Below are 57,671 nucleotides of genomic sequence, written 5' to 3'. Positions count from 1 at the left end.
GGGCCGCATTCCGAAAAGCGGAATGAACGCGTCGACGGGGGACGTGATGAACCGGGGCACGCAGGCCCTCTACGTGAGCAACCTCACGGAGGAGGGCGTTCTCGTGCAGGGCAACAACCTGTGGATGGCCGGGTCCACTGCGTCGGGGGAGACGCCTACGTTCGACAATCTTGCCGGCACGATGGGCGTGGCCCGGGCAGGGTGGAGCTACGGGGCCCAGTTCGGCGACCTGAACAATGATGGGTGGCAGGACCTGTTTGTGGTCAACGGGTTCTATTCCGGCTCGAAGAGCGCGAGCTACTGGTATGACTTCTCGAAGGTGGCGGGGGGGAACGAAGACATTATCGCGAACGCTGCGAACTGGCCGGCCATGGAGGGGCGCAGCCTGTCCGGCCATCAACAAACGCGCATCTGGATCAACGATGGGGCCGGCCAATTCCAGAACGTGGCGCCGGCCGTGGGGGGCGCCTCCACCCACGATGGCCGCGCGGTGGCCCTCGTCGACCTCCAGAACCGCGGCGTGTTAGACGCTGTGGTTGCCAACCAGCGGGGGCCGGTGGAGGTCTACAGAAACAAGGTTGACCCCCAGCACAGCTGGATCGCGTTCGAGCTCACAGGCACCGAGAGCAACCGGAGTGCCATCGGGACGCGCGTGACACTCCATTGGAACGACCAGCAGCAGGTGCAGCAGGTGCACGGGGGGAGCGGCTTCGCCTCGCAGAACCAGCGCCGAATCCACTTTGGCCTCGGTTCCAACCCAACAGTCGAGAAGGCCGTGATCCGATGGCCCTCCGGCACGACCCAGACGATCGAGTCCCCTGAGATGAACACCATCCACGACGTGACGGAGCCATGATGGACAAGATTGACGTCCGCCTCGTCCCGCCGGTTCTGATTTCGCTGATCCTCGTGGCGGGCCACGTGTCGTTTGGAATCCTGCGGGGCATTGACGCCATCGCGCTGGCCATCGGAACGGCCATCGCTACAGAGCTGGCCCTGGGACGTCTCACGTGGGGGGGCTGGGCCCACCCAGCGAGCGCCTACACCTCCGGCATCAGTGTGGGCATTCTGGTGCGGTCGCCAGCGCTCTGGCCATTTGCGTTGTGCAGCGTGGTGTCGATCATGTCGAAGTACGTGCTCCAGGTGAAGGGACGTCACCTCTGGAATCCGTCCAACTTTGGGCTCTGCGTCCTCTTCTTCCCCGCAGCGTACGGCCTGTTCGACATTGCCCCTCTCAACACGCAGTGGGGCAACAACATGTGGGCGATGCTCGTCATCTGGATCGTCGGGCTCTACACGATCTGGAAAGTCAAGCGCTTCCACGTCACGGCCACGTACATCGTTGCCTTCATCGCACTCTCGGTTGTCCGGGGATACGTCACGGGAGACGGCTTCTGGGCAGCGGTGGCCCCGCTTACTGGGCCGATGTATCAACTCTTCGCCCTCTTTATGATTACGGACCCGAAGACGACCGTCTCCTCGCCGAAGGGTGAAATGGGAGTTGCGGCCCTGATTGCGGTCGCGGAGTTCTTTCTGCGGCTGGGGGAATTCGTCGCGGCGCCGTTTTACGCGCTCTTTCTCGTGGGCCCCGCGGCCATGCTCGTTGAGATCTACTGGACCAGCGACGAGGACGAAGCGGAGACGGAGGAAGCCTCCCCCGAGCCAACGCCCGACACGGAACCTGTTCCCGAGCCTGCACCCTAGCGTCCGTTCCAGACTTGGGGCTGCTGATTACTCCGAAGCGTCCCTAGGCCCTCCGGCGCCGGGCGAGCGCAAGTCCATTGATGCCTACCCCTTGCTGCACGACGAGGCGTATTCCGTCCCTGATCCCCCAGGCACCACGACGGTTGAATGCAGCCGCCACTACCTCCTCCGGGTCGTCGCTCCGGGAAGTCATGGTTTGACATTAGTTTTGGAGGGGACTATGGTACAGATCCTTCCGTGAGTTTTCTTGCCCAAACGTCTTCTTCCGTGTCTGCAACCATCTACGACATTGCCGAGCGGGCGGATGTCTCAACCGCGACGGTCTCGCGGGTCTTCAATGATGAGGAGGCCAGAGTCCGGGAGGAGACGCGCGAGCGGGTACTTGAGGCGGCGGATGCGTTGCACTACCAGCCCCACGCTTCGGCGCAGAATTTGGCCCGGCAACGCACCAACCAGATCGCCGCGGTGGCACCGGTCGTGGCGAATTATTTCTACATGCACGTCATACGAGGCATCCAGCAGGGGCTGAGGGATCGGAACCTGGATCTGACGATTCATGCCCCAGCAAACGCACAGGAACTCATCCACGACCGGTCCAGCCCGGAGGACCTGAATACGCGCCTGGCCCGGGCCCTGCAGCCCGGTCGAAACGACGGCATTCTCCTGCTGTCGGTCCCGTTGACCGACGAATGGGCCCGTCGGCTAAGGAACACCAACCAGTCTGTCGTGCTGGTCGACACAGAGCACCCAGCGTTCGAATCGTTTACGGTCGACAATGAACAAGGGGGCTACGAGGCCACCCGCCACCTGATCGATCACGGATACGAGCGAATTGGCCACATCACAGTCGAGTACCAGCCGCCGCCGGCCCGGCTCCGGCGTGAAGGATACGAGCGGGCACTCCGGGAGCAGGAGCGACCCGTCGAGGACCGTCTGATAGCGGCGAGCGACGAGCGCCCGTTTGCATTTTCGGAGACAGGAGGGTACCGGGCCATGAAGGCATTGCTCGAACGGGAGCCTGCCCCGGACGCAGTGTTCGCCGCGTCAGACAGGCAGGCGATGGGGGCGCTACGAGCAACCCAAGAGGCGGGGATGGAGGTCCCGGGGGATCTTGCGATTGTCGGGTTTGACGACGTAGAGCTGAGCCAGTGCGCGGGACTGACGACGGTTCGTCAACCGGCGCGCACGATGGGACAGCGAGCCGTAGAGAGTCTGCTACATCAGATTGAAAGGGGGGGAGATAGTCCGGTGTCGAATACGGTCTTCGTTCCTAAGCTCGTCGTTCGGCAAACATGCGGAGCTGGGGACGGGCCGCAGAAGGAAACGACCGTGTTTCCCTCGCAGAATGGCCTCTGAGCGTGAGGGGGCCTACGGAGGAACCTCTGGAACGATGAGCAATCGGGAGGGCAGCTTGAACGGCGACCACGGTTTCCGATGGCGGCGCCCCCGCCGTTCGAGAAAATTTCTCGGTTGACCTCGTCCTGCCGTAAACCTCTCGTCCCTTTCTCGGGAGAGTCTCTCATGACTCGTCTTTCAGTTGAAGTCCTGACGGGACTTGGGGGACTGCTGGTCGGGCTTTGCATTGTTCAAGGATGTGACCTTCGGGAGGACACGTCCCCTCAACCGGCAGAAAGCGATTCGACCTATGTAAACTCCGTCGGAATCCAGTTCCAACGAATTCCAGCGGGATCGTTTCAGATGGGGTCGACCGATGGGCAAAGAGATGAACGGCCCGTTCACGAAGTAGAAATCACGGAGCCGTTCTACATGAGCGTCTACGAGGTGACCCAGGTTCAATGGGAGGCTCTCATGGATCGGAATCCGAGCGCCTTCCAGGGGCCCTACCGGCCGGTGGACAGTGTGTCGTGGTATCGAGTCCGTACCTTCGTCGAACGACTCAATAGTAAAGAGGACACCGACCTGTATCGCCTCCCCACGGAGGCGGAGTGGGAATACGCCGTTCGGGGTGGATCGAACACCCGCTTCCACTTTGGACGGGCGAAGGACTCTCTCGTCAAATACGCCTGGTACAGCTACAACTCCGAGCGGCGAACACATCGGGGATGCCGGAAGCGAGGAAATCCGTTTGGCCTCTGCGACATGTACGGCAACGTCTGGGAATGGGTGCGTGACGGTTATGACCCCACCTTCTACAAACGGAGTGATCGCGTAGACCCCGTAAACAGGGGAAGACCATCCGGTCCCCGAGTCATTCGGGGGGGAGGCTGGTTTTCCGCCGGGTCGGACATGCGGTCTGCAAACCGATCGTGGGCCCGACCGGGGGGACAGAACTCGCAGTTGGGCTTCCGGATTGTCCGGGAGATTCCGGAGGAGGAGCAGTGACCGCGGGCGGCAGCACGTTCGTCCAGCTTCCCCCCAATGTTCGGGCGTAGTGGGTCTCCGGCTTGCGTCTCCCCTTCCCAATGGTACGGTTCCGGCTGGCTCGAGACTACGGGCTCATGAGACTGTCCAGGGACGGGAGTTTATCGCCAGGGATCCGCTTCTTCGGAAGCATATCCTTCGGTCGGGGGAGAAGGAAAGTCATCGTGACTGCGCAGTGGTCGGATGGGAGTGCATTTCCGGAAGCGTTCGCCACAGAGTCTCGGTGCGGTCGGGAGGCCTCCACGGTGCTTATCGGGACGCCGCCGTCCTGCGACCGAGTCGGACCCTTGACCGCTGTCGGGGTACTTCTGTTCTGCGGTTGGTGCGCGGCCGGGGAACCACTTGCGTTCTTTGACTGGGGCGTGCCGCCACACCAGGTCTCCGCGTTCGTCTGAATGATAGATTGAGGTCGGTAGAAGATATAGTCGAGCTTGCGACGCGGATTGTCGGCCGGATAGGTGCCGAGGGAGGAGTTTCCCGTTATGTACGTCTCTTCCGGGGAGAGGGCTGGACGCAACTCTGTCCCCTTCAGCAAGAGTTCTATCGTGTCGTCGTCGCTGGGCGTAGCCAATTCAACCGTGGGCATGAGGCCGTTGAAGTTGCCGAGGAGGAGAATTGGGAAGCCCTGTTGAGCGAGACGCTTGTAGAGCGCGTTCACCGTGCGCGCTTGCTCCTCGCGGGTGGCCGTGTCGAGTGCCTCGAAGTGAACATTCATCACCACCAGAGGCCAGCCCCCGATGCTGATTACAGTCACCTGGACGAGGCGGTTGGGATAGAACGCATCCCGCCAGAAGGATTGCGGAGGACGGGCAAGCACCCTGCGCGCATGTCGGCGAACCGGATACCGGCTGAGAACCCCCTGTCCAGACACCATGCGGCCGAATTGGACGACGGGTCGGCCGTGCGAAAAGGGAACATACTGCTTATTCCAGTTCACTGCCTGCGCGGCGCTTGCGAATCCCAGCCGGGTGGCGATTGTGTCGAGCTGGTGGACGTAACCGGAGCGTGCCGCGCTGAAATCGACGTTCTGCAGTCCAACGATGTCGGGGTTGGCACGCCGGATGATGTCGACAGCCTGATCCATGTTCGTGGAAAAGAGACTATCGGGCCGGTCGACGGTCCCATCGTCGGTTGTGCCGGCGAGATGTCCGAGATTGTAGGTCATGACCCTGAAGGTGTCTCGGTCCGGCGAAGCAGGAGGGGCCGCGTAGGTTTTCGTCTGCACGAGTTTCTCGTCGGCGAGCTGCCCCGAGCGCGCCCACAGGAAAACGACGGAGGCTGTGAAAAACAGGATACCGGTGATCGAACCGATGACCTGAAGGACACTCTTCATGAATCGACTGCTAACCTTACGAAGACGTAATATTTTCGAGGACGGAAGCGTGGAGGCTTTGGCTTTTGATGTACGTCCTCAGACTGATGGGAATGGCCTAGAATGCAGGAGTTCCTGATTTGCAATTCTCATCGCACCCTCTTAAGATCTGTTTGTGAAAGCCTTTTCATTGAATTCTGGAAGAACCGGTCTTGTCGCTGTATCCCCCAAGCGAGGCTTCCGAATGCTGAACCCTTCCACTGAGTACTCAACCTCTCAGGTTCCGGATCGTGAATTTTGGGTTGCGGATTCCTTTTGGAACGAAGCCCACGCGCTTCCCGCCGTCCATGAAAGACGCGGTGCCGAGGGTTCTCGCACAAATTTTAGTAACTCCAAATTTTCGATCCACGACGTACGCTCCCACCGTTTTTGAGGTCTCGACGCCTGAGGGGGCGACCGGGGTTCTACACAAGCTCCTGCTCTCACTAGAATTCCACGGCAAACATGCGATATACCACGGTACGAACCCTCCTCTGCAGCCTCTTTCTTTCGATGCTCTGCGTAGGCCTTGCCCTAGCCCAGGAGAAAACTGTGACGGGAACGGTGACTGACGGCGCTACGGGAAACCCCCTCCCCGGCGTGAATATCGCGGTCAAGGGGACGACCACCGGAACGGTCACGAACGCGCAGGGCAAGTACAAGATTACGGTTCCCGGTCCGGATGCCGTGCTCGTGTACTCCTTTGTCGGGTACATCGCCCAGGAAGAGACGGTGGGCGACCGGACCGTCATTAACGTGGCGCTTCAGGAGGACGTGGAGAAGCTCGAGGAGGTCGTCGTGACCGGGTATGGGACCCAGCAGAGACAGGAAATCACGGGATCGGTGTCCTCGGTCGACGTGGCGGAGGCCAATGTTGGCCAGCAGGCGAGCCCTCAGGAATTGATTCAGGGCCGGGTCGCTGGAGTGAATTTGCTCGAGAACAGTGGGGAGCCTGGGTCCGGAGTGAGCATGCGGATTCGGGGGACGAGCTCAATCACGGGAGGTACCGACCCGCTGTATGTGATCGACGGCGTGCCGGTGAGCAACACGAACGTGACCCCGTCGGGGGCGAGTGCAGGAGGCATCAGCTCCTCGAGCAGTTCCAACCCGCTTGCTCTTCTCAACCCGCAGGATATCAAATCCATCCAGATCTTGAAGGACGCGTCCGCGACGGCCATCTACGGCTCCGAGGGGGCCAACGGAGTCGTCCTAATTCAGACGAAGGAAGGACAGGAAGGAAGAATTCGGGTCGATTACTCGGGCAAAGTGTCGGCCTCAACGCTGGCCAATCCGCTTGACTTGGCCGGTGGAAATGCCTTTCGGAAGGGACAAAGCTGTGCCAACGACCTGGGACAGTTCAAGACCTTCTCGGAGTGCTTCCAGAAGCGGCAGGGCGACTTTTCGGGGCCGAGCACCGACTGGCAGGACGCCGCAACCCGGACTGGAATTCAGCACGAGCACAACCTCTCGCTTTCGGGGGGAACTGAATCCACCACCTATCGCGCGTCGGTCAGTTACCTCCGCCAGGAGGGGGTTGTTGATCGGAACGCCCTTCAGCGCGTGACGGGGCGCGTCAATGTCGATCACCAGAAGTTCGACAACCGCCTGCGCTTCGGCATGAACTTGACCGCCTCATACGCGAAGCGCAACCACCTTTTCTACGCCCAGGGAGGAGGGTTCCAGGGAGGCGTGATCAAGGGGATGATCGGAATGGATCCGACCCTTCGCATTCGGAGCCCCGACACTGGCGAGTATCAGGAGTTCTCGAGTTCGATCAAAAACCCGATCGCACTTCAGGAGCGAGTCACCGACATCACCGACCAGAAGCGGATCCTGGGGAATTTCAGCATCGAGGCGGACCTTCTGCAAAACCTGACGGCTACGGGACGGCTCGGGATTGACCTCTCGGAGGGCATTCGGCGTACCGGCGTTCCGGGGAGTGGCCCGCCGCTGTGGTTCGGGCAGAACTCCGGCGGGTTGGCCCGGCAGGCCGAGCGCTCGCTCTCCAGCATCGTGCCCCAAGCAACGCTGGAATACAATGCTGAAATCTTGGATGGCCATTCCCTTCAGGTGATTGGGGGCGCGGAGTACGAACGGGAGACCTGGCAAGCGGTGAGCGTGGAGACGCAGAACTTCATAACCGACGCGACGCTGTTTAACAACCTCGGTGGAGGATCGTCCGTCCAGGATCCCGGTTCGACGAAGCAACTCGTAGAGCAGATCGGCTTCTTTGGGAAGTTCAACTACGACATCAATAACAAATACCTCCTGACTGGAACGGTCCGCCGCGACGGCTCCTCCGTGTTCGGCGATCAACAGCAGTTTGCCTGGTTTCCGTCGGGCTCTATCGGGTGGAATCTTGCTCAGGAGAGCTTCCTGCAGGACGTGGGCGCACTCACGCAGTTGAAACTGCGGGTCGGATACGGGTTGAGTGGAAACCAGGCCGTCCCGCCGCTCCAGTCGAAGGCCGTTCTTGCGCCGGACCCCGGTTTCCAGGGAGTCTTTGGGCAAGGAGAAAACATCCAGACAGGGGTTGCGCAGCGACGGGCGCCGAACCCGGATTTGAAGTGGGAAGAGACCGAGGAGCTCACCGTCGGGCTTGACTTCACTGTGGGCCGGTTCGATGGCACCGTTGAGTTCTATCAAAAGACCACAGACGACCTTCTCCTCCTGGTCTCCGTGCCCCCGCCCGCCGTGTCCACACAGAAGCTCGAAAACGTAGGCGAGGTGCAGAATACCGGCATCGAGGCCTCACTGAATGCCCTCATCCTGGATCGGGAGGCCCTGTCGCTCCGGCTCAGTGGAAACATCAGCAGCAACAGAAACGAAGTTCAAAGCCTCGGAGGACGCACATTCATCGATCACACCCCGGTAAACGGGGCCGGGCAGACGGGCGTCACTGCACAGCGTTTGGAACCGGGCCACCCGATCGGGGCCTTCTACGGACCGGTCTTCGTCCGTATCAATGATCAGGGACAAGAGGTCTACAAGACGGACGACGGTACGACCACGACGCTCGGCGAGGCGAAGAGAAGTTTCATCGGCAATCCGATCCCGGACTTCCGATACGGCCTCAACGTGGATTTCCGCTATCAGAACTTCGACATCAGCACCTTCTTCCGGGGCGCGCAGGGCCGCGAGATCTTCAACAACACGGCACTGGAGTTCACGACCAAGAGTAATCTCGGCCGGGGAATCGGTGTCCTGCAAAAGACGTTCAAGGATGGGACGAGTGCTGACCACTCGCCGGTCTACTCGTCACGATGGGTTCAGGATGCCTCCTTCTTCCGGCTGGACAACCTGACGATTGGCTACAATGTCCCGAACGTGAGCGCGTACGGCCTGAGCCGTGCCCGGGTCTACGGCACCGTGCAGAATGTATTCGTGATTACGCCGTATGAGGGCTACGATCCGGAGGTCAACACCAATGTTACAGGCCGCGGGCTTGGCTTCCGTAGCCTTGCACGTCCGACCCGGGGCGTCGACTACACAAGCTATCCGCGCCCACGTACGTTCACCCTGGGGGTTGAGTTGAGCTTCTAGCCGCCGCGTGCTCCTGCCCTCCTGATGTCCTAACTCAAACATTAGACCCTGACTGACCCATGAGCTCCTATCTCAACCGATTTCCCAGTGCGGGAATACGCCGTGTCGTCGCGCTCTCCCTCGTTCTCGCGTTGCCCCTGGTCTTCGGGGCCTGTGACCAGCAACTTGAGGAGAAATCCTTCGACCAGATCACACCGGAGAACTTCTTCCAGAACGAGCAACAGTTTGTCTCGGCCGTGACGGCCGTGTACGCCCACCTTCGGGGGTTCGTCTTCAATCCCCTCGACAGTCAGGAGCACTCCACTGACGAGATCATGGTGCCCACCCGGGGCCCGGACTGGGGGGATGGCGGCATCTGGCGCAACTTGACGCAGCACAATTGGCCGACCACGAATCCGCAGATCAGCGGGTCATGGGATTTTAGTCAGGTCGGCATCGCACGGGCCAACGGGGTTCTCTCCTCCCTGGCGGGATCCGAGAGCATCTCGGATGCCAAAAAGGCGCAGTTTGCTGCGGAGGCCAAATTCCTCCGTGCCTTCTTCTACTACATGCTGATGGACCAATTCGGCGGGGTCCCCATCGTCGTCGAGGAGGGAAGCGATCTGGACTTTCCCACGCAGCCCGTCGATGCAAACAGTCCGCCCGCGGACACGACCCGGAAGGCGGTGTTCAACTTCGTCCTCAAGCAGCTCACGGGCTGCACAGCCGGCAACTTCAGTGTAGATAGCTGCATCCAAAATCCGGGATCGGGGACAATCATCGGAGACCTTGCCGTCAAGGGCGAGGTGCCGTACGGCCGGGCCACGAAGGGTGCGGCCTTGGCCCTCACGGCGCGGATACTCCTCAACGCCGAGATCTACACCGGTGAGGTGACCACTAGTGGCATTAACACAGGAACCGCCATGTATGCAGGAGCGGCGGCTGCCGCCGAGCGGGTCATCAACTCAGGCCGGTATCAGCTGGAGGACTACTTCAAGAACTTCTCGGCCTCCAATCAAACGTCCGACGAGCTGATCTTTGCGGCGACCTACAAAAATGAGAGCGGCGTGGCCTTCAATAAGCAGATGGCCTTTCTCCATTACAACCACGGCGTTCCGGCGACCCCCTGGAATGGATTCACCACCATCGCGGAGTTTTACAAATCGCACAATCTGAAGGCGGGTCCGGATGGCGAGGTCGGCACGGCAGATGACGTCCACACCGACCGGCGGGGAAAACAGTTCCTGGTTGGAAAGCAGTACCAGAAGCCGAGCAAGGGCTGTGCGGGCGACGAGTGCTTTAGTAATCCGGACAGCGGACCCGTTACCGTGCGGGGATCAGATATTCAGCTGGATCTCACGCTCAACATTCCGGGCATTAAGCTTGGAGCATCCAACCCGCCGGACGACTTTCCAGACTCTGACGTCTTCCTCCTCGAGGCGCCGGGCGCTCGTCCATTGAAGTTTGAGATTGATCCGAGTATCGACGGTGCCAAAATGGGCAATGACTACCCGCTCTTCCGCCTCGCGGAGATGTACCTGACCAAGGCGGAAGCGGAGGCGAAACAGGGCAACATGGGCGCGGCGCTCGACGCGTTCAACGAGGTACACACGAAACGGGGCAACGACGCCCTGACGATGGGCGAGGCGACGGATCAGACGAGCATGATTCAGCACATCGTTGCCGAGCGCGGCCGGGAACTCCACTTCGAGTTCACGCGCCGCTCGGACCTGATCCGGTACGAGTTCGCGCACGGGGGACAGCCGATCGGGTTCGAGGGGTCGGCGAATCCGGACGCCGACGTCTACGCCCCGACGTTTACGGGACCGTGGCTCTTCAAGAAGGATGGATCGAAGACGGGACAGTCCAGCGAGCCCTACCGGGTGCTCTTTCCGAAGCCGAAGAGCGCGTTGAGCGCGAATCCGAACCTCACCCAGAATCCGGGCTACTAGCCCTCAATGTCTTCATTTGCAGCGCCTCTGCACTCCGAAGCGCCCAGCCGGCATCGGACCGGCTGGGCGTTTTTTGCTGGCTGATGCGGAAGTTCTCCCCTCGCAGGGGCACTTCAGAGCGGTGTGAAACGCGTCCCCATTCCCGCGGCGTGCCCGTCCGCTGGTACATTCATCTGCTGTTTTACGCAACTGATGATGGATCGTCTCTCGTTCCTCGACGCGGCGCTGGCGCCGGGCTGTTCAGTGTTTGTCGTCATGGTCGTTCTGCTCTCCGGATGTGGCGGCTCGACGGAAGGACCCACGCGCAGCAAGAGCGAGCGGGCCCCGGCCCCTCCGGGAAGCACATTGTTCACGAAGCTCCCGTCGTCGCACACAAACGTCGACTTCACGAACCGCATCGAGTACACGAAGAACACCAACGTCTTCACCTATCGCAACTACCACAACGGCGGAGGCGTCGCTATCGCTGATCTCAACAACGACGGGCTTCAGGACCTCTACTTTACGGCCAACCAGAAAGACAACCGGCTTTACCTGAACGAGGGAGACTGGTGGTTCCGGGACGTTACCGATGCCGCCGGGGTGGCCGGGCAGCGCGCGTGGTCCACAGGGGTCACCATCGTGGACGTGAACGGCGATGGATGGCTCGACATCTACGTGTGCAACTCGGGGGACCTCCCTGACGACGACCGGAGGAACGAGCTTTTTATCAACCAGGGAACCGACGACAACGGCGTGCCCCAGTTCGAAGAGAAGGCCGAAGAGTACGGGGTGGCCGACGAGGGCTACTCCACGCACGCCTCCTTCTTCGATTACGACCACGACGGCGATCTCGACCTTTATCTGCTGAACAACGCGTTCACGCCCATCAGCACGTTCGACCTGCGCAACACCCAGCGCAGTACGCGGGACGAGCATGGGGGCGATAAGCTTTACGAGAATCGGAACGGCAAATTCGTCGACGTGAGCGAAGAGGCGGGCATCTACGGCAGCGAAATTGGGTTTGGGCTCGGCGTCACCGTCGTTGACGTCAACCGGGACGGATGGCAGGACATCTACGTGTCAAACGACTTTTTCGAACGCGACTATCTCTACATCAACAACCAGGACGGCACCTTCCGCGAGGTTCTCCCCAAGCAGATGCGTCACAGCAGCCTTTCGTCAATGGGGGCCGACTTTGGAGATCTCAACAACGACGGGTGGCCGGAGCTCTTTGTGACAGACATGCTTCCGGAGACCGATCGGCGGCTCAAGACGACCACGACGTTTAAGCCGTGGGACGGCTACCAGCGCATGGTGCGCAACGGGTACTACCACCAGGTTCTGCGCAACACGCTCCAGCTGAACAACGGCAACGGCACGTTCAGCGACATCAGTCAGATTGCAGGTGTGCACGCGACGGATTGGAGCTGGGGGGCACTCATTGCCGACTTCGACCTCGACGGCTACAAAGACATCTTCGTCGCAAATGGAATATACAAGGACGTCACGAACCAGGACTTCATCGACAAGCTTATGAGCCGGAAGACGGCCCGGCGCATGAAGAAGCGCGGCAAGGGCGAGTTTCTGAACCTGATCGACAAGATCCCCTCCAACAGGATCTCCAATTACGCCTTTCGCAACGCGTTCGGTGCCGACTCCACGACGGGCCCGGTCTTCCGGGAGGTGGCAGCCGAATGGGGGCTCGACACGCCGAGCTTCTCGAACGGGGCGGCGTACGGCGACCTTGACAACGATGGCGACCTCGACCTCGTCGTCAACAACCTCAACATGGAAAGCTTCCTCTACCGCAACGAGGCCGATTCCCTCCGCGACCACCACTCGCTCTCGATGAAGCTGGAGGGAATGGGCGAAAATCCGTTCGGGATTGGTGCCCAGGTGAGGGTGGAGGCCAACGGACACACGTTCTACAAGGAGCACATGCCCGTCCGCGGTTTTCAGTCGACTGTGGGCTATCGGCTCACCGTCGGCGTTGGGGAGGCCGACACGCTCGACCGGGTGACGGTGACGTGGCCCGACGGGCGCGTGCAACGCATCACAAGCGTGGCCGCCGACCAGCTGCTCACGGTCCGGCAGTCCGAGGCGCCGCCCCCGACTGGGTCCGATCGGCCGGCGCCCGAACTGCCGGAGCCCTCCGCCCAGCCGTTCGTGGACGTGACGGAAAAGGTCGATCTCGGCGCCGCGACGCACCAGGAAAACCCGTTCGTCGACTTTAATCGCGAGAAGCTGATCCCCAAGAAGCTCTCCACCGAAGGGCCGCGGCTCGCCGTGGGGGACGTAAACGGCGACGGGCGCGACGACCTCTACGCGGGGGGGGCCAAACGACAGCCGGGCCGGCTCCTCGTCCAACAGCCCCAGCCGTCGTCGGAACAGTTCGTGTCAACGAACGAGGAGCTCTTTGCGGAGGACGCCGTCTCCGAAGACCTCGATGCGCTCTTTTTCGACGCGGACGGTGATGGGGATCAGGACGTATACGTCGTGAGTGGGGGCAACGAGTACGCCCCGAAAACACCGCCGCTGGAGGATCGACTCTACCTGAACGACGGGACTGGTGCCTTCACGAAGGCCCGGAACCGTCTGCCGGGCATCGAACAGAGCGGATCGGTCGTCGTGGCGTCCGATTACGACGGCGACGGCGACGAGGACCTCTTCGTGGGGGGCCGCGTGGTGCCCTGGAACTACGGAAAGAATCCCAGGAGCGTCGTCCTGGAGAACGACGGGACGGGCCACTTTACCGACGTAACGACGGAGGTGGCCCCCGAGCTCCGCAAGGTGGGCATGGTGACGGATGCCCTCTGGGCCGACGTCACTGGCGATGGCCGCGAGGATCTCGTGGTCGTGGGGGAATGGATGCCGATTTCCGTCTTTGAGAACACCGGCGGTCGTCTCGAGCGAATGCAGCCCCGGGAGCAGTCGGGACTCGCTAAGAGCCACGGCTGGTGGAATCGTGTCGTCGCGGCTGATGTCGGGGACGACGGCGACATGGACCTCGTCGTGGGCAATCTGGGACGCAACACGCGCCTGGATGCCAGCGTCGAAAAGCCGACCTCCCTCTACGTGAACGACTTCGACAGGGACGGCTCCTCCGAACCGGTCCTGTCCATGTATCGCCAGGGCAAAAACGTCCCGTTCGTGCTGCGCGATCCCCTGGTGAACCAGATCCCCCCTCTGAAGCAGAAATTCCCCTCGCACGAGGCGTACGCGGACACGCCCATCTCGGAAGTCTTCAGCGACGCGCAGCTCGATGATGCCCTCACGAAGCGCACATACACATTCTCTACGGTTTACGTTGAGAACGAGGGGAACGGCTCGTTTTCGGTGCACGAACTTCCGTTCGAGGCCCAGTTGGCCCCCGTGTACGGCATCTCTGCCGACGATGTGAACGGCGACGGCCACCTTGACCTGCTGTTGGCCGGCAACTTCCACGGGGCTCCCCCCAATCTCGGCCGCATGGATGCCAGCTACGGCACTGTGCTGCACGGGAATGGAGCGGGACACTTCACAGCGGTGCCCACCCGCGAGAGCGGCTTCCTCGTGACTGGCCAGGCCCGGGACATCACCACCATAAACACCGCGAACCGCGGACGCCTTCTTCTCGTCGCCAAGAATGACGGTCCCATTCAGGTTTTCCGCCGGCGGTAGTGGAAGATTTTCAAGATGTTAGGGGACGCGAAACGGAACCGTCGGGCGGTCGAGGGGGGTAGGCGTCTTGCCCTCGACGAGCCGGTACGTCTTGTTCACGGAGAGCCCCGTAAATGTTTGTGTGTTGCTTTTGGCGGTAGGCCAGGTAACGCGCAGGGTATCGATGCGCGTAGCCTCGCCCAGACCAATTTCCTGCTGCAACGCTGCCGCGCCGAAGCTGCCGCCGGTGCGCACCGTGCGGTAGATCGTCCGCCTCGTTCCGTCCGGACGACGAGCCGTAATTTTGATGCGCGCACCGATGGCGGATCGGTTCGCGGTGCGTCCACGCAGGTCGAGGGTCACCCAGTTGTGGCCGTGGCCGGGGTTCTCGAAGAGCACGTTGGGGTACGAGTCGCCCGGCACGGCCCCGCCCATGACGCTGTAGATGTCCTGGTCGCCGTCGCGGTCGAAGTCGGCGAACGCCACGGCGTGCCCCTTCTGGATGTGTGCGAATCCGCCCTTGAAGGAGACCTCCTCGAAGCGGGCCCCGTCTTGATTGTGAAACATGCGGTTCGGCACGATGGAGCTAAAGTCCGGGGAGCCGGTGCCCGCGTAAAAGTCCTGGTACCCGTCGTTGTCGAGGTCCCCGTAGTTGGAGCCCATCGTGAAGAGAACCTTGTCGAGATTTAGTGTCCGGGAGACCTCCGTGAAGGTGCCGTCGCCATCGTTCCGGTACACGCGCGGGGTTTCAACCTGAAGGTTAGCCCCCAGATACTCGGCCGCTACGGCGTGGGCCACGCGCTGGAAGTAGCGCATGTCGTAGCCCGAGACGAAGAGATCGTCGTGGCCATCGTTGTTGTAGTCCCAGAACCAGACCGGAAAGCTGAAAATCGGGGCACGGACCCCCGCCTCCTTGGCCCGTTCCTCGAACTGCGGCAGGCCGTTGGCAGAGGGGCCCTGGTTCACGTAGAGCCGATTTGGACCGCCGAGAACGGACGCGTAGAGGTCGGGCAATCCGTCGCCGTTGACGTCGCCCCAGGCCGACCCCTTGACGTAGGTCTTCAGGTCGATGCCTGCCTCCGCGGCCCGTTCGACGAACGTGCCGTTTCCCTGATTGAGGTACAGGGTGCTCGGGTGCGGGGTCGATGTCGTTCCGGTCGTATCGCCGGAAAAGGGGTCGAGCTCGGCGTCCGACTCGTTGCCGACGAAGAGGTCAACGTGGCCGTCGTTGTTCACGTCGGCCCAGGCGGCCGTCTGGGTCGGGTGGTACGCGTCGAGGCCTGCTTTGTAGGTGACGTCGGTGAAGGTCCCGTCCCCGTTGTTGCGGAGCAGCGAGTTGGGACGCCGCCCCTGCTCCCCGAGCCACGCCCCGCGGAGAATGAAGATGTCCTCGTACCCGTCGTTGTTGTAATCGGCGTGGACCGTGTTGAGGCCGCCGACGAGTCCGGTTAGGCCAGCTTCCTCCGTCCGGTCGACGAACCCGCCCTCACCATCGTTCATGTAGAGGCGAGGCTCGTCGTCTAAGCCGTAGGAGGTGGCGAAGATGTCCAGGAATCCGTCGTTGTTGAAGTCCTCCACGCTCACACCTCCGGCGATGGCGTTGTGGTTGACGCCCAACGGGCTTGCCACCTCCCGAAACTGCTTGATCGGGCCGTCGTCGGTGGCCTCGATGCCCGGAATGCGGAGGCGGCCGTAGGGGATTTCGTCCGGGTACTGGCCGAGCGTCATGTGGGCGACGTTGTACAGCCACCGGGGTTCCAGGTCGCCCGGGTACTGTTGCGCCATGGTTTTGTAGATTTCCGCCGCATTTTGGGAGCCGGTTTTGTTCGTGTGGACCCCTGCCCCGCGGATGGGGAGGATGCACGACTGTGAGGAGTGGTGCTTGATGCAATTTTGCTGTTCCCCCAGCCGCAAATATGCGAGACCCAGCAGATTGTAGATTGGTTTCGTCCGCCTCGACATCTGGGGAAGCCTCAGGTTCTCGGTTTGAATCAGCGTGTTGAGTTGGCGAATCGATTCTTTTACCTGTCCGGCGTACAGGAGCTCGTAGGCGTACTGGTAACGGAGCTTGTTTTTCTTCTTGGCCGAGGCGGCCTCATCCAGGCGCTTCTTGAAGACCTCGGCCCGGCGGCCGTTAAGGTGAAAGTATTCCATCGGATGGGCGTATGCCTGCTCGTTGAGCGCGGCGAGCACCCTGCGCATCTTTTCGGTCTCCGTACCGGCAATCGTGTCGGCCTGGATGGGGGGCTCGACGTTCGAGGAGGCCCCCGAGTCGGTTCCGGACTGGCAGCCAACTGCAAACGCGGCCAGGAGTCCCAGGATAAGGGAACGAGCGAACGGAGGAGGGAGTCGAGACATCGGAACTGTCGTCTTGGCGCGGGGTCTGTCGTGCTAGAAGGGAAGGGCCCTCAACCAGGACGGGTCGGGCAAACCAGCTGCGCGGGGACGTACGCCGTGGATCTGCCTCCCAATTCTACGGTGCGTCCGTTTCCTGTAGACGCACCACCTGCGGGCGCGCGTCGTTCCGTGCTACCAGAACACAGTGCGTCCCGTCGGCTCGCTCGAGGAGCCGCAGGGCACGCACCTCGCCACGGAGATACAGGTTGCTCTCAGGCGGAGGAACGGGGGTCCAGCGGCCATTGCCGTCGCCCCTCAACACGGTGCCGTAGCTGGCGTCGTAGCGTCCCTGTTTAGGTTTGAGGGCGTAGAAGTTGCCGCCCAGCATGACATCGCGAGTCCCATTGTCGTCGAGGTCGTGCACGAGGGTCCCGTAGATCGGCGCAAACTGTGCCCGGGACGGGAGCGCCTCGACGGCAAACGTGCCGTCTCCCTGGTGTTCGACGTACACACTCGCGAAGGTGTGTGCCGTCTTCACCGTGGCCTCCCGGATTTTTGCGGCGGAGAAGAGGTCGTCGATCTGGCTGGCGCCAAACGACTCGTACGTCGGAAATTTCTTCTTCAGCGACGGAATCTGTTCGAGCAACGCGTCCCGGCCCGCGTAGGGATAGCTTGTTCCGTGTCGGTAGTGGGTCAGAATGGACTCCTGCCCCTTCTTGCCGCCAAAGTCGTTCCGGTAGAGGCGGGCGGGCGCGTCGGGGGTGGCCCGGAGGCGGGAGTTGAGGCTGAGATTGCCCGCGATGAGATCGTCGGTCCCGTCGCCGTTGAGGTCGGCGGCGTGCACGGCGTTCCACCACCCATGCGTGTCGGCGAGACCGGCGGCGTCCGTGCGGTCGACTAGCTCGCCCTCCTGCTGTTCGAATACCGTAATCGGCATCCACTCGCCCACGACGACCAGGTCGAGCGCGTCGCTGCCCCGCACGTCAGTCCACGCGGCGTCGCTCACCATGCCGACCTTTCGCAGTCCCGGGCCTACCTCGTCGGTCACGTCCGTAAAGTGGCCGGAGCCGTCGTTTTCGAGCAGAGCGCTCTCGGGCGTCTTGCCGTACTTGCGGGCCACCACGCGACTGCCCACGAAAAGATCCATGTCCCCGTCGTCGTCGAAGTCGGCGGGGGCGACGACCCCCCCGTTGGTCGCCACGCTTCCCGGAAGAGCCCCATCGGCACGGCGAAACGTTCCTGAGCCGTCGTTCAGGTAGAGCCGATCGCGGAGCGCGTCGGCATCCCCCCAGAATTCGTTGCCCGCGCTCACCACGTAGAGGTCGAGCGCCCCGTCCCCGTTCGCGTCGAAGAACGCGGCGTCTACGTCCTCGTGGAGCTTATCGGCCCTCCAGGCCTTTTTGTTGGCGTCTGATGGGTGAAAGCGGCCATTTTGCTCCTGCACGTAGAGCGCGCCGGGCTGTCGCTTCGCGCCCCCGAGGTAGACGTCATCGAGCCCGTCGCCGTTCACGTCGCCGACCGCCACCGCGGGCCCTTCCTGGGAAAGCTTGTGGGGCATCAGGGGCTCGCGCCGGAAATCGTAGGCGGTGTTCTCTTCGTGTTGAAAGTCGATGCCCAGCGTGTCGGCCGGGGCCGTCGTGACGAGTGGGGAATTCGAGGCGGTGTCGGGGGCGGGAGCAGGGGCGGTTGCGTCGGCTTGATGGAGGGTGATCGTCTGGTCAACGGCCACATTCGCTCGCGTCTCGGTGCGGCCGTCAGGCCAGACCACGGTGAGCGAGTCAACGTCCTGCGTGCCGAGCCCGAAGTGCAGGCGCTGGGCCACCGACGACTGGTACCCTCGCGTGGGCATCTGCTCCAGCACCTGCGTTCGGTTTTCCTGGTGCACCGTCACCGTCGCCCCGATACCCCGTGTGTTCTCGCCGTCTCCTCGCAGGCGGATTGTGAGGGCATGATGTTCAAGAAGAGAGTCGGCTCGGTTCTCGTAGATGGATGCTGGCTCCTCGATGTTGTTGGTGATGAGGTCAAGACTGCCGTCATTGTTGAGGTCGGCGTAGGCCGCCCCGTTCGAGAAGCCGGGCCGGTGCAGGCCCCACGCGGTCGTCGAGTCCGAAAAGGTAAGGTCGCCGTCGTTGTGGAAGGCAAAGTTCGAGACGGGGCGCTGGGGAAGACGCTCCTGGATTTTCAGGTCCTCCTCGCTGATCTCCTTCATCTTCCGTATGACCTTGTCCTGCGAGGCATACTCGATGTAGTCGAGGTCATTCGGCCGCCGGTAGATGCCGTTCGTCACGAAGAGGTCCTTCCGCCCGTCGTTATTGAGATCGGCGAAGAGGGGCGCCCAGCTCCAGTCCGTCGCGGCCACGCCGGCCAGGAGGCCGATTTCGCTGAACCGGCGGTTGCCCTGATTTAACTGGAGCGTGTTACGGTCGAGCTGGTGGTGGTAGCCGTAGCGGCGCTTAAGCTCGTAGACCTCTCGGGTGTCGGCCCCAGCACTGGTTTTTCGGACCTTCTCCTGGAAGGGGAGCATGTCGAGCACGGCCACGTCGGGGCGCCCATCGTTGTTGTAGTCGGCCGCATCGACGCCCATCGAGGAGTAGCTGACGTGGCCTGTGGCCTGCTCGATGGCTTCGGTGAAGGTGCCGTCGCAGTTGTTGTAGTAGAGGTAGTCGTGCTCGTGGAAGTCGTTCGCGACGTAGAGGTCCGGGCAGCCGTTGCGATCCAGGTCGCTCACCGCCACGCCGAGGCCGTAGCCGGTGCGGCCGCTGTAGAGGCCGGCCTCCTCGGTCACCTCGACGAAGGAAGAATCGTCGTTACGGTAGAGCCGATCGCCGGCCTTCTCGCTTCCTTTTTTGCGGAGCTCGGCGCGGCCGTAGGTCCGTTCCTCATGGGTGGAGGAGTTGAGCAGGTACACGTCGAGATCCCCGTCGTCGTCGTAGTCGAAGAAGGTGGCCTGCGTCCCGTACGCCCGCTGGTCGAGCCCGTACTGGGCGGCGTTCTCGGTGAACTGGGGAACGCCGTCGTCACCGGGGCCCTGGTTGATGTAGAGCTCGTTGTGGCCCTCCAGACCCTGGATGCCGTGGACGACGGAGACGTAGATGTCGAGCCGACCATCTCCATTGACGTCGGCCATCGTGACGCCGGTCGACCAGTCGGCCGAGCCGGCTACGCCAGCGGCCTTCGTCACGTCCTTGAACCGAAAGTCGCCCTGATTGAGGTAGAGCTTGTTCGGGCCCTCATTGGCCGTAAAATAGAGGTCCGGGAGACGGTCGCCGTTGAGGTCGCCCACTGCCACGCCACCTCCGTTATAGTAGTAGAGGTAGTTGAGGATGTTGAGGGATGGGGATTCAGTCAGCGTGTTCGAGAACGTCACACCGGTACGCTCCGGCGAGAGACGCGTGAACAGCGGAGGCGTGGACGCATCGTTGCTGCAGGCCGCGCAGCCAAGGAGAAGCGTGCCGAGAAGGACGAGGAGGGTGGACCGATTCATTGAAAACGAGCCATGCCATCGTAAAAAGCGTCAGCGTTCGCAGCCAAGACGGCGGGCCACGACCCATGCCGGCGCATCCTTCTTCGAGACGGTCATCGGATCATGTTGGACGGGGTGGGAAAGACCACGTCTTCCCCCTGATCGTGAGCCAGAAGAGTGCCCCACTGAGGCGAGCGTGAAGCGGCCGTTGCCGCTACCAAGACAGAGGCGGTCCCGCCTACGGAAGCTGTTAGATGCGTAGAGGTCGGATCGGGCATCCCGGTTAAGGTTGGGGCCAGGGCTGTAACCAGCCGCCTCTACTCCTCGGCGAAGGCGTCCTCGAACCCCGCCTCGGCCGGCGGAAAGTCAACGGCGCGCACCCGGCTGCAGGCCTCCTTGGCACCATGCTCCCGGTCCATGCCGCTGTCCTCCCACTCGATGGAGAGGGGACCGTCGTACCCCACACGGTTGAGCCGCCGAATGATCTCCTCAAAGTCGATCTTGCCGCGGCCGATGGAGCGGAAGTCCCAGTAGCGGTCCTCGTGCCCGAACGGCAGGTGCCCCCCAAAGACACCGGCCTTCTGTGGCTCGTCGGCCCACCAGACATCCTTCATGTGGACGTGGTCGACGCGGTCGGCGAACCGATCAAGGAACGCGAGGTAGTCGACCCCCTGGTAGCCGAAGTGGCTGGGGTCGTAGTTGAAGCCAAAGGCCGGATGGCCGTCGAGGGCGTCAAGGGTCCGCTCGGCCGTGCTGAGATCGAACGCAATTTCGGTGGGGTGCACCTCGAGGGCGAACTGCACCCCCTCGTCCGCGAAGGTGTCGAGGATGGGGGTCCACTGGTCGGCGAAGGTCTCGTACCCCTCGTCGATCATCGCCTGCGGCGTGGGGGGGAAGGCGTAGAGCAGGGGCCACACCGGCGATCCTGTGAAGCCCGTCACTACGTCGAGGCCGAAGGCACTCGCGGCCGCGGCCGTCCGTCTCATCTCCTCGATGGCCCGCCGCGTGACGCCCTCGGGGTCGCCATCGCCCCACACGCGCTCGGGCAGAATCTCCTGGTGGCGCTCGTCGACGCGGTCGCTCACGGCCTGCCCGACGAGGTGCTGGCTGATGGCCCACACCTCCAGGTCATACTCCGCAAGATGCTGCCGCTTCCGGCGAAGGTATCCGTCGTCCTCGACGGCCTGCTCGACGTCAAAGTGATCCCCAGCGCAGGCAAGCTCAAGGCCGTCGTAGCCCCAGTCGGCGGCCTTCTGGGCAAGGGTGTCGAGCGGCATGTCGGCCCACTGGCCGGTGAAGAGGGTAACGGGTCGGTAGGGCATTGCGGGAGTGTGGATTTTGGAATGTGGAATGGAAGGCGATCGGCTAAGCGTTCGTCCCGGACTCTGCCACTTGGCGGAGGTCGAACGCCCGACGCAGGTTGCGGCCCGTTTCTGGGGTGAAGATTCCGGGGGTCACAAATTGCTTTCCGAATTGCCCTGGAGTCCTTTGTGCGTCTTCGGAGTAATGTCGTGTTCGAGGAGTGCCGCCTCGGCCATGTGGGCCATAGCGTAGTACGCCCGGGAGGCAGCGTCGTCAAAGAATCCTCCGTCGTGAAGGTAGCGAGCGGCGTCCAGACGCTCGTGGGCCCTCTGGACGCGTTCGCGCTGAGCGTCGGTCATACCGTTATCCCCTCTCGGTGGACGTTGACCAGTAGAGGATGCTCCTTCTGCTCAAATTCGGTGCGAGAGATCGGACAGAGGGTGATCATTTCCTCGGTTTCTAGCTCCAAATCGTACACAGGTCTCGACATTCGCTGGAGCCCGGTCCATGCGTCGAGCTCTCCCTCCAGAACGACCATCACGTCCACGTCGGACGCCTCGGAGGCCTCGCCCCGAGCGTGTGAGCCATAGAGCACGACTTCACGCAAGCGATCCCCGTAGAGGTTCTCCAGTCGCGCACGAAGCCGCCGAGTGAGGTCCTGGATGTCGGCGGAGGCTGTTTCAGGCATGGGGTCGTGGAGGGGGCGAGGATGGAGAGTCGAAGAAGGGGACCGTTCTCGATCCTCGATGCTCTACGCACCGGGAGGGGTGTAGGACGCGTCGACCCAGGCGTCCCGCTCGGAGCTCTCCAGGGCCGTCTGGATGAAGTGCACGCCGATGGCCCCGTCCTGCACCGTGGGGAAGTCGAGTGCCCAGGGTTCGGGCTCGGTGCCCGCCTCGTGCGCCGCGATGGCGCGGGCTACGCTGCGGTAGATGTTGGCGAAGGCCGCAATAAAGCCCTCCGGATGGCCCTGAGGGGTCCGGATGAAGGGCTGCACCGAGTCATCGAGGTGGGGACGGCCGTGGGTGTAGGTCTGCTGCGGCGTGTCGCCGTGGATGTCCGACAGCACTTTGAGCCGGTGTGGGTCCTCCTGGTGCCAGTCAAGCCCGGCGTCGGTGCCGTAGACGCGCAGACGCAGGTTGTTTTCCTCCCCCGCCGAAATCTGTGAGCAGTGGAGGAGTCCTCGCACCCCGCCGTCGAAGCGGAGGAGCATGGTGGCGTCGTCGTCGATGCCGCGTCCCTCCACGACCGTGCCTACGTCGGCGCACATTCGCTCGATGCCGAGACCCGTCACGTACCGGGCCAGGTGCTCGGCGTGCGTGCCGATGTCGCCCAGCGCCCCGGCCCCCGCCTTCTCCCGATCGGTGCGCCAGGCGGCCTGCTTGTTGCCCTCCTCCTCGAGCCGGCGGTTCAGCCAGCCCTGTGGATACTCGACCACGATCTTTCGGAGGTCGCCGAGCCGCCCCTGCTCGACGAGCGCCCGGGCCTGTTTCACCAGCGGGTAGCCCGAGTAGTTGTGGGTGAGCGCGAACACCACGTCCTGCTCCTCCACCTGGCGGCACAGATCCTCCGCGTCCTCCAGCGTGGTGGTCATCGGCTTGTCGCAGACGACGTGGAACCCCTTTTCGATAAAGGTGGACGCCACGTCGTAGTGCAGAAAGTTAGGCGTGACGATGGAGACGGCGTCGATGCCATCGGCACGTTCGGCCTCCTGCTCCGCCATCTGCTCGTAGGTGTCGTACACCCGGTCCGGATCGAGGTGGAGCTCCTCGCCCTGCTGTCTCGACTTTTCGGGGGAGGAAGAGAAGGCACCGGCGACGAGTTCCAGTTCGCCGTCGAGAGCGGCGGCGGAGCGGTGTACGGCGCCGATGAATGCCCCGGGACCGCCCCCTACCATGCCGTAGCGAATCTTGCGATCGAGTGCCATCGTGGCCGCGCTGGAGATTGATGAGACAATTCAGTGTGGGGGAGTGCAGTCGGACATTGACCGCGCGGGAGAACCGAAAAGGGAAAAAGGCCGGGAGATAAACGTGCGGATGCGCCGGCGGAATCGGTCAGATCTTGAGGTTCTGGAGAGTGCGGTGGCTGGTCTTGATGCTTTGCATCGGATTTTCGGGGTTGTCGTGCTCCACGAAATAGTGCTGGAAGTTCGCCTCTCGGAAGATGGAGGCGAAGTCGATGGTTCCCTTCCCGACGCTCACCATGCCCCCATTCGCCCCCCGGTCCTTCACGTGGCACAGCGGATACCGGTCGGGGGCCTGCGCAATATACTCGAGTGGGTCGTGTCCGGCCTCGACAATCCAGTACAGGTCGATCTCCATCTGGACGTGCTTCGGGCTGGTCTCCTGGAGGAGCACGTCGTACGGCCGCGTACCCTCCATCGCCATAAACTCGAAGTCGTGGTTGTGATACGCAAACTGAAGCCCTGCCTTGGTGCACCGCTGACCGAACGCGGAAAATTCCTTGGCACGCTGGCGATAGTCGTCGAGCGAGGTGCGCTCCTTCTCCGCCAGGTACGGACACACGACGTACTGGTGGCCGATGGTCTTCGCCGTACGGATGATTGCGCCAGGGGCTTTCCGGATGCGGCTGAGGGGGACGTGGGTAGCGGGGGCCGCGAGGCCGAGCTCGTCGAGGAGAGCGTTGATTTCCTTGGGGGACCGGTCGTAGTAGCCGGCAAACTCCACCTCGTCGTATCCGATCTCGGCCACCTGCTCCATGGTCTTGCGGAAGTCCTTGTCCAGGACGCTCCGGATCGTGTAGAGCTGAAGACCGATCGCGGGAAGCGCTGCTGCCGCCGAGCCAGAGGCCTCAGCGGCGGTGCTGTTCGAAGGGTCGGCATCGGACGCACAGGCAGCTAGCGGCAGCCCGGCACAGAGCCCGCCGGTGGCCTGAAGAGCAGTGCTCAGGAACCGTCGTCGGTGCATGACGAGAAGGGGACAGTGAGAACGATCAGCGCTAAGGGTCACTCAGTCCAGACTGTACGGTTTGGCGGGCCGCTCCCTGCACGGTCGGATAGCCGTCGAAGTGCGCCCCGCAGGACGCCCGTTCCACTTCCAGCTGTGTTCCGTGTTGGAGACCGCACGGACGCCAAAGAAATTTCCCTCCGCAGTGAGGAGCGAAAGTGTCATGACCCTGAGGTGTCAAATGAGTCGACCGAGACGTACGCGTCGATAACGGCCTGTTCGCCAGCTTTGCCCTCCCCGGACATGCCGTGCTCCATCCCCACGATGCCGTCATACCCCGTTTCGTGGAGATGCTTGAAGACGTTTTGGAAGTTGATTTCGCCTGTGGTAGGCTCGTTTCGTCCTGGATTGTCCCCCACCTGCACGTACCCAATTTCATCCCGAGCAGCGTCGAAGTTTGGAATCAGGTTGCCCTCTGTAATCTGCTGATGATACACGTCGTACAGGATCTTGCAGGCGGGACTATCGACCGCACGGCAGATCTGGTAGGCCTGGGCCGTGTGGGTCAGAAATTGCCGCGGATGGTCTCGACGGTTGTTGAGAGGCTCCAGCACCATCACGAGGTTGCGGGGCTCCAGAATGTCGGCCGCCTTCCGCAGCGTCTCTACGAGGTTGGCGGTTTCAAAGCCGTCGTCGAGACGCGGGTCGCGGGCGCCTGGAACCACCGTCATCCACGTCGCGTCGACCCGTCGGGCTACCTCGACGGACGATCGGATCTCGTCGAGAAACCTTTGGCGCGGCTCCGGCTCCCCAGTCGTCAGTGACGGGTCCTTCCAGCTAATCGAGTGGGCCACGAATACGCCCATGCGCATGTCGTGCTCGCGGAGCGCCTCCCCGATCCGGGTTTGCTCCTGGACCGATCGGTTGCGCATGCCATTGTCCTCGAAGGCCGTGAAGCCCTGCTCGGCCATGAAAGCGATTTGGTCCACCGGGTCGGGGCCGGCGTGGGCGTCGAACTGGCCGGGACTCGGGGCGTAGTGGAGGTGAAAGTCGTGCTCGGCTTCGGAGCTGAGCAGGGACGAGGCCGCGGTGCCGGGGGCCGTGGCGGCGCTAAGCAGGCTTCCCCCCGCCAGGGCACTCGCGCGAAGGAAGTGCCGTCGATCCATGGTGGGGAGTGGGAAAAACGAGGGGGGAGAGCGGTCAGAGGTTGCGGCGCTTCATCTCCTTCACGGCGTAGTCGACGGCGCGGGCCGTGAGGGCCATGTAGGTAATGGAGGGGTTCTGGCAGGCCGAGGATGTCATGCAGGCCCCGTCGGTCACGAACAGGTTGGGCACGTCGTGGGCCTGGTTGTGGGCATTGAGCACGGACGTGTCCGGGTCCCGGCCCATCCGGGCACCGCCCATCTCGTGGATGCCTTCGCCGGGCCAGTAGCGCTGTTCGTAGGGCTCAACCCCGGTGGCCCCCGCGGCCTCTAGCATCTGAGCGGCCTGTTCCTTCATGTCCTGCCGCATGGCCTCCTCGTTTTCGCCAATCGACACGTGGGTGCGGAGGAGGGGGATGTCCCATTCGTCCGTTTGCTCGTCGTCGAGTTCGACGTAGTTGTCCTCGTCGGGGAGCGTTTCGCCGAACGCCCCGAGGTACATGCGCCACTGGCCGGGGTCACGGAGTCTATGCTTGAGGCTGGCCCCAAACCCTTCTTCCCCGAGGCCTCGGGTCCAGCCTTCGCGGTAGGCCCCGCCCTGGTAGCCATAGCCGCGGAGAAACTCGACGTCGCTGTCCGGCCCGGACAGGTTGCGGAAGCGCGGGATGTAAATTCCGTTCGGTCGATTTCCGTGGTAGTACCGGTCCTCCAGACCTGGAATGGTCCCCGAGGCACCCACCTTGAAGTGGTGGTCCATGATGTAGTGGCCAAGCGTGCCGCTGGAGTTGGCCAGTCCGTTCGGAAAACGGGAGGAGGTCGAATTCAGCAGAATCTTCGTGGAGCCGAGCGCAGAGGCGCAAAGGAAGACGACGCGACCCTCATATTCGCGGGTCTCTTTCGTCTTCCGGTCGACGACCCGCACGCCCGAGGCCCGGCCCCGCTCGGGATCGAACTTCACGCTGTGGACGATGCTGTCGCATTTGAGCGTCATGTTGCCCGTCGCCTTGGCCGCCGGGAGGGTAGAGCTCAGGCTCGAGAAGTACGCCCCCACGGTGCAGCCCCGCGCACAGGGTCCGCAGTAGTGGCACGCCTGGCGGTTTTGGTCGGGGAGGCTCTCGGTGAGAACCGCCGAGCGGCCGATCGTCATCATCCGGTCGTCGTAGGCGCTTTCGAGTTCGGCCTTCACCTTCTTCTCCCCGGCGTTCATCTCCATAGGGGGCAGGAACGAGCCGTCCGGCAGCTGCGGCAGCCCTTCTTTGCGCCCGCTGATGCCGGCGTATTTCTCCACGTAGTCGTACCAGGGTGCAATGTCGGCGTACCGGATGGGCCAGTCGACGGCGACGCCCTCGCGGGCATTGGCCGTGAAGTCGAGGTCGCTCCACCGGTAGCACTGGCGGCCCCAGGTGATGGAGCGTCCCCCCAGATGGTATCCCCGCACCCATAAGAAGGGCTCGTCGTCGTCGAACAGGTAGGGATGCTTGCTGTCCTTGACAAAGAAATGCTTGTTGTAGGCGTTGAATGGGCCCGCCATGGACTGCCGGGGGTAATGCTTGTCGAACTCCTGGCGGTCTCCCTCTCCGTGGTAGTCCATCTCCCAGGAGGGCTTGTGCTCCGTGATATAGTCTTCGCCGTGGGTGACGTTGCGGCCGCGCTCAAGCACGAGCGTGTCGAGGCCCTTCTCGGTCAGTTCCTTGGCGGCCCATCCCCCTGTAATCCCGGAGCCGACGACGATGGCGTCGTAGGTCTTTGGTTGCGCGGCAATGTGTACGTCTTTTTCCATTGGAAGTAGTGCGGGAATGAGGAGAGTGCAGCGATGGGAGGCGATGGGGACGATGCCGCGGGGGCTTCTCTCGTCGTTCCGGATGAGAAGCTACAGGTCGTCCCGCGTCGTTTCTTTCACGGCGTCCTCGTTCCCGTACGGTTCGACCTCTTTGCACCCGGCCGCCCCCGGCATGGTTGATGAGCCCCGTGGCCATAACCCCCTGTACCTTATTCTCGTTCTTGCCAAAGGCGCAGTTGATCCGGCGCTGCGGAACGCCCCACGCGTCCGTTTTCTCGTCGTGGGGGTGTTCACGGAAACGCATTTTGCCCCGACCGCCGGCCTCCTCTTCCAGGGGCCCGAATCGTAGAGCCGGTGCTCGAGGTCGACCCCGGAGACGTCCTCGCTCAGGTCACGTCCCCAATCGGCCTGGCTAGTCGACGCCGTAGCCATCGCAGGCGTCGGCCGCAAAGTTGAGATCGCTCCACCGATGGCACTGATGCCCTTAGGTGAGCGATCGCCCGTCGAGATGATAGCCCCGAATCCAGCAAAGGGCTCCTCCTGGACATATGGGTTCTTCTTGTCGTTCACGAAGAAGTGCTCGGTTGCCTCACCGAAGGCGCAGCACGTGCGCTGGATCTCGCAGTTTTCGGCGTATCGCTCCTTGTCACCCTGACCCTGGACGTCGAACTCCTGAGGAGGCATGCACTCCGTCACGTGGTTCTTCCCGTATTCCACGTGCCGACCTTGCTTGAGAGCAGGGGGGTCAAGGCCGTTCCCGGATCGTTCCCTGGCGGCCCAGCCGCCGGCGACGCTGGGGCCCACGATAACCGCGTCGCATGTTTCTCGCTGGGGGACAGTGTGGGGGGTGCTGGACATCGTAGACGTAGAAAAGTCGAGGAAAGCATGAGGATCCCCGCCCTGTATTCAACCGAGATGACCAGGGACCGCTACGTCCCAGCTCCCGACCAGGCCCGACCAATTTTCTCGTACGGGACGTCGCCATCGTAGTACCCCGGAACGATGCTGGTCTTCAGTTCCTGGGTGGCTCCAACCTCGGAGGTATAGTAACCGATGATTGTGAGCTCCTTCATCATGCGGAAGAAGGGGGGATTTTCTCGATCGAACTCGGGGGCATCTGCCCCAAACTTTTCGTCGTCGAGTTCACCGACGAGAGCCCGCTGTTGCTCGCCGGTACACTCTGTGAACGACGCCCCGTACTTCTCTTTGCAGCGGGTGTTGAGATCGTCGAGTCCCCTAAGAAACCGGTCGCGATCCTTGGGCAGGTAGCTTTCCCCTACCAGTGCGTCGATAAACCGGTTGACGTTTGCGGCGCTCGCCCCCGGGGTGTCCGTGGTGGGAATAATAATCTCGGCGATGGTGTCGACCATCTCATTTTGCTCTGCGGTGAGCGTCTGCGGGGCCCAATCCGGGCCAGAAATCCGTTCGCAGCCGCTCAACACGCCAGCAACAGTGGGGGCGGAAACGATGCCGCCAAGGAGGGCGCCCACACGACCCAGTGCCTGGCGTCGATTCATGTGGTCGGGGGTGCTCATAAACGAAGAAGCTCAGTTTGAGGAACGACGGGAATTAGGACAACCTGAGCGGGAGTTAGGGGACCCATCGGTGCATGCGGCGACTTTGCTCCTTAGGAGCTTAGGCTCAACGGGCGCAGCTTGATGTCGCGGTACCATACCGGATGCCCGTGATCCTGTAGGGCAATGTGGCCGGTCTCGGCCTCCACAAAGGCGTTGTAGTTGGCAAACTTCGTACCGGCCACGCGCTCTTTCCACGCCTCGCTTCCAATCTCGGCTTCCAGCAGCTTTGTCCCGTTCATCCAGTGCTCGACGTGATTCCCCCGGACGACGATGCGCGCTTCGTTGTATTCGCCAACGGGCCGCGTGACGTCCTTGGCTGGGGCGTATAGGCCATACAGCGCCCCGGCCTGGTGGACGGAGCCTGATGGATTGTCCAGCACAGCGTTGTCGAGAACCTGGAACTCGGGCCCAGTTCGATAGGGGTCTTTTTTGTCTTCGGTCGCGCGATAGATGATGCCACTGTTGCCCCCCGGAGAAATCTTCCACTCGATGCGGAGCTCAAAATGGTCAAACGTGTCGGTTGTGATCAGGGTCGTCGAGTTCGAGCCCTCTCCTTCGAAATGGATGGCTGACGCCTCAACGATCCACCCGTCAGGCACAGAGTCGCGCTGGTAGCCCCGCCAGCCGTCGAGCGAGGTGCCGTCGAAAAGCAGCCGCCATCCTGCCTCCCGTTCGGCCTCGGTGAGGGAGTTGACGGTGTCGGGGACTGGGGACGCAGCCGTCGGGACCGGCGGAGGGGCACCGTCTGGAGAGCGCAGGACGTACGGCGTGCCGATCAGCAGGATGCCGCCCAGCATCGCCGAGAGGACGCGTCCAGCGTGGAACGTCGAGGTACCAAGCATGGGTGACACGAGGGGCGAGGACATCCCGGGGAGTGCGAGCAGTGGGCCCTCGAGGGAAGCGCTTTCCCTCAGGGGCCACAATAAAGAAAACCTGGAATCATTTGTAAAGGAAACTTGAGGTCTCCCGTATCCCAGTCTGCGTCCCGGGGGGCTCGAGCGACGACTTACTCCTTGAAGCGAGCCTCGACCGCATCCGTGAAATGGACTGCCGGATCGCTATAGATATTCACCTGATAGGCCTGAAACACTTCAGACGCAATGATTTGGGAGGCCTCGCTCCAGCTCTCCGCGGCGCGCAGCTGTTCCAGGACGCGCCGGTAGGCGGCCTCGTCGCCCTGGAAGAGTTTCTGGACGTACACACCCCGGTGAGAAGGGTTGCCGGTCCCGAGCACGTCGCGCTCGAGGGACGATAGTGCATCCTCGGGCGCGCCGGACTGTGATCGGGGCGGGGACGTGGGCTGCCGCTGAGGCGGCGTGTCCTCCTCCGTTTCCGTGTCGGGGCGCGGAACTGTTCGGCCCTGCTCGAACCGGGTCCACAGGGGCTGTGAGCCATCGGTCCGGGATCCATCGGAGTCTGGTTCTTGGCGAGACTGGCCCTGCTGGAATCGTTTCCAGAGAGGCGTTGCCTCGTCGGTACGATCGTTCTCGGAAAGAGCATCGGGCTCGGGCGACGACGGAGCCGGACGGTCCTGGGGAGAGGGGGACTCCGACGAGGATTCTGGTGGGGACTCCAGGAACTGCTCCGCCGAGTGCGGGGCCGGAGAGTCGTGATCCTCGGCCGGGGAGGCCTGCGTCGCCGTCTCGATCAGGCGGTGGAGCGTCTCGGGGGCTACCGCCTCGGCCCCCGATTCTCGCTCGTAGGTCTCCAGGCGCTCGACGATCCGCGACGCCTTCTTCTCGTCGAAAAAGGTGCGTAGGAGCGAAAGTGGAACCTGCTCGCGGCCGGTGGCCCACCGGGCCATTTCGAAAAGGGGGTCGAGCAGGCGAAGCCAGCGGTCGGGCCCGAAGTCGGCTGTCATGCGTCCGTCAACCTGGCGGAGGACGCGCTCGAACGTCTCCGGCTCAAGGGCCTCCCGGTCGTGCTTCTCGGCAAACGCCTGCACGGCCTCGCGCAAGTAGCCGTAGGGGCCGAAGAATTGCATCCGCCACCGGATCCGGGAGACCGCGATCGGATCGGCGTGGTCGTCGAAGACAAAGGACTTGAGGAGAGAAACTGGACGAACGAGGTGGGCCGTCGTGCGGCGAGTGGCGGTGCGAAGCGTGTCGGCCCACTCGTCTTGGGGCACCTGCGTGTGGTCCTCCACGGTCGCAAAGAAGGTGCGAACGGCCTGCTCCATCTCGGGATGGTCGTAGTCCACCCAATCCGTGCGGGCACGCCGAAGACGACGGGCTTCTCGCTGGCCGTGGTGGCGCAGGAGATGGTCGAGGTAGTGGCGCATAGGCGCCGGCATCGCATCCCCTTCCCAGTCGGCCTTGGTGTAGGACTGAGTGGCGGGAAACGAGCGGAGCAGGCGCTCGCAAAGCGGCTCGGCGAGCGAACTCATAAGCATAGACGTGAGGCGGCGAATACAGGAGGACGGACATCAGCCTGTGGGCGTGTATACGCGGGATAGGCGATAGGTTTTCTGCAGGAGAGAGAATGGGAGACGCGGAGAGGGACGGGTGCGATGGGGTCAGGAGCCGTCCGTCTCCTCCACCTGTTCGAGTAGGCGGGTGAGTTCCTCGCGGCGCGGCTCGAAGGTGCAGCGGCGGCCGCGCTGGTTCAGTGCATAGATGCCGGCCGCGATGAGAAGCACGATCGCGGTTTGGCCGAGAGACACCCAGGACCAACCGTCGCTCCCGAAGATAATGAGGAGCACGCCGAGGACGAGGGGGGCAAGGTACCACCAGAGAATGGTGTCGAGCAGCTGAATCTGCTCCTCGATTTTGGCCCGTTCGGTGCGGATGACCTCCGCGACGGGGCGGTCCAGGGAGGAATCATTGTACCGGGTGCGGGCGCGGCGCAGGCGCCAGTGGATGTAGACGCCGCCAGCAATCACGATCAGGGCGCCGGATTGGATCCACCAGGAAGAAGCCTGGAAGACGATCCAGCCGAAGAAGAGGACCACCGCAAGGGCAGCGATTGACTCCAACAGGTCTCGCCGCCAGATTCGTTGGTCGAGGGATTCGGCCTTGTCCTTTACGAGGCGCAGGATTTCAGTGTCGCTCATGGTGGATGCAGACATAGAAGGAGTGTCGGGTTTGTTCTCGGAAGCCCAGAGTTCTTTGGCGTCGTCGAGGTTCATGCCGGTGTTTCCTCCAGCCAGTCAGCCAGTTTGTTCTTGATCCGGTGCAGCTTCACGCCCACGTAGTTCTCGCTAATGCCGAGCACGTCAGCCATCGCGCGGTAGCTCTTCTGGTCCAGGTACATCATCACGAGTGCCTTGTCCACCTCGTCGAGCCGGTCGATGGCGGCGTAGAGTCGGTCGAGTTTGTCCTGCCGGTTGAGGCGCTCGTCGGGCGAGGCCACCCCATTTCCCCACACCGGATGCTCGGCGTCGAGCGTGGCTTCGTCGCGGACCTCCTGCGAGCGATCGTGGCGCAGGGCGGTGTTGAGGGCCACGCGGTAGAGCCAGGTGCTGGCCTTGGCCTCGCCCTCAAAGGAGGGAAACGAGCGCCAGAGTTCCACCAGGAGATCCTGGTACAGGTCGCGCTGTGCCTCCGCGCCGTCGGCGTAGACGCGGCAAATTTTACGAAGGCGCGTCTCGTTCTCACGCACCAGCTGTATGAACTCGTCTTCCCGATCGGGCATGACGCGGGCGAACCCGTCAACAAGTCGGCAAAATCATCTCATTAAATGAGTCTCCCGAAGCCCGCCCATTCTTACAGGACGTCTCGTTGTTTGTCAGAACCTTCACAGTCAGGTGCAGGGAGTACGATGGGTCTGCGCTGCGTTTGCCGTCGGGCGCTGGATTGCACCGGCCTCCCGAGTCTCTCCTGGCTCCTTTTGGCGCGGCATTTGGTCGGAATTTTCTGGGGGAGCGTGGACAGGAGGGCGGGCTCGCCGATACTTTTCTCTACGTTCGCAGCCCACTGAAATTGCCCTCGGTCGTCGTGCCGTCCTCTCGTTCGCTTCCGTCCCCGGTTCGCCACCTCGACGGCTGGGTGCCTCGGCTGGCGTACGGTCTCCTCCTCGGGGTACTAAGCGTGGCCGTGGCGCTGCTCACTGCTGAGGCCGATCCAGCGACGCGGGCGGCCGGATTGCGGGTGTGGGCCCTCGTGGGGGCCGGAATTTTTGCCGTGGCGCCACCGAACGTGCTGTTTCCGGACCCGAACGTGTCGATGGCGCAGCGGCTCAACTGGTCGCCCCCGCGCCTCCTTCGCTACCAGGGGCGTCGACTGGTGCCCCTCCTTCTGCTCGCCGTGGTGCCGGCGGTGCTCATTGCGTACGGAGACTTCGCCACTCCCGTCCGGCACCTTGGCCCTAAGACGACCGCCCTGGGGCAGGCGCTTCTCCTGCTGCTCGGAGCCGCCCTGGACAGCTTTGTCCACTTCGCCACCCTCGGCGCCCGGTCGCAGGCCTGGCAGGAAGGGCAAGCCGGGCAGTGGTACGCCCGGGCGGTGGAGGAGCAGGGCCAGGGCGTGGACCTGCCCCGGGGACTCGTGCCGGCCCTCTTTGCAACCACCCGTTGCTTTATTGTGGCCATCGTCGCCGTGGTGGCCACCGCAGGCATCGCGCAGGCGGGGGCCGGACTGCTCGCGTGGGGACCCGGACTTCTGCTGCTTGGATGGGCCGGAGCGCGCCTGCGGCGCCGCCGTACCGCCTACGACCGGCACTTCTATCAGACCACGGCCTTCTACGCGGAAGTGCTGGGGGGAGGCACCGTGGCGGCTACCAGCCGCGAGCCGGTGCCCTACGAGGCCCTCTACTGGGTGCCCACCCGGTGGCGGCCGGCCGTCTGGGCCAGCGTGCGGCAGCTTGATCGCCGCCTGCCCCTGGGGCGGCTCGTAGCGGTGGCCCACCTCGGCCTGTGGTTGTTCTGCATCCGCGGCGTCGCACCGGCGTTTATCACGGCGTACCTGCTCGTCTTGCTGACCGGACAAGTCGCGGCCTGTGCGGTGCTGGGAACGCCGTCGGCGGCACCCCCTCTGTTCCAACGATCCATACAGTCGGTAATGGACTGGGTTGGGACCCGCACCTTCGTCAACCTACGCTGGTTTGGGCCCCACATGGGGAGCCTCGCGCTCATCGTCCTGTTCGGCGATGCCTACGGCTGGCGCTGGGTCGGCACCTGGGCCGTCGTGCACCTCGGCCTGTCGGTAGGGGCGGCGGCGGTCGTGACGTTCGCGACGGAGGGGACGGCTCGATCGGCGGCATAGAGAAGAAACCGGTAGAAATGATTCCGGTAGAAAACCGTCTCGTAGGAAGCGTCCTGCGAAAGATCAGCCAATCTCTCGACTCGGGTTCGCTTCATGGCTAACACGCTCACGCTCGACGGCCTCACCAAACGGTACGGCGACGGGCCGCCCGTCATCGAGGGCCAATCCCGGTCCCTTGCGCCGGGCACGCTCACCCTGCTCCTGGGGCCCAACGGGGCGGGGAAGACCACGCTCCTACGCCTCCTCTCCGTGCAGGCCTACCCCACGAGCGGCTCCGTGCACTACGGCGAGATCGACGTGCACGACCAGCCGTACCGCTATCTCCAGCGTGTGGGCCTCGTCCACGCCGGGCCCCAACTGCCCGAGCACCTCACGGCCGTCGAACTCCTCGAGTGGATTCTGCGAAGCCGCGAAAAATGGGGGGAGGACGGGCCGACCCGGATCCGCAAAATGCTCGACCGTCTCCGACTCGACGAGCGCCGGTCCAACCTCATCGGCACCTATTCGAGCGGCATGGTGCAGAAGGCGCAGGTGGCCGCCGCGTTTGTAGCCGACCCGGAGGTCGTGCTCATGGACGAGCCGCTCCGCAGCCTCGATGCGGCGACCGCCGAGAGGGCCATCGATCTCCTGCGGACGTTCGTCGAGGATGGGGGACTCGCCGTCGTTGCCAGCCACCGGACGGACGCCCTTACGCCCCTCGCCGGCACCGTGCTTCGGCTCGGGGGCCGGGAGGCCGAGGAGACGTCCTCTACTCCCCCGAATGCAGCGCGGGGCCGAGAATGACTGCAGTCCCCTCCCCGCTTTCTCGCCCTCGCCTCATCGGCGTCCGTACGGTGGCTCGGCCGGTCCCATGCATCCACGCATGCCCGTTCGGGGCGGGTGGACGAGCAGAGGCGACTCGTCCCCCTCCGGCCCGCACAAGCACTTCACGCATCCGATCCCCGGCATGTCGTTTCGCGCCCTGAGCGTGATGGGGGGCTCAGTTATGGGACTTCCCAGACCCCTGCTGGCGTCCCACTGTCAGGTCCATCCGATAGGAGGAAAGCGGCCCGTTCCGGAAACATTGGTTTTCGAACATCACACGGTGGTGCTGTGACAAAGCATCTAGAGCGCGACCTTGGACTCTACACGACGATCACGGTAAGCATTGGGGCGATGATTGGCAGCGGCCTGTTTGTGCTGCCGGGTCTCGCCGCGGGAAAGGCGGGCCCGTCGGTCGTTCTGGCCTATTTCCTCGCAGGCCTTCTCGTGCTGCCGGCGGCCCTTTCGAAGGCCGAGATGGCCACGGCAATGCCCGAGTCGGGGGGGACCTATCTCTACATCGACCGCGCCATGGGGCCCCTCATGGGGACAATCTCGGGACTCGGGGCCTGGTTCTCACTCGTGTTCAAAAGCGCGTTCGCCCTCGTGGGGCTCGGAGCGTACCTCGTTGTGGTCCTGCCGCTGCCCGCCGCCGAGTTGAAGCTGGTAAGCCTGGGGTTGGCGGGGGGCCTCGTGGTGATCAATATTCTCGGTGTAAAGCAATCAGGCCGACTCCAGGCATTTCTCGTCTCGTTCGTCCTGCTGGTTCTTCTCGTCTTCGGGGCCGAAGGGCTCATTCTCGCTCAGCCTGCGCAGTTCCAGCCCTTTTTCGAGAAGGGCGTCGGAGGGCTCCTGGCCGCAACGGGCTTCGTCTTCGTCTCCTACGCGGGGGTGACCAAGATTGCGAGCATCGCTGAGGAGGTGGAACGGCCCGACCGCAACCTGCCGCTCGGCATTCTCGTTTCCGTGGGCGTCATGATTCCCATCTACGTCATCGTCGTGTTCGTCATCGTCGGGGTCACCCCGCCCGACATCCTTCAGTCGAGCCTCACCCCGATGGCGGACGCCACGGAGCAGATTCTTGGCACCTCGGCCAAGATCGGCATCTCGATTGTGGCCGTGCTGGCGCTCATGAGCATGGCCAACGCGGGGGTGCTGTCCTCCTCCCGCTTTCCGCTGGCCATGAGCCGGGATCGGTTGGCCCCGGAAAGCTTCAGCGTGATCAGCGACCGGTTCCGAACGCCCGGGCGCTCCATCCTCGTCACCGGGGGACTGCTCGTCGGGCTCATCGCGTTCGTCCCAGTCCTGGAGTTGGCGAAGCTCGCCAGCGCCTTCAAGATTCTCATCTTCGGCATCACGAACGCAGCCCTGATCGCCTTCCGGGAGAGTGAAGTGGAGAGCTACGACCCCGCCTTCGAAAGTCCTGGGTATCCCTGGGTGCAGATAGCGGGCGTTGTTGGCGGGATTGTGTTGCTCACGCAGATGGGGTGGATCCCCATCCTGGGCGCGGTGGGCATTATTGCGGGCGGCATCGTGTGGTACCGGTTCTACGGGCGCGAGCGAGCCGAGCGGGAAGGAGTGGCCCTCGAGGCGATGCGTCGCCGCATGCGAGGGTCCATCTTCACTCGCATGCGGGAGGCCTTTTCAACAGAGACAGGCACCGTGATGGTTGCGGTCTCGGAAAATGCCACCCCGCAAGACGAAGAAGCTACGCTGTCGATGGGGGCCAAGATTGCCCGCCGACTGGACGGGCGCGTACTGGCGGCCCGGTTCGAGACCGTTCCTGAGCAGACGACCCTTCCGGACGCAGCGGGGCACGTGACGGACACTGATCGCCGCTTCGAAGAGCGCGTGCAGGCCCTCCAGGCCCTCCGGGACACGACCGCGGAGGCCCACGAGATCGTCTGCCACGATGCGGGCCGGGCTGCACTTCACTTCGTTCGGACGCACGACGTGCGGCTCCTGTTAGGGACAGTCACGCCGGGTCGCTGGGGGCAGGAGGTCGTTGGTGCAGACACGAATTGGCTCATGCGGGAGGCCCCCTGCGAGGTGGCATTCTTCGTCCCACGCTCCACCACGAACGGACGTCCCGAGACCCTCCGCGAAATCGTGATTCTCCTTCCACGGGCCCCGTACGGACCCCTAAAAGCGTTCGTCGCCGATGCCCTCGCACAGTCCCAGCAGCCGTCGGGAGGAGCCCGCATTCGATTCCTGACGGCCATGGGAGCGGACGTGACGGACGCGGAAGTCGACACCGTGCAGGCGTTCCACGACCGGCTCGGCGAACACTGTGAGAGCCCCACGACGAGCCAGATTATCCGTACCGACGACGAAACGGCCGATCTCGTAGAGGCAACCGGGGACGCCGATCTGGCAATCGTAGGAACCGTCGCTCGCTCGTGGCTCCGCACCCTCCTGTTCCCGGACCGCACGACGGAGCTGCTCGACGAACTTCCCTGCAGCGTGCTCCTGGTGCGGCCTCAACGGCCCCGACAGACCGCGCCGATCCGTCGTCTCATCGAGCGGTACGTGTTTTGACGCTCCGTTTTTCGCGGTGGAAGGGCCATCAATCAAAGGCCCGAAGATCGGAAAGAGGAACCGACCCCGCTGAGCTCACACGACTGCTGCCCGGCGGTTCTCAAGGCCGGATCTCTACATCCGTCCGGTCATCCTCCCGGAGCTCCTTCACCCAGTGGAACACATGGTCCTCGACTCGGCAGTAGAAGTCCCGGTCCCCGTCTGGGCGAATTACGAAGTTCACGCCACGGGAGACGACCCACTTCTCGACCTGTTGGATGTCCGTGAGGCGGATGGGACGGTGCATAGCACCGGTCCATCGCCACCCGGTAATCGACAGGTGATCCTCGTAGAGCTCCATCTCGCCGAGCCAGAGGACACGCCGTCGCAGGGCCAGATCAGACTTGAGACGCGAGGCCTCGTCGGAACTCATGGAGGACCATGCTGCGACTGCACTGGCACTGTGCCCCGCCTCATGGGACACAAGGGCGATTGTTTCGAGACACAATGAAGAAGTGCCTAGGGTCCGAGGGCGACGATTCGGGGAACTGTCCTGGACGTCACGTCGCCGCGGGAGTCGGTTTCTTCTCGTCGGGCCCGGTCTTCGCCAGGTACTCCTCAAGCCGGTCGGTGTCTTTCTCGGCGTCGAGGCGGTCCAGGATGCTGGCGACCGCCTCGTGGGGCGTGAGGTGGAACCGCTCCTCGCCGAGTAGGGCATGCAGACCCGAGCGGCGCACCGTCTCGCGGACCGGGCCGATGAGGCCGGTCAGATGGAGCTCAACGCCGGTTTCCCCCAGCCGCTCGGCGACCGAAAACAGCGCGTCGGTGGCGGTCGTGTCGAGCCCGTTGATGCTGCTTCCGTCCATCACGACCGCCTGGACAGGCCGTCCCTCGTGCTCGCTCTTCCGCAGAATAAAGGTCTGAAGGTACTCGGCGTTGGCGAACGAAAAGGCCGCGTCCACCCGAAGCACCATAATGTCCCTGAGCCGCGCGGCCTGGTCGAACCGGCTGCGGTCGCGAAAGCGGCGCGTGCCGGGGACGTGTCCGAGCTCCGCCACGTTGGGGCGGCTCATGCGAAAGAGGACGGCGATGAGCGAAGCCCCGATGCCGAGCAGGATGCCCTCTTGGATGCCGATGAAGAGGGTGCAGGCGGCCGTGAACAGCGCAATGTAGCCGTCTCGGCGCCGGGCCCGAAAGAGCGCCCGGATCTCCCGCAGGTCAATGAGACTGAGGCCAGACACGAAAATGATGGCGGCCAAGGCCGGCGTGGGGAGGTAGTAGAACAGCGGCGTCAGGAAGAGCAAGGTGAGGGCAATGACCCCGGCCGCGAACGCGTTGGCCAGCGGGGTGGAGGCGCCCGACCGGTCGTTGACCGCCGATCGTGAGAAGCTTCCCGACGCCGGAATGCTCTGGAAGAGGCTCCCGAGGACGTTGCCGGCCCCAACCCCGATGAGCTCCTGATTCGGATCGATGTCGTAGCCGTGCCGCTTCGCAAAGATGCGACCCAGCGACACGTCTTTCATAAACTGCACCAGCGCCACGGTCACGGCCGCCGGGAGGAGCGCGTTCAGGTCCCCAAAGCTGACGGCCCACACCTCTGGGCTCGGCAGGCCGGTCGGGATGTCGCCGATGACCGACACGCCCCGCTGCTCCAGCCCGAGGAACCAGCCGGCGGCGGTGCTGCCAACCACCACGACGAGGGGGCCCGGCACCCGGGGCAGCCACCGGGAGAGGCCCCAGAGGAGCCCGATGCAGCCCACGCTCAGCCCTACGGTCAGCGGATGTGTGGCCCCGACGTGTTGGATGGCCTCCCAGAGCAAGACGTGCACGTACTGGGACCGACCGAGCTCTACGCCGAGCAGATTGCCCAGCTGACTGCACGCAATAATTAGGGAGGCGGCGGTGGTCAGTCCTGAAATGACCGGGCGCGAGAGCAGGCTGGCCACGAAGCCGAGCTTCATGAGGCCCATGGCGATCTGGATGAGGCCCACCAGGACCGTAAGCAGAATCGCAAGCGCTACGTAGCGCTCCGTCCCGCTCTGGGCCAAGGCCCCGACGCCGGCCCCCACGATGAGCATGTCGATGGCCACCGGCCCGATCGCCAGCTGGCGCGAGCTGCCGAACAGCGGGTACGTCAGGAGCGGGACGAATCCGGCGTAGAGGCCGTAGATGGGCGGCATGCCCGCAATAATGGCGTAGGCCATTCCCTGCGGAATCAGCATCGTCCCCACTGTGAGGCCCGCCGTCGCGTCCTGCCGGAGGGCCGACGAAGAATAGTCAGATGCCCAGTGGGTGATGGGAAGATACGCACGGAGCCAAGTCCACGCTCGCTGCCACATCAGAGTCTTGGCGGATGGCGCTCGTTTCAGAAGGCGGACAACCTGCGGCATTGAGCCGCACGAACATGGTTCCCGTAAGCCGCGTGGCGCGTGTTGATCCCGATCTAATGTAAAGTGAAGGCGAGGACGTCTCGAGGCGTGGCGCGGGCTACGACGACTCCGTCTCCCGCAGGGCGTCGTACGCTGCTGGGCGCGGCATTTCTCGGCCGGTCCACTGCCGGTAGGCCGCCGCCGCTTGCTCTACGAGCATATCGAGTCCCCCGATGGGCGCGGCGCCCTGCGCCTCGGCCTCCCGGAGAAGCCGGGTGCGTTCGGGCGTGTAGACGAGGTCGTACACGACGTGGTCGGGGCCAAAATCCTCCGCGTTGGGCCAAGGGGTTTGGCCGTGGCGATCGGGGGCCATGCCCAGAGGCGTGGCGTTGACGAGGAGGCGACTCGACCGGACGGACAGCGCAGCCTCTTCGAAGGACGAGACCTCGAGTGCGCCCGTCGGGTCGTAGTCGCCGAGGTCCCTGGCCAAAAGCTCTGCCTGCTCGGGCCGCCGGGCGACGATCATCAGGCGCTCAGGCGCATATTCGGTGAGGAGGCCGTACACCGCGGCCCGCGCCGCGCCCCCGGCCCCGAACACGAGCATTGGCGCCCCCTCGAGATCCGTTTCCCCGTCCTCGCTCAGCGGGGCGAGGAAGCCCTCCACGTCCGTGTTGTCGCCGCGGAGGCGATCGGGGCCGGCCTCGCGCTCCTCCCGCACAATGGTGTTGACGGCCCCCACCGCGTCGGCCCGTTCCGTCACTGCGTCGAGGAAGGGCTGCACCGTCTCCTTGTGCGGCACGGTCACGTTGGCCCCGAGGAATCCGAGCGCCCGGAGGCCGTCCACAGCACGCTCAACCTCCTCCGGCGGAACCGGCGTGGCCACGTACACGGCATTCGCCTCGTGCCCCCGGAACGCCGCGTTGTGGATGCGGGGCGATAGGGAGTGCTCGACCGGGTGGCCGAGCAGGGTGACAAGGCGGGTGGAGGCATCGATCGTCATGGTGGGAGGAGCGTCGTAACAGAGGCGACTCGTCGGCGGAGGCCGATCCGAAGGGATCACTACTGAACGACCCCTTCCCGCTCGCCCTGGCGATAGAGCTCATAGAGGCGATCGATGCCGGCCGGGTTGCCGATGATCGTCACGCGATCCCCTTCCTGCAAGGTGGTCGACCCCGAGGGCACGGTGATCTGCCCGTCGCGCCGAACCAGGGCCACGAGCACGCCGGCCGGCAGGTTGAGCTCCGAGACGCGCTGGTCGATGAACGGGTCCGTGTTGGTGCCCGATAGGAGGTGGAGCGTAAGGTAGCGCTCGTGGTGCAGCAGGCTCTCCTTCACCTCCTGCTCGTCGGTCGCCGCCCGCCACTCGACGAGGAATCGTTCGTCGTCGGTCCGATTGGCGAGGGTCGCAAGCGTGCGCAGGTGCTCCCCCTCGTCGTCCTTGGGGCTCACGAGGAAGAAAAAGGCGTAGACGGGCTCCGACGCATCGAGCTCCTCAATCTCGTCCTCCAGGTCCACGCAGATCCCGGACTGGCAGTGGACCATTACCATCTTCGGCTCGTCGATGCCGTCGAGGCGGCAGTAGGGAAGCGCCGCGCCGTGCGAGACCGACACGGCGCTGTAGGGGGCGCCCTCCAAAAAGCCGTGTCGGAGCGTCTCTGTCGAAATGCCGAACGCGTCGGAGAGGCGATTTGACACCTCCTCGACGACCGCCTGATACGGCTGCGGATCGTCAAGGTGGATCACGTCCGACTCGGCGACGAGCCGGTCGAACGCCGTGTCGTGCCCCACCCCCTTCTCCTCCAGAATGGTCTGCAGCTCCCGGTCGAGGCCGTCGTAGCGCTGCTTGCCCAGCCGGGCGAAGAGGTGAAAGATCGCGCCCTCCCGGGGGACGGTGCGGGCGTAATAGAAGTACCAGCCGATCCCGAAGAGTACGACGACCCCGGTGAACACGATGGCGAGCGTGCCCATCTCCGAAATCAGGAAGCCCGGAATGAAAATGCCGGCCACCTGCATCCAGGGGTAGAGTGGGGACCGGTAGCCCGGTGCGTAGGACGGGATTTCGCTCTCCCGCATCACGATGACTGCGAAGTTGAGAAGCGCGAAGATCAAGAGTTGGAACGCGCTTGCCAGCTTGGCCACCCCTTCCTCACTCAGGGCAAAGATAATCACCAGCATGAGGGCCACCGTTACCACGATCGACCGGGTGGGGGTGTCGAAGCGCCCAATCTTGGCAAACCTGTCGGGCAGCAGCTGGTCCCGCGCCATGGCCAGTGGGTAGCGCGAGGCCGACAAGATGCCGGCGTTGCCGGTGGAGGCAAATGCCGCGATGGCCGCCACCACAATCAGAATGGGCCCGAGCGTGTACGGCAGCCAGTTAAAGAACACCTTGCCGGAGGTAAACACGGGCGTGAGATCCGCCTGGAGGTCCGCGGCGGGGAGGATGGCCACCATGATGGCCACACCAATCACGTAAATCCCCGTGGCGGTGAGCAGCGACAGGCCCATGCCTAAGGGAATGTTGCGGTCCGGATTCTGCACCTCCTCCGCCACGCTGGCCACCTTCGTGAGGCCGGCGTACGACACGAAGACAATGCCGATGGTGGCGAGAAAGCCCCGGGCCCCCTCGGTGAAGAAGGGCGTGAACTCCCCAGCGGCGCCCCCCACGGCACTCTGTCCCCCCCAGACCGACATCACGCCCTGCGCGGTGTAGAAGGCGAGCACGCCCACCAGAATCGTCACCAGCACGCGCTGCAGCAGGCTGCTCTCCTTGGCGCCCACGATGTTGAGCACGCCGAAGGCCACCGTCAGCGCCGCGGCCAGCGGCTTGATCGGCATGTCGACGTAGATGGCCAGGTAGGCCCCCATCCCGATCAGCGCGAATGCGCTCTTGAAGACGAGCGCGAGCCACGTCCCCAGCCCGCCCACGGTGCCGGCGAGGGGCCCCAGGCTACGGTCAAGAAAGTAATACGTACCCCCGGCCTTTGGCATGGCCGTCGACAGTTCCGCCATGCTGTACATGGACGGCAGGATAAGGACCCCCGCCACAAGGTAGGCAAGGACCACGGAGGGCCCCGTTTCCGCCGCCGCGATGCCGGGGAGCAGGAAGAACCCGGAGCTGAACATCGCCCCCGTGCTGATCGCGTAGACGTCGTAGAGCGTCAGGGTTTTCTGAAGGGAAGAGCCCGAAGCCATAGCATTAGAACCCGCTGGGAAGAGGAATCCGGAGAATAGATATAGGCTCGAATCGGGGGAGCAGGTTCCCGCGCGTCCACCGAACGGAGCGAAGGAACAGTTTCGTGACGCTGTCCAGAGTGCTAGTCGTGGGAAACCCCGTCCGCCCCGCAGGACCGGGGGCGTCATCAGCGGGGGCCTCGTCCCGGTTCCCCGACCGGGACCGATGAGTCACCACGCCCCGCTACTGCGACCGCCTCGGCGTCTTGCATGCGGGTGCGGGGGGCAAGAAACACGACTCGGTCGTCCGGCTGGGGCCGTTGCACCTCCTCAGAAAAGATGATGAGCTGGTCGCCGCGGAGGATAAACATGGGGAAGGCCTCGTCCCCGAAGCGCTCGGCAAACGCGTCGCGCGCAAGGGCCGTCTCCAGCTCGGCAACGAACACCTCGTGCTCGTGGTCGAGCCAGTCGCGGAGCTGCGTGCAACTGGCTTCCGTCCCAAAGAGCAGGTGCCCCCGCAGATGCTCGGGCACCTCGCCGTCTGTGTGCCGTCGGTCCGAGCGCGCAGGAAGCTGAAAAATGTCGTTCACGTCGAAGATCTCGGACAGGTGGAGCGCCGCGAGCGACGCGACCTCGTCGTTGGGGATGGTGATGAGGAGGCGGCCGATGCCGCTCAAGTCCAACTCCTCTAGAATCTCTTCAGATAGCACGTCGGCCCGGTCGGCGTCCAGGCCGCGGGCGCGCGCTCGCTTCACGTGGTCGGGGTTGGAGTCGACCAGCTGGACGGTGACCCCAAGCTCCTGCAGCGCCAGCGCGATGTGCTGCACCCACGCCTCGGCGCCCACAAAGAGGACTCCTTCCGGATTGGGGTCCGCGAAGCCGAGCCAGCTGGCTACGTAGCCGATGGTGAGTCCGTAGACCGCCACCGTGCCCACGATGACGAGAAAAACGACCGGCACGAGGGCGTCGGCGGCCTCCGGAAAAAGTCCCTGTAACTCGAATCCGAAGAGCGAGGCCACCGCGGCAGCCACGATGCCTCGAGGGGCCAACCAGGCCAGAAACGCTTGTTCGCGCCAGGACAGCTTCGTGCCGGCGCAGGACAGGAGCACGGCCAGCGGGCGCACGAACGCGATGAGCACCCCGATGAGCAAGACGGTTCGGCCGCCCACGTACTCGAACGTCGCGAGGTCGAGCCGGGCACTCAGCACGACGAAGAGGACGCCGAGGAGGAGCACCTGGAGGTTTTCCTTGAACTCGGTGATCTGCTTCACCGGCACGTACGACTGATTGGCCAGCGCTACGCCCATCAGCGTAGCGGTAAGGAGGCCGGCCTCGTGCTGAAGGGCCTCGGCCCCCACGAACGCCGCAACCAGCAGCGTCAGGGTGAGAGGGTTGTGCAGGAAGCCCGGCACGAGCCGCCGGTACAGAGTGTAAACGATCAGGGCCGCCGCGGCTCCGCCAATGACGACGCTCGCCCCAATGGCAATCCCGAGGCCCTTCAAGACGTGGAGCGTCGCCTCGAGGGCGCCGGCTGAGGCCCCACTCGGCTCGTGGAGGAGCAGAATGACCTCCAGCACAAGTGTCGCCAGGATGGCGCCGACCGGATCGATCGTAATGCCCTCCCACTTGGCCACGGTCCCGATCCGGCCCTCTGGCCGGATCTGGCGGAGCAGCGGCACAATGACGGTCGGTCCTGTGACCACCAGAATGGCGCCCGTGAGCAATGACAGTTCGAGTCCGAAATCCTCAATCACGTACACGGCCCCTGCGCCCACGAACCACGTCACGAGAACTCCGATCGTAATCAGGTTCAGGATGGGTCCGCCCACCTCTCGCAGTTCGGAGAGGCGGAGGTTGAGTCCACCCTCGAACAGGATGATGCCAATCGAGATGGACACGAACGGGTAGACCCACTCGCCCTGTAGGACCGCCGGATCAATGATCCCGAGAACTGGACCGGCCAGAAATCCGGCGACGAGCAGCAGCAGGATGGACGGCAGGTTGTACTGCCAGGCCAGCCACTGCGCCCCCACGCCGAGAAGCAAAATGAGGGCGACGCCGAACAGAAAGGTCACAAAGGGGGCACGCTGGTTTATGCACGGTCAACGATTTGACTGCGGCCCGAATGACGAAGACCGACTCATCCCTGCATCAGTTTCGTCCGTTTCGGACGAAGGAGCCCCGGACCGGGCGTCCCCACGGTCCCGCAGGATCCTATGGGAAAGGCAGTCTGTGCCTCGCGGGACCCCCATGAACGCGTCGGCCGCCGCGTGGGAGAACCGCACCGGGATCCCCCTGCAGTCCTCCCCCCATTCAGCCGCCCGACTCTCAGAGACGCGGACGAGGACCGGCCCCGTGTCGGTCACCTCCGACATGCCAAAATCGGGACTCGAAGAGCAGGCCGGCCGTCTAACAGCTAGGACAATCTCGCCTGCTCCCCCTCGTCCGGCAATCCATCCGATTATCGGCTCGAATAGCGCCTCAGCACAGCATTCCCGTTCGCTGCCCACAATCTTGCGCCTGACAAGACGGACTCCGGGCCCATTTTCCCAATTCCCCTCGTCGACGACGAGAAGAGCGCTTGTCTCGCCCTCCGAGAGGCCCTGGATGGGTCTTTGGGTATGTACCAGGTGGACGAGAGACAGATGTGGGGGGCAGCAGGTTCGTTCCGGGCAGGCGCTCCGGCCTGTTCGTGCGTTATCGCTGGTCCGGTCAATCTTCAGGGGGCGCCTCCACGTCTACAAGCTCGACGGTTTCCTCCTCCGACGTGTCGGCCGTGATGCCGTCCTGACCGTCCTCGTCCCCTCGATTCAGGGAAGAGCCCAGAACGGCGACCAGCTGGTCGTCTGGACGCATACGGAACTGCTCCATCTCGGAAACCACCTCGAGGGTCTCTCCCCCTCGAAGGAGAAAGAGCGGAATGAGGCCACGGTCGTTGTGCCGAGATGATAGCTCCTCGTACGTATAGTAGTCCGGGTGTTCGTCCGAGGGGACAGAAGTCGGCTCCAGCACCTTCACCTCGCCTCCTCCCGCAACGTGCTCATCGAGGAGCTGGTAGCTCGTCGCCTTCCCGAACAGCGGGCGCCCGCGGAGATGCTGCGGCAGCATCTCCTCACTCCCATGCCGGCTCTCGGGGCGGGCAGCGAGCTGGTAGATGTTTGTCGAGTCGAAGACGTCGGAGAAGTGCAGCGCCCCGAGCGAGGCAACCTCGTCGTTCGGGATGACAAAGAGAAGGTGACCGATGCCGCTGAGGTCCACCTCGTCGATAGTCGTCTGGGACAGCACGTCGGCCCGGTGGGCGGAGAGGCCTTCCTCCCGCGCATGCCGCACATGCTCGGGATTGCTGTCGAGGAGTTCGACGCGGTAACCGAGGTCCTGGACGCAACGCGCGACGGTGCGCACCCACGCCGCAGCCCCCACGAACAAGACCCCGTTCGGGTCCGGCTCGGCCAGCCCAAGCCACTGTGCCAGTGGGGCCGCCGTTAGGCCGTAGATGGCCACCGTGCCCACGATGACCGCAAAGACAATGGGCACCATGCCGTCCACCGCTCCCGGATACACCCGTCGCAACTGAAAGGCGAACAGCGACGCCACTGCCGCCGCCACCACCCCCCGGGGCGCCATCCACGACAAGAACGCTTTTTCTTCCCAGCTCAGCTTTGTCCCGAGCGTGGAGACAAACACGGCGAGGGGCCGGACCAGAACCACCAGAACCGCAAGGAAGACGAGCACGCGCTGGTCGAGGTGCTCCAGGGCGCTCAGCTCCAGCCGTGCGCTCAGGAGCACGAAGAGCGACCCGATGAGCAGCACCTGCAAGTTCTCCTTAAACTCCACGATGCGGTGGACGGAGGCGTATGGCTGATTGGCCAGGGCAACCCCCATCAGTGTGGTCGCGAGCAAGCCCGATTCCGGTTGCAGGGTGTTTGCGACCACGAAGGCCGTGACGACGATCATGAGCGTGACCGAATTCCGAAGGAAGTCGGGCACGAGGCGCCGCCGCAGAATCAGAACGAGCAGGATCGTCCCTGTTACGCTCACGCCGAGCGCGACGAAGATTTCGAGCCCCAGTCCTGTAGCCACGTGCTCAACTGCGGCCTCCGCGCCGGCCTCGGTGTTGGACGGATCATTGAGCAGGAGCAACGTCTCGAGCACCAGCACGGCCAGAATGGCGCCCACGGGGTCAACGGCGATGCCCTCCCACCTGGCAATTGTGCCGACTCGTCCCTTCGGCCGAACGTGACGCAGGAGCGGGATTACGACCGTCGGGCCCGTCACAGTCAGGATGGCCCCGATAAGGACTGCCAGGCTCACGGGAAAACCGAGAAGGTAGTGGGCCGCCGCAGCGCTCAGGGTCCCAGTGATGAGAACCCCGATCGTGGTGAGACTGAGCACAGGAGGCCCTACTTCTCGCAGATCGGAAAGACGGAGGCTCAGGCCTCCTTCAAACAGAATGATCCCGATAGAGAGGGACACAAACGCAAGCAGCCAGCCCCCCTGCAGGGACTGCGGCTCGAGGAGGCCGAGCACAGGACCGGCGAGAAACCCGACCAGGAGCAGAAGGAGAATAGAGGGCACTCGGAGTCGCCACGCCATCCATTGGGCCCCTACGCCCAAAAGAATAACGATGGTGATGGCGAGCAAGACGGACTCGGGCACGGCTTCGAGCCGATCGATCCGCAAAAACGCCGACGTGACGGGATGCCACCGGTAGGAGTCTAAGAAACTCCTGCGGATAGTAGCAACCCTATGACGGGGAGAACCGGGAAAATCAGTCTCATTTCGACTGCGCCTCGACGGTTCTGGGCCGTGCTCGTCTCCTCAGGAACGAAGAAGAGAGCCTTCGAGAAATTCTACGGCTTAGAGGCGAATCCGGGATGGAGGCACGTGGAAGCGCTTGCAGTTCGGAAAAATACTCTTTTTTATGTGGATGCCCCTCTCTTTTCACGTCCCAAAATAGTCTTCCCATGGAAGCCACGACGGCCCCCGCAAACGCACAGGCTGAGTCCTCGCTCGGCTTTTTTGGCCAGGTCAACCGCATGTTCGACGAGGCTGCGGCCCACACGGATCACGCGCGAGGCGTGCTCCACCAAATCCGTGCCTGCGACAACATTGTCCGGATGGAGTTCCCGATCAAGCGGGACGACGGAACCATTCAGGTGGTTCGGGGCTACCGGGGCGAGCACAGTCACCACATGCAGCCCACGAAGGGGGGCATCCGCTACGCCCCCAGCGTCAATGTCGATGAGGTCATGGCCCTCTCGGCGCTGATGAGCTACAAGTGCGCGATTGTGGATGTCCCCTTTGGGGGCGCAAAAGGCGGGGTGTGCATCGATGCACGCAACTACTCGCAGGCCGAGCTCGAGCGCATCACCCGCCGGTACACCTTCGAACTGGCCCGCAAGGATTACATCGGCCCCGGAACGGACGTCCCTGCTCCCGACTACGGCACTGGGGAGCGCGAGATGGCGTGGATCATGGACACCTTCAACCAGATTGGCGACGAGGACCTCAATGCGCTGGCGTGCGTGACCGGCAAGCCGGTCGGGCAGGGCGGCGTGCGTGGTCGAACCGAAGCGACCGGCCAGGGGGTGTACTACGGCATCCGGGAGGCTTGCAGCTACGAGGAAGACATGAGGCGCCTCGGTCTTGAGCCAGGCCTGGAAGGGAAGGATGTCGTCATCCAGGGACTGGGCAATGTCGGGTACCACGCGGCCCGGATCCTGGAACAGGGCAATGCCAACATCATCGGGATCGCCGAGATTGAGGGTGCCATCTACGACCCGAGTGGACTCTCCGTGGACGATGTCGTTGCCTACCGGGAAGAGAACGGCTCCATCCACGGCTTCCCGGGGGTTAGGAACATCGACACGTCGGCGAAGGCCCTCGAACTGCCGTGCGACATTCTGGTCCCGGCGGCCCTCGAGGGGGTAATCACCACCGAGAACGCCCCGAGCATCCAGGCCACCATCGTCGCCGAGGCGGCTAACGGGCCCATCACGACCCAGGCCGACGAGATTCTGAAGGAGAAGACGATGATGATCATTCCGGACGTCTACCTCAACGCTGGGGGCGTCACGGTGTCGTATTTCGAGTGGCTGCGCAATCTTTCCCACGTGCGACACGGCCGCATGAGTCGCCGCTTCGAGGAGCGAAACGCCGAGCGCATTCTCCGCGCCGTCGACGAGCTCACTGCGGAGGACTTCAACGAGGAGCTCATGGGAAGGCTCGTCGAGCAGGTTAGCTTTGGGGCTGGGGAGCGAGACCTCGTACGTGCCGGGCTGGAGGACACGATGACACATGCCTACGGCGAGATCCGGGAGATTCGAGAGGAGAAGAATGTAGACATGCGGACCGCCGCCTTCATCAGTGCCATCGATAAGATTGCCGGCTCCTACGAGCAGATGGGCATTTTCCCGTAGCTCCTCGCATGCGCGGTGAGGAATTCCGAAACAGGCCCGACATCCGCATCGAACCCTGCCCGAAACGTCCGCCCCCCGAGGGTGCCCGGTCGCGTTCGTCCCCAGTGCCCCACGTCCGGCTTCGGGCACTAAAAGTGGCTTCGGGCACCAGGAACGGAGCCCCCTCGCTCCAGGCAGAATCCGCCCACGCGACCGCCGTACACGCGGAATCACCCGGTTGACAGATATCCGCGATCTTTTTACATTCAAGTTACCATTTCTTCGCCCTGGCTTCGCACAAGCGAAAGGAGGTCCGTCGCCATGCGTACGGTTCGGTGTCTCTTTGGGCTCGCGGTTGCACTGCTTCTCACCGGTTCCATCAATGTTTGGGGGCAGCTTCCATCCAACGAGTTGGAAGGAACGTGGAAAATGGTGTCGCAAGAGCTTGTCTACCCGGATTCGGTCGTCGATCAGAGTGACGACTGGGGACCGAGCTACAAGATTCTAAATTCGACGCACTTTGCGTGGGGACGGGAGACAAAAAATGGAGAGACGGTCCTCGCTGGCGGTGGGCGCTACGAGTACTACCCCGAGCGGAACGTGTACATCGAGCACATCCAGTACCACTCAGATACGGGGCTAGACGGGGTGACGCTCCGCTTCAAGGCGCGCGTGGAGGGGGACACGTGGTACCACATTGGGGACATCGGCAGCTACAAGCTGCGTGAGGTCTGGAAGCGAGTGGATGCGAAGAAGGTACGGGCTGAGCTGCGGGGGGACACGACCTCCGCACGGCCGGAAACGGCTGGATCTAGCGAGCAGTAAGCCGGTTCGGCGTCGAGCTCGCGGAGCAGCCGTGCCGATCAGGGGACGGCAGTCCTCCTCAGGCTGCCCGCGCAGTCGCGTGCTCCTCGATGATGGACACGGCGGTTTCGACCTCATCGGTGGCTACGAGGAGATCCTCGTAGTTTGTGTCCTCCGCCAGCGTCTCCATGAGGGGGTACACGGGCTTCGTCTCGGTCCAGTAGTCCTGGTCGAAGAACACCATGGGACTGGCCGGGCCGAATGTCTCGTAATGATTCTGGGCGGTGTCCATAAATATCTCCTGGATCGTGCCCGCGCTCCCCGGCGCGTAGACGACCCCATATGCGGCGATGGCGAGAAGCCCATCCTCCCGGATGCTGTTGGCAAAGTACTTGGCCACGTGCGTGGCGAACAGGTTTGACGGCTCGTGGCCGTAGAACCAGGTCGGGACGGCGAGACTCTCCGTGCGGTCGAGGTAGCGCTCGCGGACGTCGAGTGCCCGGTCTACGTAGGTCGCGTCCTCGTAGCGGGGCGCGGCGGCGAGGGTGTCGACGGCATCGTCGACGGTACCGGGTGGATACTGGGCCAGTGCAGCCCCGAGGTTGGACGCCTCCATCGCCCCAGGGCCACCCCCGGTGGCAACGAAAAAATCCGCACGGGCCAGCCGCCAGGCCAACCGAGCAATCCGACGGTACAGGTCCGTGTCGCGCGCCAGCTGATGGCCGCCCATGATGCCGACGACCCGCCGGTCGGGGCCGTCGTCAGGGGAGAGAAGATCCCGCAGGGCGTTGTCGATCGCATGGTCGTGGACGCGAAAGGCCAGGGCGTCCATGATGGGGGCATCGCGCCCGTCGCGCTTTCGCTCCCGAAAGTACTCGTAGATGCGGGCATCCGCTGTCTCGTTTCGCGTGTCCGGGTGGCCCCGCTCGTACCCCTCCATGAGCTCGGCGGGGGTGTAGAGAGAGGCCCGGTACGGGCGGAAAGGAAGTCCCACGAAGGCCGGGAAGACCGTTCCTCCAGTGTCGTGCACGTGCTGTTCCGCGGCTTCCGACAACTGACAGCCGAGAAAGCAGGCGTCCTCGGCCGGCACCGAGGTGACGGCAGCCTCAACGTCCGGATCGGTCAGGTCGGCCCCCTGCACGACGACGTTCTGCAGGGAGTGTCCCCCCTCGATGTACCGATGGAGGGCCTCGGCGGACTCAATCTCGGTGACGTGAACGGGACAGCATTCGTACATGGGTGAGCGAAAGGGATTGGGAATGGAAAGTCGAGCCAGAAGGGGCGTACGTCTCTCGGGGGACGTCCCTGTTACGACGGACGTCAACGAGGAGGGGAGGCTACGTTGCAGACGGGAAGAGCGGGAAGGTGGTTGCACCAGGGAGGACGAGGGAGGGAGCGCTGGGAATTTCTCGGCGCAAATCGTATCCTGGTCCCCGAGGGGGCGCAGAAACGCAAGGTCGGTTCGACGAGCACGCAATCCAGAGGCATCGTCCGGCTCCAGGCCCGCTCACGTTCCTGACTCACCATCGATATTGTCATGCAGCACCGCCTCTTCCTACTTTTCGTTCTAGCTTTCATTCCCCTACTCCCTGCTCCTGTGACTCCGTCCGCGCCCACCGACGACTCGATGACGGCCACGTCCCCCGACGGCACCATCGCCATCAGTGTCGAACTGATCGACGGCCAACCCCACTACACCGTCGTGGCCGACGGCGACACCCTCGTGGCCCCCTCTCCCCTCGGCTTCGAGCTCCAAAACGCTCCGCCCCTCCGCGATGGCTTCGACGTCGTCGGGACGAGCCGCCGCACCGTCAACACCACGTGGACGCCCGTGTGGGGCACGCAGGACACGGTGCGCAACCACTTCGTCGAGCGGACGGTTCGGCTCCAGGAAGCGGAGATGCCCGAGCGCCGGCTCGACCTCGTCCTGCGGGCCTACGACGACGGGGTGGCCTTTCGGTACCGCTGGCCGGAGCAGCCGAATCTCGACTCACTCCGCATCACGTCGGAAGAGACGCACTTCCGCCTCACGGCGGACCACACCGCGTGGTGGATTCCGGACGACTACGACAACTACGAGTGGATCTACCGCGAGACGCCGCTGAGCGCGATCCGCGATAGCGCGGCCGAAATCAGTCATAACTCGTTCCTCGAGGACGGCCCCGAGGAAAGCTCGAAAAGTGCCCGCCCCGGTGCCGTCAACACGCCGCTCACGCTGCGCAGCCCGGGCGAGGACCGCTACCTCGCCCTCCACGAGGCCGCCCTTACCGACTACGCGGGCATGACCCTGCAGGCCGATGCGGACACGCCCACCACCCTGCACGCCAACCTCGTCCCCTGGCCCGACGGGGTGAAGGTGAAGGCGAGCGTGCCGCACCGCACGCCCTGGCGCGTGATTCAGATTGCGGACCGGCCGGGAAGACTCATTGAGTCGCACCTCCTACAAAATCTGAACGAGCCCTCGAAAATTGAGAACCCCTCGTGGGTCGAGCCCATGACGTACATCGGCATCTGGTGGGGCATGCATATTGGCAAGTACTCATGGGGGCAGAGCGGCGTCCACGGGGCCACGACCGAGCGGACGAAGCGCTACATGGACTTTGCCGCCGAGCACGACATCGACGGGGTGCTCGTCGAAGGATGGAACCTCGGCTGGGAGAGCTGGCTCGACGGGGATAAGTTCGACTTCACCGAGTCGTACCCCGACTTCGACCTTCAAGAGGTCACGGAGTACGGCAAGAAGAAGGGCGTGGTGCTCATCGGACACCACGAGACCGGCGGCGACGTGCCGGCCTACGAGCGCCAGCTAGATGAGGCCCTTGCGCTGTACGACTCGGTCGGCGTGCCGGCCATCAAGACCGGCTATGCCGGCCCCATCCGCCCAAAGGGCATTCACCACCACGGCCAGCAGATGGTGAACCACTACCGTCGGGTCGTAAAGAAGGCCGCCGAGCACGAGATCATGCTCAATGTTCACGAGCCGATCAAGCCGACGGGAATCCGTCGTACCTGGCCCAACATGATGACGCGGGAGGGCGTCCGTGGCATGGAATACAACGCCTGGAGCTCCGGGAACCCGCCCGCGCACACCGTCACCCTTCCGTTCACGCGGATGCTGGCCGGACCACTCGACTACACACCCGGCATCTTCAACCTGACGCCGGAGGAAATTATGCCGGACCATCGGGTGCGCACCACGCTGTCGAAGCAACTGGCCAACATGGTCGTGCTCTACAGCCCGGTCCAGATGGCCGCCGACCTCGTCGAACACTATAAGGGCCACGACGCGGTGGAGTTCATCGAGCGGGTGCCCGCCGACTGGTCGGAGAGCCGTGTGCTGCAGGCCCGCATCGGCGAGTACATCACCACTGCCCGCCGGAAGAACGGGGGCGCGACGTGGTTCGTGGGCACGACGACGAACACGGAGGCCCGCACCCTAACGGTGCCTCTTGGTTTCCTCGATTCAGGCCAGACCTACGTTGCGCACGTCTTCGAGGATACGCCGAAGTCCGACTATGAGGACAATCCCCACGCCTACCGCATCCGCCGCGGCCTCGTGACGGCGAGCGACACGATTGCGGCGGATCTGGCGCGCAGTGGGGGGCAGGCGGTGATCCTTGAGCCCTCGACGGGAGCCGAGCGGAACCAGTACGAGGCACTCGAGTAGTGCGTGGTTCGTAGCGTGGGTTCGCCACTGCATCCCGAGTGCACACGTCGTCCTCTCTGCCGACTTCTGTCTTCGCGTCGGGAGGGCCCCTTCCCGCTTTTGCCGTCCCTCTTCTCTCGGACAAACCAGCACCCTGACCCGCTGGACTCCCCTCGCAGTCACCGCGTGTGCCGGATGTCCGGAGAGGACACCGCGAAAAGCGGCGGTGGTAAGTGTGGCGGCCGGAGCAGGTCCCAGACGGTGAAAACGATGGTCTAGGCGAATCCGTAGAGGAATTGCGTTTGATCTTTCTCGCCAAATGCCCCCGCCATGACTGACGTGGACGGCCAAGATAACTCTGGGGAGAACGGCACAGTGGAGGAAAATGGTAGCTCTGAGCGTGAAGAGGTGCGGGCCCAGCGCTTCTCCGGTGAGCGATTGGTAATCGACGAAAAGCACTTCGAGAACTGCACCTTCGACACCTGCACGCTGATTTACAAGGGCGGCGTTCCCCCCAATTTCGTGCGGTGCGAATTCGCCGCGCCGAGGTTCGTGTTCGAGGGAGCGGCCCAGAGCACCATCCAGCTCATGAGCGCAATCTACAACGGCGTTGACGAGCGGATCATCGAGAAAACCTTCGACGAGATCAGGAAGGGATTTGGTCAAGAGTGAGGTCGAGCCGTTGGGTCTCAGTCGCCGTGCCGATCGGAAGAGCGGTCCTGTGTGGTCCCCCGCACGATCTCGACTGCCTTCTGGTCGAGCCCCGGCGCTCTAGCTTGGCGATCCTGTCTTTTTCCTTAGCAGGGATCATTTTTCAGACTTCTGTCCCGATATTGTCACTCGGATTCTGTATAACGGAGTCTTCAGTAGCACGGACAACTCCGGGTAGCCTCCAGACTCTTTCTGAGATTAACGCTCTCGCGAGATCTTCAACCAGCTCTGTGCTACGCCCGCTGATATGTCCCTATTCGATGCAACTCGGGGCGTAAAGGAACCGATGGGTCGCCCCACCGCATCCGCTCGTAGGTCTCGATCTCCTCGGGCAAATGGTTCCGATCGAGCTTCTCTGGAGCGGTCTTGGGCTCGGCATCGGGGCGAATCGGTGCGCCGACGGAACGGGCGCCGATGAGGAATGCTTTAACGAAGCGATCGGCGACGGGCAATGGAGCTTCCGGAATCTCGGATCTGCACGCCGCCCCAATTTGCATCTGTGTCGCACCCTCGCGTAGCCTCGGACAGACCTCCCGATTCCCATGAGTGATTCTTCGACTCGCCTCGGCGCCCTGGCTGGGCAGTGGGACGTGCCCGATCCCGACGAATTGAAGGCGCGTCTTCAGCCCGAGCCGGAGGCAACGCACCGCTTCTATGAGAGTCGCCTCCTCTCCTCGGAGCAGGAAGCTTCGGAAGGGCGACCAACCTCTGAGAATGGACACCATGAGGGACGGCAGACGCCAGCGGCCACGTTCGAGATCTGCCGGGACGAGAACGGAGCCTTCCGGTGGCGCCTACAGGCCGGCTTCCCATGCATTACCGCGACCCGTTCGACCGGATGATCATTGCGCAGGCTCAGGAAGAAAACTGCACCGTCGTCACGCCCGACGACAAGTTTCTGCTGTACGACATAGACGTGATGGAGTGCTGAGCTGAGAATTCTCCTCCCGGTGCGACGGCAGCTTTCCAACCCAGAGGTCCCTTTCGGTGGAGAAGTGGAAGACGGAGCTGCAGGTCGATCGTACGCTCGATGGCATCGTCGTAGTGACCCGTCCAGTCCTCAACGCGTTCCTCCGAGAGGGGGACGACCTCCCCGGCGATACTCACGACGAGTTGCCCAAACGCGAGGCCCGAGGGACCGATGAGGAGGGAGGCCCCAGAATCACGAAGCGGCCACGCCACGACTAGGGGGCGCTTCCCATTGATGTTCGGGGGGGAGCACAGGCGGCTACTGCTGGAGCACGGGCAGCTCGTAGGTGCAGGCCGTGTCACCATCGGGCATGTGCCGGGTCCGCTCGACCCGCTCGAACAGCCTCTCGTAGAAGCACGCCTCCGATGAGCAGGGCACCTCCGTGGCGTTGACGATCGCCGCAAACGGACAGTTGCACGCCTCGACGGTGATCTGCTCGTCGTCGACCTGCACCTCAGGCATAAATCCCTTCTCCCGGAGCACCTCCTCGAGAACGTCGACGACCTGCTGCACGTCGGCTGTGTCCAGCGAAGAGGGAAGCCGCCGCTCTACCTCCTCCAGCCGGGCGTCCCAGAAGGCGTCGAAAAAGTCTTCGATGAGCTGCTCCTGTCCCTGCTCTTCCAGGTAGGTCAGGAAGTCGGCAAAGACCGTTCCCTCCCGTTTCGGAAAGAGGCGCTCGCCCTGCGGCGTGAGGCGGTAGCACATGCTCGGGCGCCCGCGTCCCTGCTTCTGCGACCGGCGGACCACGAGCTCGTCGCGACCCATCTGATCGAGGTGATCGCGCAGCGTCGGCCGTGCCCGGTCGATCTCCTCCATCGCGTCGTCGAGGGTAATTTCTCCGCGGCGCTTCATGAGCTTGAGGAGCCGTCGCTTCGTCTCCGACGGGATGAGGTCAACGGGGGGCATGGCCGGGACACCGATCGGTGCTACTGAGAACGAATGGGAAAGCCTGGATGCTTGTCTCAACAGGATACGACTTTATATAGAAGATGTCAATAAAAAGGTTTTAGGCACGTCAAAGTTGAAAATGGCGGCGCGATTTCTTTCCTAACGAATACGCTTTCGCTATCCCTTCCGCGTCGACAACGATGACCGCGCCTCTGTTCTACATCGCTGAAGACGGAGAGGCTGTAGGAACGCTTCGGCGATTCTCGGACCGCTTCCAGCTCACGCCGGCCTCGATCCTGGACTGCTTGCGCCGTCGGGCCCCGGAGGCTGTGTTGCTCGGCGCAGGCGAGGGCCGAAACCGGTTCCTCGTCGTCGAGGCGGAGGGGCTGGAGGCCCTCTGCGACTGCAGGTCTCCCGGCCGTCCTCCGCAGAGCACTCCGTGCTGAGCCTTCGTTTTTGACTGTAGCTCCCACCCGCATGCCGTACGTCGTTGCTGAACCGTGCATCAACTGCAAGTACACCGACTGCGTCGAGGTCTGTCCGGTGGACTGCTTCTACGAGGGCCCCAACTTCCTGGCCATCCAGCCCGACGAATGCATCGACTGCAATGCCTGCGTGCCGGTGTGTCCGGTGGAGGCCATTTACCCGGAGGATCAGTTGCCGGAGGAGTGGGAGCACTACACGCAGTGGAATGAGTACCTGTCCAACCAGTGGCGGGACCTCGGCTACAATGTGACCGAGAAGACCGGCCCGCTCGACGACGCCGAGGAGTGGGAGGACAAGGACAAATCCGAGGAAGACATTCTGACCTGGGACGTGTGAGCGGCTCGGGCGCACCGGCCATCACGTCGCGTGTGTTTCGGGCGACGACAAAGCTCCTGCGCTGCCAGGGGTCATTCGCAATCCTCTTTCGACACGCATCTTTCCTTCCCCATGCCTTACCCCAAGTCCATGGTCGAGCCGATGCGCAAAGAGCTTACGCGCCTCGGCGTTGACGAACTGACGACGCCCAACGCGGTCGACACGGCGTTCGACGCCGCGCAAGACGGCACCCTGCTCCTCGTCATCAACTCCGTCTGTGGGTGTGCGGCGGGCAGCGCGCGTCCGGCGGTGGCCCGGGCGGCCGAGGCCGAGCCCCAGCCGGACCGCATGGTCA

At 63.5% G+C, this 57,671-nt stretch carries 46 protein-coding genes (1 of these 46 running past the window's edge); 21 read left to right on the top strand and 25 right to left on the bottom strand.

Annotation, left to right across the window (positions count from 1 at the left end; all coding sequences use genetic code 11):
• Nucleotides 1-856 carry the end of a CRTAC1 family protein gene (locus tag ABEL04_RS05965; RefSeq protein WP_375801474.1) on the top strand. 938 nt of this gene lie to the left of the window's left edge, so the window shows 856 of its 1,794 coding nt (coding positions 939-1,794); the start codon falls outside the window, past its left edge; the stop codon is at nt 854-856.
• A complete protein-coding gene (locus ABEL04_RS05960) occupies nt 856-1,704 on the top strand; it encodes a hypothetical protein (protein ID WP_375801473.1) in 849 nt (282 codons plus the stop codon). The genes ABEL04_RS05965 and ABEL04_RS05960 overlap by 1 nt, the downstream gene beginning before the upstream one ends.
• Before the next feature lie 43 nt (nt 1,705-1,747).
• Here ABEL04_RS05960 and ABEL04_RS05955 read toward each other — a convergent pair whose 3' ends face one another.
• Nucleotides 1,748-1,897, bottom strand: coding sequence for a hypothetical protein (locus ABEL04_RS05955; RefSeq protein ID WP_375801472.1), 150 nt, complete (start codon nt 1,895-1,897; stop codon nt 1,748-1,750).
• A gap of 74 nt (nt 1,898-1,971) precedes the next feature.
• Here ABEL04_RS05955 and ABEL04_RS05950 point away from each other — a divergent pair, with 74 nt between their 5' ends.
• Nucleotides 1,972-3,060: a LacI family DNA-binding transcriptional regulator gene (locus tag ABEL04_RS05950; protein ID WP_375801471.1), complete on the top strand. Its 1,089-nt coding sequence runs from the start codon at nt 1,972-1,974 to the stop codon at nt 3,058-3,060.
• 165 nt (nt 3,061-3,225) lie between these two features.
• Nucleotides 3,226-4,047, top strand: a complete 822-nt coding sequence (locus tag ABEL04_RS05945; RefSeq protein WP_375801470.1) for a formylglycine-generating enzyme family protein — start codon at nt 3,226-3,228, stop codon at nt 4,045-4,047.
• Between the two features lie 106 nt (nt 4,048-4,153).
• On the opposite strand, the gene ABEL04_RS05940 is transcribed toward ABEL04_RS05945, so the two are convergent.
• On the bottom strand, nt 4,154-5,419 hold the full coding sequence (locus ABEL04_RS05940) for an endonuclease/exonuclease/phosphatase family protein (protein WP_375801469.1): 1,266 nt from the start codon (nt 5,417-5,419) through the stop codon (nt 4,154-4,156).
• 483 nt (nt 5,420-5,902) lie between these two features.
• Here ABEL04_RS05940 and ABEL04_RS05935 point away from each other — a divergent pair, with 483 nt between their 5' ends.
• From ABEL04_RS05935 to ABEL04_RS05925, 3 genes are all read left to right on the top strand, one after another.
• Nucleotides 5,903-8,980, top strand: coding sequence for a SusC/RagA family TonB-linked outer membrane protein (locus tag ABEL04_RS05935; RefSeq protein WP_375801468.1), 3,078 nt, complete (start codon nt 5,903-5,905; stop codon nt 8,978-8,980).
• A 59-nt stretch (nt 8,981-9,039) separates the two neighbouring features.
• Entirely contained in the window at nt 9,040-10,911 is a 1,872-nt protein-coding gene (locus tag ABEL04_RS05930) for a RagB/SusD family nutrient uptake outer membrane protein (protein WP_375801467.1), read from the top strand.
• A gap of 195 nt (nt 10,912-11,106) precedes the next feature.
• Nucleotides 11,107-14,553 carry a VCBS repeat-containing protein gene (locus tag ABEL04_RS05925; protein WP_375801466.1) on the top strand — a complete coding sequence of 1,149 codons (3,447 nt, stop codon included), beginning with the start codon at nt 11,107-11,109 and terminating at the stop codon, nt 14,551-14,553.
• Nucleotides 14,554-14,571: 18 nt separating this feature from the next.
• Here the strand turns inward: ABEL04_RS05925 and ABEL04_RS05920 are convergent, their stop codons facing one another.
• The 15 genes from ABEL04_RS05920 to ABEL04_RS05850 all read right to left on the bottom strand — a co-directional run bounded on the left by ABEL04_RS05920 (nt 14,572) and on the right by ABEL04_RS05850 (nt 32,672).
• Nucleotides 14,572-16,890, bottom strand: a complete 2,319-nt coding sequence (locus tag ABEL04_RS05920; RefSeq protein ID WP_375801465.1) for a CRTAC1 family protein — start codon at nt 16,888-16,890, stop codon at nt 14,572-14,574.
• Between the two features lie 115 nt (nt 16,891-17,005).
• On the bottom strand, nt 17,006-20,353 hold the full coding sequence (locus ABEL04_RS05915) for a VCBS repeat-containing protein (RefSeq protein WP_375801464.1): 3,348 nt from the start codon (nt 20,351-20,353) through the stop codon (nt 17,006-17,008).
• A 296-nt stretch (nt 20,354-20,649) separates the two neighbouring features.
• Nucleotides 20,650-21,654 (bottom strand): sugar phosphate isomerase/epimerase family protein, encoded by a 1,005-nt coding sequence (locus ABEL04_RS05910; RefSeq protein ID WP_375801463.1) that lies wholly within the window; start codon nt 21,652-21,654, stop codon nt 20,650-20,652.
• Nucleotides 21,655-21,786: 132 nt separating this feature from the next.
• A complete protein-coding gene (locus ABEL04_RS05905; protein WP_375801462.1) occupies nt 21,787-21,993 on the bottom strand; it encodes a HEPN domain-containing protein in 207 nt (68 codons plus the stop codon).
• Complete coding sequence (locus ABEL04_RS05900; RefSeq protein WP_375801461.1) at nt 21,990-22,322, bottom strand: nucleotidyltransferase domain-containing protein; 333 nt, start codon at nt 22,320-22,322, stop codon at nt 21,990-21,992. Before ABEL04_RS05900 ends, ABEL04_RS05905 begins: the two co-directional genes overlap by 4 nt.
• A gap of 63 nt (nt 22,323-22,385) precedes the next feature.
• Nucleotides 22,386-23,561: a Gfo/Idh/MocA family protein gene (locus ABEL04_RS05895; RefSeq protein WP_375801460.1), complete on the bottom strand. Its 1,176-nt coding sequence runs from the start codon at nt 23,559-23,561 to the stop codon at nt 22,386-22,388.
• Between the two features lie 127 nt (nt 23,562-23,688).
• Complete coding sequence (locus tag ABEL04_RS05890) at nt 23,689-24,561, bottom strand: sugar phosphate isomerase/epimerase family protein (RefSeq protein WP_375801459.1); 873 nt, start codon at nt 24,559-24,561, stop codon at nt 23,689-23,691.
• Nucleotides 24,562-24,761: 200 nt separating this feature from the next.
• A complete protein-coding gene (locus ABEL04_RS05885) occupies nt 24,762-25,706 on the bottom strand; it encodes a hydroxypyruvate isomerase family protein (RefSeq protein ID WP_375801458.1) in 945 nt (314 codons plus the stop codon).
• Between the two features lie 34 nt (nt 25,707-25,740).
• Entirely contained in the window at nt 25,741-27,462 is a 1,722-nt protein-coding gene (locus tag ABEL04_RS05880; protein WP_375801457.1) for a GMC oxidoreductase, read from the bottom strand.
• A 90-nt stretch (nt 27,463-27,552) separates the two neighbouring features.
• Complete coding sequence (locus tag ABEL04_RS05875; RefSeq protein WP_375801456.1) at nt 27,553-28,320, bottom strand: hypothetical protein; 768 nt, start codon at nt 28,318-28,320, stop codon at nt 27,553-27,555.
• Nucleotides 28,321-28,391: 71 nt separating this feature from the next.
• A complete protein-coding gene (locus ABEL04_RS05870) occupies nt 28,392-28,997 on the bottom strand; it encodes a gluconate 2-dehydrogenase subunit 3 family protein (protein WP_375801455.1) in 606 nt (201 codons plus the stop codon).
• A 92-nt stretch (nt 28,998-29,089) separates the two neighbouring features.
• Nucleotides 29,090-29,881: a DUF1080 domain-containing protein gene (locus tag ABEL04_RS05865; RefSeq protein ID WP_375801454.1), complete on the bottom strand. Its 792-nt coding sequence runs from the start codon at nt 29,879-29,881 to the stop codon at nt 29,090-29,092.
• A gap of 164 nt (nt 29,882-30,045) precedes the next feature.
• Nucleotides 30,046-31,425, bottom strand: coding sequence for a hypothetical protein (locus ABEL04_RS05860; protein WP_375801453.1), 1,380 nt, complete (start codon nt 31,423-31,425; stop codon nt 30,046-30,048).
• Between the two features lie 129 nt (nt 31,426-31,554).
• Nucleotides 31,555-32,106, bottom strand: a complete 552-nt coding sequence (locus ABEL04_RS05855) for a hypothetical protein (protein WP_375801452.1) — start codon at nt 32,104-32,106, stop codon at nt 31,555-31,557.
• Between the two features lie 56 nt (nt 32,107-32,162).
• Nucleotides 32,163-32,672: an RNA polymerase sigma factor gene (locus ABEL04_RS05850; protein ID WP_375801451.1), complete on the bottom strand. Its 510-nt coding sequence runs from the start codon at nt 32,670-32,672 to the stop codon at nt 32,163-32,165.
• A gap of 302 nt (nt 32,673-32,974) precedes the next feature.
• On the opposite strand from ABEL04_RS05850, the gene ABEL04_RS05845 reads away from it, so the two are divergent.
• The 3 genes from ABEL04_RS05845 (at nt 32,975) to ABEL04_RS05835 (ending at nt 37,579) form a co-directional block, all read left to right on the top strand.
• Complete coding sequence (locus tag ABEL04_RS05845) at nt 32,975-34,240, top strand: hypothetical protein (RefSeq protein WP_375801450.1); 1,266 nt, start codon at nt 32,975-32,977, stop codon at nt 34,238-34,240.
• Between the two features lie 93 nt (nt 34,241-34,333).
• Nucleotides 34,334-35,023, top strand: coding sequence for an ATP-binding cassette domain-containing protein (locus ABEL04_RS05840; RefSeq protein WP_375801449.1), 690 nt, complete (start codon nt 34,334-34,336; stop codon nt 35,021-35,023).
• 309 nt (nt 35,024-35,332) lie between these two features.
• Complete coding sequence (locus tag ABEL04_RS05835; RefSeq protein WP_375801448.1) at nt 35,333-37,579, top strand: amino acid permease; 2,247 nt, start codon at nt 35,333-35,335, stop codon at nt 37,577-37,579.
• Between the two features lie 100 nt (nt 37,580-37,679).
• Here ABEL04_RS05835 and ABEL04_RS05830 read toward each other — a convergent pair whose 3' ends face one another.
• The 6 genes from ABEL04_RS05830 to ABEL04_RS05805 all read right to left on the bottom strand — a co-directional run bounded on the left by ABEL04_RS05830 (nt 37,680) and on the right by ABEL04_RS05805 (nt 47,754).
• Complete coding sequence (locus ABEL04_RS05830; protein WP_375801447.1) at nt 37,680-37,991, bottom strand: hypothetical protein; 312 nt, start codon at nt 37,989-37,991, stop codon at nt 37,680-37,682.
• A 127-nt stretch (nt 37,992-38,118) separates the two neighbouring features.
• Nucleotides 38,119-39,948, bottom strand: a complete 1,830-nt coding sequence (locus ABEL04_RS05825; RefSeq protein WP_375801446.1) for a SulP family inorganic anion transporter — start codon at nt 39,946-39,948, stop codon at nt 38,119-38,121.
• 97 nt (nt 39,949-40,045) lie between these two features.
• Nucleotides 40,046-40,927 carry a shikimate dehydrogenase gene (locus ABEL04_RS05820; protein ID WP_375801445.1) on the bottom strand — a complete coding sequence of 294 codons (882 nt, stop codon included), beginning with the start codon at nt 40,925-40,927 and terminating at the stop codon, nt 40,046-40,048.
• A gap of 59 nt (nt 40,928-40,986) precedes the next feature.
• Nucleotides 40,987-43,119 (bottom strand): amino acid permease, encoded by a 2,133-nt coding sequence (locus ABEL04_RS05815; protein WP_375801444.1) that lies wholly within the window; start codon nt 43,117-43,119, stop codon nt 40,987-40,989.
• A 167-nt stretch (nt 43,120-43,286) separates the two neighbouring features.
• On the bottom strand, nt 43,287-45,173 hold the full coding sequence (locus ABEL04_RS05810) for a cation:proton antiporter (RefSeq protein WP_375801443.1): 1,887 nt from the start codon (nt 45,171-45,173) through the stop codon (nt 43,287-43,289).
• Between the two features lie 637 nt (nt 45,174-45,810).
• Nucleotides 45,811-47,754 carry a cation:proton antiporter gene (locus ABEL04_RS05805; RefSeq protein ID WP_375801442.1) on the bottom strand — a complete coding sequence of 648 codons (1,944 nt, stop codon included), beginning with the start codon at nt 47,752-47,754 and terminating at the stop codon, nt 45,811-45,813.
• 308 nt (nt 47,755-48,062) lie between these two features.
• Here ABEL04_RS05805 and ABEL04_RS05800 point away from each other — a divergent pair, with 308 nt between their 5' ends.
• Together ABEL04_RS05800 and ABEL04_RS05795 are read left to right on the top strand one after the other, a co-directional pair.
• A complete protein-coding gene (locus tag ABEL04_RS05800; protein ID WP_375801441.1) occupies nt 48,063-49,517 on the top strand; it encodes a Glu/Leu/Phe/Val dehydrogenase in 1,455 nt (484 codons plus the stop codon).
• Between the two features lie 300 nt (nt 49,518-49,817).
• Nucleotides 49,818-50,321 carry a hypothetical protein gene (locus ABEL04_RS05795; protein ID WP_375801440.1) on the top strand — a complete coding sequence of 168 codons (504 nt, stop codon included), beginning with the start codon at nt 49,818-49,820 and terminating at the stop codon, nt 50,319-50,321.
• A 58-nt stretch (nt 50,322-50,379) separates the two neighbouring features.
• On the opposite strand, the gene ABEL04_RS05790 is transcribed toward ABEL04_RS05795, so the two are convergent.
• Nucleotides 50,380-51,537 (bottom strand): LOG family protein, encoded by a 1,158-nt coding sequence (locus ABEL04_RS05790; protein ID WP_375801439.1) that lies wholly within the window; start codon nt 51,535-51,537, stop codon nt 50,380-50,382.
• Between the two features lie 360 nt (nt 51,538-51,897).
• Between ABEL04_RS05790 and ABEL04_RS05785 the strand changes: the two genes are divergently transcribed.
• The 6 genes from ABEL04_RS05785 to ABEL04_RS05760 all read left to right on the top strand — a co-directional run bounded on the left by ABEL04_RS05785 (nt 51,898) and on the right by ABEL04_RS05760 (nt 55,845).
• Nucleotides 51,898-53,967 (top strand): glycoside hydrolase family 97 protein, encoded by a 2,070-nt coding sequence (locus ABEL04_RS05785; RefSeq protein ID WP_375801438.1) that lies wholly within the window; start codon nt 51,898-51,900, stop codon nt 53,965-53,967.
• Between the two features lie 309 nt (nt 53,968-54,276).
• Nucleotides 54,277-54,618 carry a hypothetical protein gene (locus ABEL04_RS05780; RefSeq protein ID WP_375801437.1) on the top strand — a complete coding sequence of 114 codons (342 nt, stop codon included), beginning with the start codon at nt 54,277-54,279 and terminating at the stop codon, nt 54,616-54,618.
• Between the two features lie 374 nt (nt 54,619-54,992).
• Nucleotides 54,993-55,175 (top strand): hypothetical protein, encoded by a 183-nt coding sequence (locus tag ABEL04_RS05775; RefSeq protein WP_375801436.1) that lies wholly within the window; start codon nt 54,993-54,995, stop codon nt 55,173-55,175.
• Nucleotides 55,176-55,199: 24 nt separating this feature from the next.
• Nucleotides 55,200-55,499 carry a hypothetical protein gene (locus ABEL04_RS05770; protein WP_375801435.1) on the top strand — a complete coding sequence of 100 codons (300 nt, stop codon included), beginning with the start codon at nt 55,200-55,202 and terminating at the stop codon, nt 55,497-55,499.
• A complete protein-coding gene (locus tag ABEL04_RS05765; RefSeq protein ID WP_375801434.1) occupies nt 55,496-55,588 on the top strand; it encodes a hypothetical protein in 93 nt (30 codons plus the stop codon). The genes ABEL04_RS05770 and ABEL04_RS05765 overlap by 4 nt, the downstream gene beginning before the upstream one ends.
• 56 nt (nt 55,589-55,644) lie before the next feature.
• A complete protein-coding gene (locus ABEL04_RS05760) occupies nt 55,645-55,845 on the top strand; it encodes a hypothetical protein (protein WP_375801433.1) in 201 nt (66 codons plus the stop codon).
• 40 nt (nt 55,846-55,885) lie between these two features.
• On the opposite strand, the gene ABEL04_RS05755 is transcribed toward ABEL04_RS05760, so the two are convergent.
• On the bottom strand, nt 55,886-56,533 hold the full coding sequence (locus tag ABEL04_RS05755; RefSeq protein ID WP_375801432.1) for a helix-turn-helix transcriptional regulator: 648 nt from the start codon (nt 56,531-56,533) through the stop codon (nt 55,886-55,888).
• Between the two features lie 182 nt (nt 56,534-56,715).
• Between ABEL04_RS05755 and ABEL04_RS05750 the strand changes: the two genes are divergently transcribed.
• The 3 genes from ABEL04_RS05750 to ABEL04_RS05740 all read left to right on the top strand — a co-directional run.
• A complete protein-coding gene (locus tag ABEL04_RS05750) occupies nt 56,716-56,961 on the top strand; it encodes a hypothetical protein (protein WP_375801431.1) in 246 nt (81 codons plus the stop codon).
• 31 nt (nt 56,962-56,992) lie between these two features.
• Nucleotides 56,993-57,337 (top strand): ferredoxin FdxA, encoded by a 345-nt coding sequence (fdxA, locus tag ABEL04_RS05745; protein ID WP_375801430.1) that lies wholly within the window; start codon nt 56,993-56,995, stop codon nt 57,335-57,337.
• 111 nt (nt 57,338-57,448) lie between these two features.
• On the top strand, nt 57,449-57,671 hold a 223-nt coding region (locus tag ABEL04_RS05740; RefSeq protein WP_375801429.1), incomplete at its 3' end, for a BrxA/BrxB family bacilliredoxin.

Origin of the sequence: Salinibacter sp., from assembly GCF_042218895.1 — a bacterium.
Taxonomy (GTDB): Bacteria; Bacteroidota; Rhodothermia; order Rhodothermales; family Salinibacteraceae; genus Salinibacter.
This window is presented reverse-complemented; position numbering and strand designations above follow the sequence as displayed.

What these genes read in the sequence shown, in the direction of transcription:
- ABEL04_RS05960 (WP_375801473.1), top strand. Translation starts at nt 856, where the DNA reads ATGGACAAGATTGACGTCCGCCTCGTCCCGCCGGTTCTGATTTCGCTG.
- ABEL04_RS05955 (WP_375801472.1), bottom strand. Translation starts at nt 1,897, where the DNA reads ATGACTTCCCGGAGCGACGACCCGGAGGAGGTAGTGGCGGCTGCATTC.
- ABEL04_RS05945 (WP_375801470.1), top strand. Translation starts at nt 3,226, where the DNA reads ATGACTCGTCTTTCAGTTGAAGTCCTGACGGGACTTGGGGGACTGCTG.
- ABEL04_RS05940 (WP_375801469.1), bottom strand. Translation starts at nt 5,419, where the DNA reads ATGAAGAGTGTCCTTCAGGTCATCGGTTCGATCACCGGTATCCTGTTT.
- ABEL04_RS05935 (WP_375801468.1), top strand. Translation starts at nt 5,903, where the DNA reads ATGCGATATACCACGGTACGAACCCTCCTCTGCAGCCTCTTTCTTTCG.
- ABEL04_RS05930 (WP_375801467.1), top strand. Translation starts at nt 9,040, where the DNA reads ATGAGCTCCTATCTCAACCGATTTCCCAGTGCGGGAATACGCCGTGTC.
- ABEL04_RS05925 (WP_375801466.1), top strand. Translation starts at nt 11,107, where the DNA reads ATGGATCGTCTCTCGTTCCTCGACGCGGCGCTGGCGCCGGGCTGTTCA.
- ABEL04_RS05920 (WP_375801465.1), bottom strand. Translation starts at nt 16,890, where the DNA reads ATGTCTCGACTCCCTCCTCCGTTCGCTCGTTCCCTTATCCTGGGACTC.
- ABEL04_RS05915 (WP_375801464.1), bottom strand. Translation starts at nt 20,353, where the DNA reads ATGAATCGGTCCACCCTCCTCGTCCTTCTCGGCACGCTTCTCCTTGGC.
- ABEL04_RS05910 (WP_375801463.1), bottom strand. Translation starts at nt 21,654, where the DNA reads ATGCCCTACCGACCCGTTACCCTCTTCACCGGCCAGTGGGCCGACATG.
- ABEL04_RS05905 (WP_375801462.1), bottom strand. Translation starts at nt 21,993, where the DNA reads ATGACCGACGCTCAGCGCGAACGCGTCCAGAGGGCCCACGAGCGTCTG.
- ABEL04_RS05900 (WP_375801461.1), bottom strand. Translation starts at nt 22,322, where the DNA reads ATGCCTGAAACAGCCTCCGCCGACATCCAGGACCTCACTCGGCGGCTT.
- ABEL04_RS05895 (WP_375801460.1), bottom strand. Translation starts at nt 23,561, where the DNA reads ATGGCACTCGATCGCAAGATTCGCTACGGCATGGTAGGGGGCGGTCCC.
- ABEL04_RS05890 (WP_375801459.1), bottom strand. Translation starts at nt 24,561, where the DNA reads ATGCACCGACGACGGTTCCTGAGCACTGCTCTTCAGGCCACCGGCGGG.
- ABEL04_RS05885 (WP_375801458.1), bottom strand. Translation starts at nt 25,706, where the DNA reads ATGGATCGACGGCACTTCCTTCGCGCGAGTGCCCTGGCGGGGGGAAGC.
- ABEL04_RS05880 (WP_375801457.1), bottom strand. Translation starts at nt 27,462, where the DNA reads ATGGAAAAAGACGTACACATTGCCGCGCAACCAAAGACCTACGACGCC.
- ABEL04_RS05875 (WP_375801456.1), bottom strand. Translation starts at nt 28,320, where the DNA reads ATGTCCAGCACCCCCCACACTGTCCCCCAGCGAGAAACATGCGACGCG.
- ABEL04_RS05870 (WP_375801455.1), bottom strand. Translation starts at nt 28,997, where the DNA reads ATGAGCACCCCCGACCACATGAATCGACGCCAGGCACTGGGTCGTGTG.
- ABEL04_RS05865 (WP_375801454.1), bottom strand. Translation starts at nt 29,881, where the DNA reads ATGCTTGGTACCTCGACGTTCCACGCTGGACGCGTCCTCTCGGCGATG.
- ABEL04_RS05860 (WP_375801453.1), bottom strand. Translation starts at nt 31,425, where the DNA reads ATGAGTTCGCTCGCCGAGCCGCTTTGCGAGCGCCTGCTCCGCTCGTTT.
- ABEL04_RS05855 (WP_375801452.1), bottom strand. Translation starts at nt 32,106, where the DNA reads ATGTCTGCATCCACCATGAGCGACACTGAAATCCTGCGCCTCGTAAAG.
- ABEL04_RS05850 (WP_375801451.1), bottom strand. Translation starts at nt 32,672, where the DNA reads ATGCCCGATCGGGAAGACGAGTTCATACAGCTGGTGCGTGAGAACGAG.
- ABEL04_RS05840 (WP_375801449.1), top strand. Translation starts at nt 34,334, where the DNA reads ATGGCTAACACGCTCACGCTCGACGGCCTCACCAAACGGTACGGCGAC.
- ABEL04_RS05830 (WP_375801447.1), bottom strand. Translation starts at nt 37,991, where the DNA reads ATGAGTTCCGACGAGGCCTCGCGTCTCAAGTCTGATCTGGCCCTGCGA.
- ABEL04_RS05825 (WP_375801446.1), bottom strand. Translation starts at nt 39,948, where the DNA reads ATGCCGCAGGTTGTCCGCCTTCTGAAACGAGCGCCATCCGCCAAGACT.
- ABEL04_RS05820 (WP_375801445.1), bottom strand. Translation starts at nt 40,927, where the DNA reads ATGACGATCGATGCCTCCACCCGCCTTGTCACCCTGCTCGGCCACCCG.
- ABEL04_RS05815 (WP_375801444.1), bottom strand. Translation starts at nt 43,119, where the DNA reads ATGGCTTCGGGCTCTTCCCTTCAGAAAACCCTGACGCTCTACGACGTC.
- ABEL04_RS05800 (WP_375801441.1), top strand. Translation starts at nt 48,063, where the DNA reads ATGGAAGCCACGACGGCCCCCGCAAACGCACAGGCTGAGTCCTCGCTC.
- ABEL04_RS05795 (WP_375801440.1), top strand. Translation starts at nt 49,818, where the DNA reads ATGCGTACGGTTCGGTGTCTCTTTGGGCTCGCGGTTGCACTGCTTCTC.
- ABEL04_RS05790 (WP_375801439.1), bottom strand. Translation starts at nt 51,537, where the DNA reads ATGTACGAATGCTGTCCCGTTCACGTCACCGAGATTGAGTCCGCCGAG.
- ABEL04_RS05780 (WP_375801437.1), top strand. Translation starts at nt 54,277, where the DNA reads ATGACTGACGTGGACGGCCAAGATAACTCTGGGGAGAACGGCACAGTG.
- ABEL04_RS05775 (WP_375801436.1), top strand. Translation starts at nt 54,993, where the DNA reads ATGGTTCCGATCGAGCTTCTCTGGAGCGGTCTTGGGCTCGGCATCGGG.
- ABEL04_RS05770 (WP_375801435.1), top strand. Translation starts at nt 55,200, where the DNA reads ATGAGTGATTCTTCGACTCGCCTCGGCGCCCTGGCTGGGCAGTGGGAC.
- ABEL04_RS05765 (WP_375801434.1), top strand. Translation starts at nt 55,496, where the DNA reads ATGATCATTGCGCAGGCTCAGGAAGAAAACTGCACCGTCGTCACGCCC.
- ABEL04_RS05755 (WP_375801432.1), bottom strand. Translation starts at nt 56,533, where the DNA reads ATGCCCCCCGTTGACCTCATCCCGTCGGAGACGAAGCGACGGCTCCTC.
- ABEL04_RS05750 (WP_375801431.1), top strand. Translation starts at nt 56,716, where the DNA reads ATGACCGCGCCTCTGTTCTACATCGCTGAAGACGGAGAGGCTGTAGGA.
- fdxA (WP_375801430.1), top strand. Translation starts at nt 56,993, where the DNA reads ATGCCGTACGTCGTTGCTGAACCGTGCATCAACTGCAAGTACACCGAC.